The following is a 57,671-nucleotide window of genomic DNA, read 5'->3' on the forward strand; positions in this document are numbered from 1 at the left end:
GCGACGAATAGCGCCGCGGGCGCGGGCGCCGGGCCCTCGGGCCGGACCGCGGCTCGGCTCAAGCAGGTTCATCGACGTGCGCGCGCCTCAGCCGCCGTAATACGTCGAGGCGCCGGGCCCCAGCGGCAGGCCGAGCAGCATCCAGACGATCAGCAGCAGCGTCCAGAACAGCAGGAAGGCCAGCGAGAACGGCAGCATGATCGAGATCAGCGAGCCGATGCGCAGGTTCTTGTCGTACTGCTGGGCGTAGGCAATGATCAGCGCGAAATACGGCATCAGCGGCGTGATGATGTTGGTCGAGGAGTCCGCCACGCGGTAGGCCATCTGGGTCAGCTCGGGCGAGTAGCCGAGCTGCATCATGATCGGCACGAACACCGGCGCCAGGATCGCCCATTTGGCCGAGGCGCTGCCGATGAACAGGTTGATAAAGCCCACGATCACGACGAACAGGATCAGCAGCGGGACACCGCCCAGGCTGATGGCCTGCAGGAATTCGGCGCCGTAGACCGCCATGAAGATGCCGAGATTGGACTCGGCGAACCAGGCGACGAACTGGCCGGCGGTGAAGGCCAGCATGATGAACATGCCCATGCCGGCCATGGTGTCCGACAGCTTGTGGGCAACGTCGCTGTCGTTCCGCACGGCCCCGGTGACGATACCGTAGACCAGCCCGGGCACGAAGAAGATGATCAACAGCACGACCGCCAGCGACTCCATGAACGGCGATTGCACGATCGCCCCGCCCTCGCCGCGCAGCGGCGCACCCGGCGGCACGACCAGCAGCGCCATCAGCGCGACCGTGACGAGGAACGCCACGCCGGCCCATTTCATGCCGCGCCTGTCCTGCGCGGTGATGGTCGTGGCCTCCTCGTCGCGGGACTCGTCTTCGTAACCCCCCTGGTAACGGCCCAGGCGCGGCTCCACCACGAACTGGCTGACGAGCGTGCCGACGAGCGCCAAGAAGAAGGTCGAGGCGATGATGAAGAAATAGTTCATCGCCAGATTCATCGATTCGGCATAGGCCGGGTCGATGGTGGCGGCCGCCTCGATCGTGAGCTGGCCGAGGACCACGTCGACCGCCGAGAGCAGCAGATTGGCGCTATAGCCGGCCGACACCCCGGCGAAGGCCGCCGCCAGGCCGGCGATCGGGTGGCGTCCGAGGGCGGCGAAGATCATCGCGCCGAGCGGCGGCAGCACGACATAACCGGCGTCGGAGGCCAGGCTCGAGAGAATGCCGGCGAACACCAGACCGAAGGTGATCAGCGACTTGGGAATGGACAGGATGAAGCTGCGCAGCAGTACGCTGATCAGCCCGGTGCGCTCGGCCATGCCGATGCCGATCATCGTGGCCAGCACCACGCCCAGCGGCGCGAAGCCGATGAAGTTGTCGACCAGCGAGCCGAAGATATACCGGATGCCCTCGCCGGAGAGCAGGTTGTTGACCGTGACCGCTTCGCCCCCGCCGGGCGGCTCGACCGAGATCCCCGTGAACGACAGCAGCGCCGACACCACGGCCACCAGCCCCGCCAGCAGTGCGAAAAGCGTGACGGGATGGGGCAGACGATTGCCTGTCCGCTCGACCCCGTTGAGCATCCGCTGCAGCAGATTGTTCTGCATCCCCCGGTCGTTCATCGTCCTGTTCCCTTTGTTTGAAACCGCCGCGTGCGCGCCTGCCGATTCCCCATTCGGCACAGGCCATGCTGACCGGCCGTTCGGCTCTCGGCACGAGACGACGCATCGCCCCGGCACGTTGAGACGCGACCCAACCCGCTACATGATGGCGCAATCGTTCCCGAATCGTAACGTTCGCCATGACGTGCCCCTGCCAGTCCGGCCGCCCTTACGACCAATGCTGCGGGCCCTGCCACCGCGGCGAACCGGCGCCGACGCCCGAAGCGCTGATGCGTGCGCGCTACAGCGCGTATGCGCTGGGCGACGCGGCGTACGTGCAGTCGAGCTGGCACCCCGACACGCGACCGGCCACGCTCGATCTCCCGAGCGGCGACCACTGGCTGGGCCTCGCGGTGTTGGACAGCGGTGAAGACGGCGATACCGGCCGCGTGCATTTTCGCGCGACCTGCCGCGACGATGGCGGCTTTGCGGTCCTGGAGGAACGCTCACGCTTCGTGCGCGAACAGGGCCAGTGGTTCTATGTCGACGGCGACCACGCGGTCACGGCGCTCAAACCCGGGCGTAACGACCCCTGCCCCTGTGGCAGCGGGCGCAAGTTCAAGAAATGCTGCGCGGCCTAAGCGCCGGCCACCATCGCAACGGTGCAGGCGCCGTCGCAGCCGCCATTGCCCACGGCAGCCTGCAGCCAGATCAGGCGTTGTAGATGCTCGTCTAATACACCACGCGGTTGCGACCGCCGAACTTCGCCTCGTAGAGCTTTTTATCGGCGATGTGCAGCATGGGATCGAGCTGTTCGCCCGGCGTGGTGGTGCAGGCCACACCGATGCTGGCCGTGAGCGCGAGGACGGCGTCGTTGTGGTGACAGCGCAGGGCTTCGATCACGGCCCGCAGGCGCTCGGCGAGATGACGCGCCTGGCTGACATCGGTGCGGGGTAACAGCACGCAGAATTCCTCGCCGCCCAGGCGACAGGCGACGTCCTGCTGGCGGGTCTGCTCGCGCAGGGTCTCGGCGATCCGCCGCAGCACCGCGTCGCCGGTCGCGTGGCCGTGCGCGTCGTTGATGCGTTTGAAGTAGTCGAGATCGAGCATCAGCAGCGACAGCGGCAACGCGCCTTCGCCTGCCGCACGCTGGAAGGCCTGCTCGAGCTGGGCGCGGTTGGGCAGGCCGGTCAGGGGATCGGTGAGCGCCTGCTGCGAGAGCTCGCGTTCGGCGCTCTCGCGCCGGGCCTCGTAGAAGTGCGAGAACATATAGCCCCAGGCGGTCACGGCCAGCACGTTGGCGGTGGCACCCGGCGAGCTCACGACCAGAGCGGTGCCGAAACGCCAGAGAAACAGTCCGCCGGCCACCGCGAGATAGAACGCGGAGAACAGACCGCCCCACCGGCGACCGAGCAGGAGGTGGGCAGTGATCGGCATGACCATGACCCAGCTGAATACGGTGATCGAGGTCGTCGGCGAGGCCAGCGCATAGATCGTGGCCGCATAGAGCGATACGAGATAGAACAGACACCAGCGCCGAAGATGGTAGGTGCCCTGCACGATGGGCAGCATCAACAGCACCAGCAGAACCAACGCAGCCTCGATCGTCATCAGCCAGTAACGCTCGGCGAAGAAGTTGACGACGACGAAGATCGCGCCGAAGAAAGCCGTGAAGGCCAACAGCAGACGCAGAAGCTGGCGTCGATGCTGGTGCGACAGGGGCATGCCCTGGTCCGGTGAAGCGCGGTTCATTCATCCCCCTGTTCTCTGCCGAGGCCGCATGCCGGGCTGATACATTTGTATCGGCCGCGCCCGCCGGCCATGAATGAACGCAGCGCCGCCGGCCACTCGCGACAGGTCATGCGCGGCCGACAAGAGCGGTTTTGGGGCATCCGCGTTCGCGAACGTCTCGTCTATCCGGCGCTACGCGGCGGTCGGGCCAACCCGGGAAACGGGGCCGCGCCGGACACGGCTCTCCCGACAGCGGATGGCGCCCTTCCGGCCGCCCCTCATGCAGCCACTCGCGCTGTTTTCAGCGTGTCCCCGCGAACGTCTGCCACCCCGACCCGGATGCCGTCGGCCACGCCGCGGACCCAGCCGTCGGGCCGGAATGGAGGCCGCATTTGATGATCGACGTGAGGCGTATCAGCGCGCCGCCGGGCGGCTCGTCAATCGAGTGCGACGTCACGTGCATGCTGGCCTCGTCGATGCGATCAGTCGACCCGCGTGCCTCGGACGACGGCGCACCGCATCGCGGCGCTACCCGGGGCAGGCCGACATGTCGGAGCCGGGCGGCATGCGTCCGGCCAAATCCGGCGGCATCGCGCCGGCTCGATCCGGCGCCAAGCCATACCGGGCGCGGGATGACGACCCGACTTTTTATCGAACAGGCGGCGGCGGACAGAGGGGGCTCTAACTAGGCGTCGTTGGCCGTGCCGCCTATCGCTGCGCGCCACTATCGGCGAAATGGCGCCGCACCAGGGCTTTTGCGTGGCGCCACAAGGCGGGGGAGCCGCGCTCGATCGTCGGGCCGTAGCGTTCATGCACCTCCCGCTCGGTGACCCGATTTTCGGTCCATGTCCCGCCGTCCGTGAGCGTGTTGAGCAGCAGCGGCTGCAGACGGTCGAGCGTCTTCGCGAAACGGGCTTCCGGCGTTTCCGCCGCCTCGAATTCCCGCCACAGGCCGGCGAACGTCGCCGCCTGATCGTCGGGGAGCAGGCCGAACAATCGCTCTGCCGCGGCGTTTTCCCGCGCTTCGACCGCCTGACTGTCGTGGTTGCCGTGGATCGGGGCGTCGCCGGCGTCGATTTCGACGATGTCGTGCACCAGCAGGAGCTTGATGACGTGGGCGGTATCCACCGCTTCGTCGTCCGACAACACCAGCGCGAACATGGCCAGGTGCCAGGAGTGTTCGGCCGAGTTCTCGCGCCGGCTGCGGTCGGCGAGCGGGGACTGGCGCACGACGGATTTCAGTGCGTCGATTTCCGCAAGAAAACCGAGCTGTTCGGCGATACGGGCTTCCGACATGACGTGACCGGTTCTGGAGAACGAGCGGCGCAAGGTTAGCGCACAAGCCTCGCGACGGGGCCGCGCGACCCGCGTTTACACGCCCGGGCAACCGATGCGCCCGCCGGCCGCCGCTGCCGTCATGTCGACAGCCCGGCCGGCCGGTCGGGCCATCGAGCCGACGCCGCTACGACGCGCAGCCGATCACTCGACCGCGCCGACCGCCCGGCTGACGGCGGCCGGACCGCTGTATTCGTCGTCCGGCAACGCGTCGAGCACCGTACGCACGCCCAGCGGCGCACCCTGCCGTTCGGCGTGGTCCGCCAGCTGTTGCTTCGAGGCGGGATAGTCGATCCCGGTGAGATAGGTCTGGATCTCCGATGCGCTCGCGTGGTCGGGACGGGCCATGAAATGCTCCGGTTGAACAAAACGCCACCGTGCCAGCCGACCGCTCGATCGGACATCCGGTAAATCCCCGGTTTACCGGCGGCCATGAACGTCTGTTGTTGCCGTTGGGCCAAGCCTTCAAATCGCCAACGCCGGGCCCGACGGGAGCCGGTCGGCGGCGCGAGGCCACGACCGGCGGTCGCGGGCCCTCCCTCGGCCTTGACGATCCGCCAGCTCGCGCGCCCGTCGAGCCGGACCGAACGGCCGAACCGCGCAACGTCTCGCCGCCGCGGTGGCCGCGTGGCACAGTGATCGCCGTCCCCGCATTCGACGCATTCGATGAACCGGTTCTCCGACACGGCATCGGCCTCGCCGCTGACCAATCCGCTGCTGCTCGTGATGGTGCTGGCCGCCTTCACGAGCGTGTTGAACAACAGCATGGTCAACGTGGCGATCCCGACCATCAGCCGCCATCTCGAGGTTTCGCCCAGCCTGGCCGGCTGGGTGATCACGGCGTTCTCGATCGTGTTCGCGACGGGCGTGGCACTGTATGGGCGGGTGTCGGACAGCTACAGTTTTCGCGGCACCTTTCTCGCCGCCCTCGTGATCTTCGGCGCCGGCTCGCTGACCTGCGCACTGGCGCCGACGTTCAGCTATCTCGTGGCCGGGCGTGCGATCCAGGCGGCCGGCGCCGCCGCCATTCCGTCGCTGGCGTTCGGCTCTGTCGCGCGGCTGTTCCCGCCCGGTCGCCGCGGCGTGGTGTTCGGCACGCTGTCTTCGGCCGTCGGGCTCGGTGCAGCGGCCGGACCGCTGGTCGGCGGCCTGGGCGTGAGCGCGTTCGGCTGGCGCGTGCTGTTCTACGGCACGCTGGCAGTGATCGGCATTCTGTTCATCGCGGCCTGGCGTTTCCTGCCGGACTTGAACGCGCAGCGCGAACCTCAACCGCATCGCTTCGTGCGGCTGGATCTGCCGGGCGGGCTGATGCTCGCGCTGGGCGCGGCCGCCCTGCTCTACGGCGTGACCGCGGCGAACCACGTCGGGCTGGCCGCGCCGCGCGCCTGGGGCACATTGATCCTTGCGGCGGCGATGCTGGCCGGGTTCGCCCTGCGCATCCGCACCGCGGCGTATCCGTTCGTGCCGCCGGCGCTGTTCGCCAATCGCCAGTTTCTCTCGGCCTCGGGCATCGCGCTGTTGTCGCAGGGGGCGTTCATCGGCGGCGGGCTGTTCCTGACGCCGCTGCTGCTGATCAACGAGCTGGGGCTGTCGGCGTTCCAGACCGGCCTGGTGATCGCGCCCGGCGCCTTCGCCGTGGCCCTGCTCGCACCGACGATCGGGCGGCTGTCGGACAAGTTCGGGCCGCGGGCGGTACTCGGCATCAGCCTGTCGTGTCTGCTGACCGGACTGCTGTTCATGTCGTCGTTCGCGGTCGGTGCGGCGCCCTGGCTGGTGGCGGTGGCGCTGGTGATCGCCAGCACCGGCTACGCGGGCGTGACGTCGCCCGCGGCCAATGCGGCGTCGAAGGCCCTGTCGGCCGAGATCGCAGGTGTGGGCTTCGGCATCTATCAGCTGTTCTTCTTCATGGGCGCGGGCACGGGCGCTGCCGTGTTCGGCACGGTGCTCTCGGCGCGCCAGCGCCTCGGCGATGCGGCGTTCAACCCGCTGTATGCCGGAGGCAAGGCCACGGCCGCGTTTTCGGACGCGTATCTGGTGGCCTGCGTGGCGGTGCTTCTGGCGCTCGTGCTGCTGGCCGGTCTCGGCCGTGCCGACTCGGTGTCGAGTGACGCGGCCCGGGGCAGGGAATAACCCGGCCCGCGTTTGCCGCCGATCCACGCGCGTACCGTCGCTCGTGGGCCTGCTTGTCCCGTAGGATCGCAGATGGCGCGGTGCCCCTGCGTCGGCCTGCAGGATCGTTCAAGACGCCCCCCGAATGGATCAACGCACGATATGCCGCCAGGGCCCTATCGCACGGCCGTCCATTGGAGATCGCCATCTATGCTTTCTCTGTCCTGTATTCGCCGGGCCCGGTGAATCTGCTGGCGCTGAAGGCGGGTCTGCACGGCCCAGATTGGCGTGTCGCCGAGTACTGCCTTGGCGTCGGGCTGGCGATGTTCACGGGTTTCGCACTGCGAAGGCTGGCCGGCAGTTTCTTCGTGCACGACCGGCTGATGCCGTGGCTGGCGGGCGTCGGTGCAGCCTATATCGCCTGGCGCCTGTTCCAGGCCGATCCACGGCTGGAGACCGAGGCCGGTGGCGGCCGGATCTTCACCTGGATCGCGGTTATCTGCTGCAGCTCTTGAACCCGAAAGGGCTGATGGTGATTCTGCCGGTCGTCACCGTCATGTGCCCGGCGGCTGAGGGCTGGGAGATTGCCGCCATCGCCGCACTGATATCGCTGGGTGCGATCGGTGCGCCGTCGGCTGGCCGCGCCCAAGTTCCTCGCGTTGTTCAACCAGACGACGGTGTACGGGATAAAAGCTGCTGCCGGTCGCAGTATTCATCGTTCGCGGGGATCGGATGGCCTGCCGGCGACCTGCGGCTACGACACGGGGCTGTGGCTGCGTTGGTCGGCGTGTCGGTTCCGGCGCGCTGCGCCACTCGATACACGATCGGGATGCTGTTCATAGCCCGGATTTCATTCGCCATCATGAACAGGGGTGCGGCTCGGCCGCCGACGCCCGCTCGGGCGGCCGCAGGGCTCGCGTCAGCCGCCAGCTCAGCACTACACCGATCAATATGAAGACCGCACTCAGGCCGAAGGTGGTCCGAAAACCGCCGGTCCAGCCGATCAGCCAGCCGGCGGCTGCCGGTCCCAGCAGCTGGCCGGCCGCGAAGAACACGGTCACGTAGCTGACGGCCAGCGGCGCTTCGTGCGGCGACACGCGCTCCGTCGACGCCGCGAGGGCGGAAGTGAACATACCGGTGACACAGACGCCGAGAATCACGTAGTGGGCGCTGAAACCCGCCAGGGTCGGCGACAGCACGGGAATGGCCGTGCTCACGAACGCCAGACCCATGGCCAGCACGAGGCTCCGACCGCGGCCGAGCCGGTCTGACACAGTGCCCCAGACCGGACCGCATACGATGCCCAGAAACCCCATGAGGGAGGCGATCCTGCCGGCCGTCGTCGCGTCCACTCCGGCATCGAGTGCAAAGCTGAACATGAATATGGCCTGCACGATATAGGTCATGCCGACGATGCCGTAGACGAGCGCCACGGTCACCACGTAGGGATTGCGGAACACGGCCCGGCGCCGCGCCCGGCGATCCGCGGCCGTGGGGCTGCGGGCGGTGTCTGTGCCTTCCGGTCGCGGCGGATCGTGCAGAAACAGCGCGGCGCCGACGAACGCGAGCACACCCACCGCGGCGAACAGGGCCCAGACCCATCGCCAGCCCTCGTCGCCGTACGCCTGGCTGAGATACGGCACCAGCCAACCCGCACTCATCATGCCCGTGCCCACGCCGCTGTTGAGCAGGCCGATGGCCAGCCCGCGCCGCTGCGGGAACCAGGTGGCGATGAGCGAGATCAGCGGTGTATAGGCGAACGCGGTCCCGATGCCCAGCAATGCCATCAGTGCGACCAGCGGGCCGTAGGCGCTGGCCTGGCTCAAACCGGTGAAGCCCGCGATCACGCACGCCAGCCCGAGCAGCACGGAGACCCGGCCACCATGCCGGGAGGCCAGTGCGCCCGCGACCATCACCAGCGACAGATAGCCTAGTGCGGTGGCCGTGCCGAGATTGCCCGCCTGCTCGTAACTCAGGCCCAGCGACTCGCGCATCGGCGGCAGGATCAGCCCGAACGACAGGCGCGCGAGCGCGACGGTCACGAGCGTCACCAGCATCCCGCTGGCGATCATCAGTACCGACGACGGTCGCGGCGATGGCATCAATTCGGCCGACCGGAAAGCGGCGCGCCCGCGACCGTGACTGCAGCAGACATTGTTGTTCCTGTTAGCCGCGCAGCGGCAGTATTGGCACACCAATCACGGTGCGCAAGACAATGGCCCGGACCGGCCCGTACGCCGAACCAGGATACGCGCTCGACGCCCCCCGGCTCAGCTTTCGTGCACGCCCCTGCAATTGAGCGTTGCTCGAGCCACGCGCTACCGCACACCAACTCAACGCAGCGGTTAAACTATGCAGTTCAGCGCCGCCTTGGCGCGGCTGTTCCCGGCGCGACACGGCGCCCGATTCCACAGGCATTGAATGTCCTCCCCGAATACCCCCGAAAACGACCGGACGCCGTTCGCGGCGATGGGTCTGTCCGACGCCGTCATGACGGCGTTGACCGACGTCGGTTATGAAACCCCCTCGCCGATTCAGGAAGCCACGATCGGCCCGCTGCTGGCCGGGCGCGACGTGCTCGGCCAGGCCCAGACCGGCACGGGCAAGACGGCCGCGTTCGCGCTGCCGATCCTGTCGACCATGCGCTTCGGCAAGGATGCCGGCAAGGAGCCCCGCGCGCTGGTGCTGGCGCCCACGCGCGAGCTGGCCATCCAGGTGGCCGAGGCCTTCCAGCGCTATGCCTCGCACATGCCGGGCTTCCACGTGCTGCCGATCTACGGCGGACAGGGCTACGGGCCGCAGCTGGCCGCGCTCAAGCGCGGTGTGGATGTGGTGGTGGGCACGCCGGGCCGGGTGATCGATCACCTCAAGCGCGGCACGCTCAAGCTGGACAGCCTCGAGTGGCTGGTGCTGGACGAAGCCGACGAAATGCTGCGCATGGGCTTCATCGACGACGTCGAGTGGGTGTTCGAGAACACGCCGCCCGAACGGCAGGTCGCCTTGTTCTCGGCGACGATGCCGGGCGCCATCCGCCGGATCGCCAAGACCCACCTGCGGGATCCGCAGGAAGTCACCATCGAGACCCGCACGACCACGGCCGACAACATCCGCCAGCGCTACTGGATCGTGGGCGGTGGCATCAGCAAGCTCGAGGCGTTGACCCGCTTGCTCGAGGCCGAGCCCTTCGACGCGATGCTGGTCTTCGCCCGCACCAAGAAGGCCACCGACGAGCTGGCCGAGAAGATCTCGGCGCGCGGCTATGCCTGCGCCTCGTTGAACGGCGATATCGTCCAGGCCCAGCGCGAGCGCACGATCGCCCAGCTCAAGAACGGCCAGCTCGACATCATCGTGGCCACCGACGTCGCTGCCCGGGGGCTGGACGTGGAGCGCATCAGCCACGTGATCAATTTCGATATCCCGCACGATACCGAGTCCTACGTGCATCGCATCGGCCGGACCGGGCGCGCCGGCCGCCAGGGCGACGCGATCCTGTTCGTGACCATGCGCGAGAAGCGCCTGTTCAAGAACATCGAGCGCGCCACGCGCCAGGCGATCGAACCGATGGACGTGCCGAGCATGGCCGACGTGAACGCGCAGCGCGTTGAACGCTTCAAGCAGCGCATTACCGACACCCTGGAAGCCGGCGGTCTCGAGCAGTTCACGGATCTGGTGGAGACGTATCGCGCCGAACACAACGTCGAGCCGACCCTGCTGGCCGCTGCCCTGGCCCGCCTCGCCCAGGGCGGTGAACCGATCACGCTGGACGCCGCGCCGGTCGACAAGTCTGCCGGGCAGGCATTCCACGAAACGGCCGACGGCGACGACAAGCCGGACCGCAAGAAGAAATCGGCGACCGGCGCGATGAGCATGGAGACTTACCGCATCGAGGTCGGCCGGCAGCACGGGGTGGAGCCGCGCAACATCGTGGGTGCGCTCGCCAACGAGGCCGGCATGGACAGCAAGGACATCGGCCGGATCGCGATCAACGACGATTTCAGCCTGGTCGATCTGCCCAAGGGCATGCCGGAGGAGATCTTCGCCCATCTGAAGACGGTCTGGGTGGCCAACCGCCAGCTCGCGATCAGCCGCGTCAAGAACAGCTTCGGTGCGCCGGCGCCCGGCCCGCGTGGCAAGCCGGCTGCGGCCAAGGACAAGCCGCGGCACAAGAAATCGGCCAAGAAAAAGAAGGCTCAGACAAAGAGCAAAGGCAAGCCGAAACGAAACGCGCCATGAACGGCCGCGCGGGTGCGGCGCACCCGGCCGGGCGCCGGTAGGCCGCGATCCGGTCGCGCACCGCCCGCGTGAAAGCTTCGCGCAGCTCGCCGCGGCATCGTGCGCCCTCATCGCCACGCGCCGCTGCGAGGGCGCGACTTAACCCGCCCCTGCCCCGGCTTGGGACAGCGCGCATCGCCGTCGCGATCGCCTTGTGAGACCGGTTTCGACGCAGGTGAAAGCGCTGATTGCGGATATGCCGCTGGTAGGCGCGACCAGCCATCCGCGACGCGGATTCCAATGATCGCCACGGCTGCCGGGCGCCTAGTACTCGTCGGGCGAAATCCGTAGCAGCCCTGGGTCTGCTCCGACGCCATCGTTCGGCGTTGGTCTCGTACCGCAAGGCGCCGGGTCCTCGGTGCGCGCCCTGCGTACGATACCGGCCGGAATCAGCCGTTTTTCGAGCCGCCCTCGTCCCGTTCGAACTCGTGCACGGCGCTCATGAGGTCGTCGAACGCGTCGTCGCGCTCGGCGGCGGCGTCGGCCATGGCGTCGAGATCGTCGCTGGGGGCTTCCTCGGTGCGCGGCGGCGCGGAATCGGGCGCGCTCGCCGCCGTTGACGGGCCCGTCGATGGGCCGGAGGCTGGGGCACTGCTGCTGCCCGCCGCCGAACCGGTCGATGACGACTGCGCCTTGCCCGGCTTGCCGGCGTTCTCGCTCTCGGTTTCGCAGAGCCAGACCTGATCGCCCGTCCACACGATCTGTGTGATCCGGGCGCGCCACTGCTTGTTCGCACGCGTGACGATGCGCACCGTGTCGCCGATCTCGACGGGATCGGTGGTCCGGCAGCCCCAGTTGCCGTTACGGAGTTTGCAGGGGCTGGCTTCGATCAGGTCGTCTTCGCTCATGGGTCTCGGGGCCGTGCGGTGAGGCGATGCATGGAATGACACGCACGCTAGGGGTAATGGGCGCAGATTTCCAGCAGCCCGCGCCGTTCGTGCAGGGTGATCGCGGCCTCGGCGTGCCCGGCGACGACGCACGACTGGGGTTCGGCCGACACGAAGACGGCGCGCCTGTAGCCAAGGAAACGAAGCGGGCGGCCCCGCCGGCACGCTCTGCCCGCGATCGCCGCCGCCACACGGCGCAAGGGATGCCGCCGGGTGGGCCCGCCGAATCTCACCGCAGGATCTCGGCGACCGCATCGGAGCGATAGAAGTCCTCGAGCTGGCGACGAATGGCCGGCGCCAGCATGCCCCGTTCGCGGAGTGCATCGACGACCTGCGGCAGGAACCGCATGCCGTCGCGCACCATCATGTCGCGGGTGACGCCGATATCGTCGAGCAGCTCGGTGAGGGTCGCGTCCCTGTAGGTCTCGAAGAAGACCTCGACACCGCTTTCGATCAGCCGGCGGTAGATCGGTGTGCGGCGCAGGCGCTGCCAGTATTCATAGCCGATGACGAACAGCTCCTGGACATCCAGCTGACCGGCGAGATCGCGCACGGAGGCGACGGAGCGGTGCTTGTGATCGTCCCAGAAATCGAGCACGGCCCGGCGCAGTTCGTCCGACTCGAAGGCGTCGTGCAGCCAGGCTTCACTGGCGCGCATCCCGGCTTCGGTATTGCGCTCGACGTAGCGCCGGATGCCGCGCTCGAGCGCCTCGCCGATCCGCGGCGGGGCGCGATCGGCGACGGCGCGGCCGATCCTCATCGCCGTGCGGGCGCCGGGCACCCGTGCGGCACGCAGCTTGCTCTCGGCCACGTAACCACGGAGGCCGGAATACAACAGCTGGGCGACCAGATCCGAGAAGACCGGATTGGACACGGACTGGTGGATGACCTCGTCGCGCAGTCGCTGCATCTCCAGCAGCTTGTCGAGCAGTTCCTCGAACTCGCGGTCGGGCAGCAGCTCCACCAGCGTGGTCTGTTCGTGCACGGGGTGTTCGTGGATCGCCACCGCGATATCGCCCACGAGCGCCGGGATCGCCCCGCCCACCTTCATGTCGGCGGCGTAGTCGACGGCGGTACGCTGGACCGACTCGACGCTGATGACCTCGCCCAACCGCAGCCGGGCGACGTCCGCCAGCAGCCAGTCGAGACGGCGCTCGAGCTCGGCCTGCAGCGCATCGCCCTGCAGACGAGCGATCACCCAGGCGACATGAGCGTCCAGCAACGCCTCGGCTTTCGAGCCTGCGAAATGGTCGGTGTCCGTCATGGCTCGGCTGCTCCGATCGATGAGCCTGCGATATTATCAGCCCACGATGACAAACCCCGGCGACGCGCACCATCGGCTCGAACTCGCGCGGTTCGCCACGGGCCGAGCGCGGTCAACTTTCCGCGCCGATGGGGCCGTTCGACGCCCGACTTTGCAAACCCGACCGACGCCCGGCGCGAAAGCGCCGTCACATCGCCAGCCTCGACCCGGCCGGACCGCGCCGCCCATTGCATCGGTCGGGACATCGACGGTCGGATCGCAACTCACGATTGAGCACGTCCCGGATCACGAGAACCGAGGGCGTAACCGGCTTGGCGCGCAACGACCGATAACCCTCGCCACCCGTGTCCGAAACGACCCGCCGATGCCAGAGAGCGTCGGACTTCCAGCCCGAGATTCCGCGACAGCGCCGCGTTGCCGTGGTGTCGCTGTGCCTTACACAACGCGCTAGAGAGCGCGCCCAAGGATCATAACCTTTTGTTTTAAAAACGAATGATTCGCAGGCACGTTTCTTGGTTGCGATGTGACCACGGCCACAACCGCCCAGGCAGAACGATGCACTGTACAAATCGAATCATCGCCGGTGCCCTGGTCTGTCTGGCGGCCTCCGCCAACGCCCACGCCACGGTAGTCTATAACTGGCACAACACGACTTCGGGGACGCGTGTCTCGGCCGTAGCCGGGACTTTACGGGTGGACGATGCCCACTACCGGGCGGGCGCTGTCGATTTCGACACCCGCGCCGTATCGGGCAACCCCGACGGCAGCCTGGACAGCCCGCTGTCGGAATCGGGACTGATTCTGAACTACAACTACACCCTGCCGAACGACGAGACGGCGACCAGCGGCCCGATTCCCGTTTTCGTCGACCCGACGCGGCCGGGTTTCGACGACAGCAACTTCGGGAACGCGCTGGTCGCGGCGCTGATATTCAACGACGACGGGACGTTGAGCGGTCGTTTCGACGTTGCCACGCCGGGCGATCGCTTCAGCTCGCATGGGGCCGGACGGTCGTGGACGGTCACCGACGTCGCCAGCGATTTTTTCGAGGACGGCTGCAACATCGATCCCGCGTGTACCGGCGGGACGGGATTCTGGCTACTGGATGAGTCGACTCGGCCGGAGACGGTCACCGTTCCCACCGCGGGTATCTGGAGCCTGTACGCCCTGGCCGTCTCCGCCATGTTCGGCGCATTCCGATTCGGGGCTCGCGGGCCCAGACCAGCGCGGACGTGATGCATCGACATGCACTGGCGTCATCCATTTCGTGAATGAGCGCTCGCGCCACGGTCGATCGGCCGCGAGCGACGCAGCCGGGAATCCGCAGCACCGGCAGCGCCCGCCCGATCCGCATTTCCGGACCCGCTGTGACCGCGAGCGAAGGCAGGCGCCTTCGCCTCGTTCGGTCGTGTTTTCGGCGCGGATCGCACGGACGTGCCCGACATTGGGAAACCCTGGTCGTCCATCACGATTTTCGAACGCGCACCGCCTCGGCGGGCACCAGTCCGCACCGGACGACTGCGGCGCCTCGCGCGCAATGGCGGTAAGCTCTACGCGCGCCATGCGCACCGGGGGCTGCAGCGTTCATGATTTCATTAGGAATTAGTGGCATGGAAAACATCCTCATCTCGGTCGTCATACCCACCTACAACCGGGCCGATCTGCTGCGCAGCGCGCTGCAGAGCGTAGCCGCATCCCGGGATATCGAAGCCGACCGGGTCGAAGTGCTGGTGATCGACAACAACAGCGTCGACGACACTCGGGCCGTGGTCGACGAGATTCGAGCCGCGCCCTATCCGTTTCCACTGCGCTACGTCCTGGAGACGCGTCAGGGGCTGTCCCATGCACGTAACCGAGGCGCGGCAGAAGCCGCCGGCTTCTATCTCGTGTTCATGGATGACGATCAAATGATCCACGAGCGCTATCTCGCCCATATCGAACCGGCGTTCACGGCAACCGGCGCCGGCTGCATCGGCGGGCCCCTGCGCTACTACAACGCGACCGGGCTGCCCGAATGGCTGCCGCCGCTTCTCGAACACGTCGGCCAGTTCGACCTGGGCGGGGAGACGCGGGCGCTGAGCGAACACGATGACGTGCTGCGAGGCGGGAACATGGTCATCCCGAAGGCCCTGCTAGCCTCGCTGGGCGGATTCGACGTCCGCCTCGGGCGTGTCGGCACCACCCTGCTGTCGGATGAGGAGACCGAACTCCAGGCCCGCATGCGCAGAGGCGGTCACCGCATCGTCTACGTGCCGGCGCTCGTCCAGCATCACTACCTGGATCCCGACCGGCTTTCCCGGCACCACTGGCGGCGGCATCGCTTCGACTACGGTCGGACGAGCTTCCGACGCCGCCTGGCCGACGGCGATTTCACGGCCGGCCGCACGTTTCTCGGGGTCCCGCGCTGGCTCTGGCTGCAGATGCTGACCCGGGAACTCCGGCTCTACGGCACCGCCTGTCTGTTGCGGCGCGAGGACCGCTTCGACCGCCAGCTCCGGCTCTGCGAATGCCTGGGCCAGATGTACCAGGCCCGCGAGAACATCAGGACGCTGGAACGGACCACCGCCCGAGCGGAATGACGTCGGGCGTTGCGCCCCGACCAACGCAGCGTTCGCAACCGATCGGCCCGTGACACCATGAACCAGGAGTGCTAGCCGTCACACCGGGGTTAGGACGCCGGTGCCGGCCGGTCGACGCTCGCTCAACGTGCGGCCAGCTGGTCCGCCAGATTCGCGTTATCGAAATCGTAGCCGAGCAGCGCGATATCCTCGGCGTAGACCATCGCGACGATCTCGCGGGTCTCGTCGGAATAGTAGTCCCGGTAGTCGCGATGACGGCTCGGATTGGTGCTGCGCAGGGTCGCGGGCACGCCCACGCGGCGGGCGATATAGGCGAAATCCTCGGCGAGGTTCTCGAACAGGCCGATGAAGTCGAGATCGATCTTTCGCCGCTTGTCCCGCATGAAGTGGTGCTGCGGCTTGAAGTGGTGCCACTTCCAGATGTTGGCCGGGCTCAGCCACCGTTTCACGAAGTCGTCGAAGTCGGCATAGCCGCGCAGCTCGCGGTCGAACCACTGCGCGTCCCGATCCCCGAAGCCGCCCGCCTGCAGAAAGAAATAAGCCGAAACCAGGCGATCCCATGGATTGCGCACGATCGTGAACTTGAAGTATCGCTCGATCAGCCGCGGCTCGAAGGCTTCGAGGTACTGGTCGAGAGTCGTGTGCCCGCCCGCCAGATTGCCGTACAGTGCCCGGCAGACCGACACGCCGGCGCATTTCGGTATATGGATGAATAATGATCGCGTGTCGTCGAACGGCTTGTATGAATAGTCGGCATCCGTGACCCGAGCGCGCCGCGCCTGCATGGTGCGATAACTTCGGCGGTTCCGTATGCGGTAATCCCACCATTTGAGCTCCATGTACGCTCTTGGAGGGATCATCTCCAACATCTTTTCTTTCATTTTCGAAGTACTCACGCCGGAACGGGATGAGCGGCAGCTCGCCATCCGGCGACTCGCCGCGGCGTGACGGCCGCTGGTGGGCTGGCACATCATCGGCCCTGCCGGCGTACCGGGATCGGGGCCAGGCGAATGCTAGCGCATTCCCGCCGCGCGGGCGCGAAAGCCACCCAATCGGAACCCATTAAGGTCACAGCGCTCCCCAATGCTCGAAAGGCGTCGTGACCGGCGCCGACGCACGACGCGCTCCCCGAGCCGGCTGCGTTGCCGCGACGTATCGGCACACGTCGATCTAAAAGCCCGCGCTCGTGGCGATTCCAGCTCTGGCTCTCGCGCCGAAGGCAGCACGCGGAGCGATCGAGCGCTGACCCCAACCCTCGTGCTGGCGCCGATCCGATGATGAGCCGTTCAACCACGACCCACGAAATCGGCGCATACTCATGTTCCGATTATCCGTTGGAGGGGTCGTTCATGCGTGTTCTCACCGCTCTTGTCGCGCTCGTGGTCGTGGCCGCGAGCGGTCTCGGGTTGCAGGGTTGTGTGCTCGCCGCCGCCGGCGCGGGTGCAGCGGGCGGTTACGCCGCCCACGAGGAAGGCTATCGCGTCCAGTCACCGGTCAAGAAGGACGAAGCTGGAGGTTACAAGGGCCAATCGCCCGTCACGCACGACGAGGCCAAGGACGAGACGCCGGAAGCCGGCGACAACCCGTAGAGCACGCGGTCGACGCGTCTGTCCGCAGCCGGCCGGTTTCGCGTCGGCGCCCGATCGCGCGCCATCGGCATCCGGCCGTCCGGACCGCCGGCCGCAAGCGCGGCTATTTGCGGCGCGCCTGCGCGGATACTGGCAGAACGCGCGGCACGAATTGCACCGAACGAGCCCCGTTCCGGCCTCCATCTCCACCAGAGACTGAGACCTTCAGAGCGCGGCCGGGCGATCGCCCGAGCGGGCCATAGCGGCGGCGGCCCATCGGCTCGAGCACGGCCCGGCGACCGGCCGATCCCCAATGCCCTTCCCGCGACGGGACCGCAATTGAGGTCGGGCCAGCAAGTCGCTGCCCCACCCTGCCGCCCGCGCGAACAGCACGCCGGAGACCGTATTCCTGCGGCCCGTCGCGTGATGAACCGGTGCGGGTGCACCTGCCCTCGGATGAAGAAGCGGGCGCGCGATCGTCCCCACGGGGATTCGGACCTGCCGGTTCCTCTCATCGCCGCACTCGGGCAAAGCCAATGCGCTGTCGGCGTTCGACCGCCGTTTTCCCTGATCGCCGACGAGCCTGGCACGAAATCCGCTTGTTACAGATCACGAGGCCGACGCCGGTCGGCATCGGGCCATGAGGCGCGCTGCGCCCGGCACGAGCGCCTTTACGCGCTTGCTCGGCCCGGCGTATGTTGAATTACCGCCACAAGGGAGAACAAGAATGCATACACTCGCGCGGAAGCTGGGGCTGAAGACCGATCCGACGATCTTCTTCGCCTCCGCCGGCATCATGGTGGTATTTCTTGCTGCCCTGCTCGTGGCCCCCGGGCCCATCGGCGACGCCTTCGGCGCCGGCCGGACCTGGATCGTCACCAATCTCGGCTGGTTCTTCATCCTGGGCGTGACCAGCTGGGTCGCCTTCCTGCTCTGGGTCGCACTGAGCCGCTACGGCGCGATCCGGCTCGGCGGCAACGACGCCAGGCCGGACTACGGCAACATCTCCTGGTTCACCATGCTGTTCGCCGGCGGCATCGGCACGGTACTGATGTTCTGGGGCGTGGCCGAACCGATGTCGCACTTCGCGACCCCGCCACGACCGGACGTCGAGCCGTTCTCGGTGCAGGCCGCGGACGATGCGATGGGTTTCGCGATCTACCATCTGGGTCTGCACACCTGGGCGATCTTCACCCTGCCCGGCCTGGCCTTCGCGTACTTCATCTACCGCTACAAGCTGCCGATGCGTTTCAGCTCGGTCTTCTACTCGCTGATCGGTGATCGCATCTACGGCCCGATCGGCAAGACGCTGGATATCTTTGCCGTGCTTGGCACCCTGTTCGGTGTCGCCGTGTCGATCGGTCTGGGCACCCAGCAGATCAACGCCGGCCTGACCGAACTGATGGGCGTGCCCGACAGCGTGACCACTAAGGTGCTGATCATCGCGGCCCTCACCGCAGTGGCGACCTGCTCGATCGTCGCGGGGCTGGATTCCGGCGTGAAGCTGCTGTCGAACATCAACATCGGCATGGCGGTCGGCCTGATGATCTTTGTGCTGGTGACAGGCTCGACCGTGTTCCTGCTGCGCGCCATCGTCGAGACCTTCGGGATCTACATCACCAACATCCTGCCGATGGCGTTCTGGAACGACGCGCTGGCGGAATACACGCACGAGGAAGGCGGCTGGGGCTGGCAGGGCGGCTGGACCGTCTTCTACTGGGCCTGGACGGTGACCTGGTCGCCGTTCATCGGCATCTTCGTGGCGCGGATCTCGCGCGGCCGCACGATCCGCGAGTTCGTGCTGGGCGTGCTGTTCGCGCCGTCCGTCTTCACGCTGGTGTGGTTCGCCATCTTCGGTTGGTCGGCGATGGAGATCGACGGCATCGGCGCGGACGCCCGCGCCGCCCTTGGCGACGAGGCGGGCCAGATATCGGACGCGGTGGCCAACAGCATCCCGCTGGCGATGTTCGCCTTCTTCGAGAATTTCCCGTTCACGACGCTGATCCAGGGCCTCGCGGTGGTGATCGTGGCGATATTCTTCGCCACCTCCTCGGACTCGGCCTCGCTTGTGGTCGACATGCTCTGCACGGGCGAGCCCGACGCGGGCCCCGTGCACCAGCGCATGTTCTGGGGCATCTCCGAAGGCGTGCTCGCCGCGATGCTGATCGTGCTCGCCGGCGAGGCCGGACTGACCGCGCTGCAGCAGGTGATCACCGTCATCGGGCTGCCGATCTTCATTCTGGTCTTCGGCATGATGTTCGCGCTCATGCGCGGGCTCTCGCAGGAAGATCTCAGCGAGATCACCGTCGGCAAGCCGCCGAGCGTCGAGCAGCTCTAGGCCGGTCGCAGCGGGCGGCGGGCCGTGACGATCGCCCGCCGCCCGCCTGGCGATGGCTTTCACGGCCAGCCACCCCGGAACCCACGGCCCCGGCGTTCTCCCGCACGTCAGACCGGGGTACGCCACGCAAGGCATGCGGCCCCGCACCACACGCAAGGCGTAAAAGGCGCAACCGGCCCCTATGCGCCGCCTGAGCGCGGTCGCGCCGGAACTCGAACCGCGTCGTCATGGCCCGTCGCGCCAAATTTATTTTCATCGACGTGGTCTTGCCGCCGTGAATCGGAATAGACTCGATTAAAACCACAGGAGGTGGTCATGGCCCGGGTGAATTACACGTTCGAGAAGCAGCAGCGGGCGGCCAACAAGAGCCGTCAGCAGGAAGAAAAGCGCAACAAGCGGCACGAGCGCCGGCAGAATGCGCGGCACGCGTCCGCCCAGACGGAGGATCTGTCATGAGCAAAGGCATGGACCGCAGGAAGAACGAGAAAAAGAAGCCGACGCGCACGCTCAAGGAAAAGCGCGCTGCCAAGGCCGCTCGCGACAAGGGGCCGAAGGGGCTGCTCGACTGACCGGGCCGCGCTGACCGCGCCGGGGCCGGAACCGCGTCCCGGCGCCACTGACTGAGCCCTGCGGTCTTCGGGAGCCGGCCCGCGCCTTTCAACTCAACGCGACCGGCTCACTGGAACGGACCCAGTCATGAAGCGCCTCGGCGGTCAACGGCCGGGCGAACAGATAGCCCTGGGCCTGTTCGCAACCCCAGTCGACGAGCAGCCTCAGGGTCGCTTCGTTCTCGACGCCCTCCGCGACGATGCGGTAATCCAGATCGTGCGCGAGGCGCACGATCGCCCGCGTGAGCACCTGCCCGCGTTCGTCGCTGTCGAGCGTCTGTACGAAGCGGCGGTCGATCTTGATCTTGCCGGCATTGAGTTTCTGCAGATAGGCCAGGTTGCAGTAGCCGGTACCGAAGTCGTCGATCGCGGTCGTCACGCCGATCGCATGCAGTTGCTCGAGCTTGGGCACGGCGGCGTCGAGATCGTCGATGAGCGTGCTCTCGGTGAACTCGACCTCGAGACTGTCACCCGGCAGCGCATGCCTGCGCAGATGCGCGTCAACGCGTTCGACGATCGCCTCGTCGGCGATGTCGTGGGCGGAGAGATTGACCGCGACCGGCAGCGTGAGCCCGCGCCGGCGCCACGTGGCACTCTGCGCCAGCGCGGTATCGAGCACCCAGTCGGTGAGCGGCCGCATCAGCGCCGTGCGTTCGGCGGCATCGATGAGCTCCGCCGGGGAGACGAAGCCGAGCGCCGGATGCTGCCAACGCAGCAGCGCCTCGACGCCGACGCAGTCGCCACTGGCGACGTCGATCTTGGGCTGATATTCCAGATACAGCTCGTCGCCCGCCTCCAGCGCACCCCGCAGATCGGTCAGCAGTCGAACCCGGCGCTGGCGCCGGGCCTCGCCCGCCGGCTCGTAGTAGCACCAGCAGCAATCACTTTCCCAGGCGTCGTCCGCCGCCGCCGACGCCCGGCGCAGAATCTCGCTGGCATCGATGTCCGTGTCGTAGCCCGCATCGATTCGGGCGACGCCCATGACCGTATCGGGAGCGAGAAGGATGCCGATCTCCGAGTCGAAGGGCTGGCGCAGCGTCTTCATCAACCGATACAGATAGTCGCGAGTACGTTCGTCGGGCTGCTCGCGCAGCAGCACACCGAAGCGGAACAGACCAATGCGATAGATCGGGTGCTCGTGGCCGAGCGCATAGGCCAGCCGCTCGATGCATTCCGCGATGAAACGCTCCGTATGCTGGTAACCCAGCACCTGGATCAGGCCGTGCATCTGCCGCGGCATCGCGACATCGACCACGCCCAGCAGCGACGCGTGGGAGTCGCCCGCTGTGGGAGACCGCCGCAACGCGGTGCCGAGCGTCTCCAGCAGCCGCTGGCGCGTGAAGATCCCGGTCGCGGCATCCAGATAACCCGCCGATTCGCGCATGCGCACCCAGCCGCTCACGAGCGCGGCCAGATCCACGAGTGTCTGCGTCTGCTCGGCGCCGAAGTCGGGTTGCGGCTCCCGGCTCATCACGCACAGCGTGCCCAGGCTGTAACCGTCGATCGTGCGAATGGGCGCCCCCGCATAGAAACGGACATGCGGCGGCTGCGCCACGAAGGGATTGTCCGCGAACCGATCGTCGGCAACGAGGTCGGGGACGACCATGACCTCATCGGCCTCGATCGCGTGGGCGCAGAAGGAATGGGCACGCGGCGTGCCAAGCAGCTCGACGCCCACACCCGCCTTGAACCACTGCCGGCTCGCATCGACCAGGGTGACCAGGCTGACGGGCATATCCAGCAGGCGCGCGGCCAGGCCGGTGGCGCGATCCAGTACCGGATCGCGCGGCGCGTGAATCAGATCGAGGCGGTGAAGCGCGTTCAACCGCTCCGCTTCGCGCGTGGAAGCGTGTGACGTACTCATGATCGGACCGGTTCGGGGATAGGGTGCCTCGGTAGAATTACGGACGCCGCGTTTCTTTCATATTCGGGGGCGGCCTTTCAACCCTGGTGCTAAACGATGTATCGGCGATTCGGCCGCCGACATGACCGGTCCGCAGTATTCGGCATGCCTCGATATGTCATGTGACGAATCGGATATGCCGCGTATGGGCCCGTACATGAACGAGATGTCGCGCCCGTCCCGCCGCCGGATCACGAGCCGAACACCGTGTCCGAGGCTCTGCGCTGAACGGGCAGGCGAAGTTCTCACTGTTTCGCGGGCGGCGATCGGACGCCCCGTCTCCGGCCAGGTCGCGCGCCCGGTACCCAGGCAGGCCGGCGCGTGCTCGCCAGCGACACGACAGGCCGGACTGCGGGCGCCTTGCCCGCCTGTTGCAAAGGCGGACGCGCATTCGACGTGTGCCCGCGGTATGCTCTGGCAGGGGTATGGGCCGCGATCGCCCGCCAGGGAGGCGCAGCGTCGGCATGAACACGGCGCCGCGGCCCTGACGGCGCGTGGCGGGTACGCCAGGGATTCAACGGCCCGGCCGCGCACCGACGAGGCGCGAAGAGCGGGCGCCGACGTGGCGGGATGGACGACTATCGCGATGAAGACATTCGCCGACCGAGTCGGCCATTGGTCTCGCTTCATGCTCGTGGGGCACGCCGAGACCCCGGCCCACCGCATGCATCTGGTGTTTCTGTTCGCGGTGGCGATCGGCTGCTTCGCCGGCGCGGCCCTCAACTACTTCGGCGCCATCACCCATCTGCTCTACGTCGCCATACTGACAATCTTCGGCCTGGTGGTGCTGGCGATGTGGTGGCATGCGCGTCGCTACGAACCGGCCCAGCGCATCGCCGTGATTTTCTGCGCGGGCGCGGTGTTCGCGATCCTGCCGTTGAACTGGATCTTCAACCAGGGCCTGGACGGACCGAGCCTGATGATACTGGTCGTGGTGGCCGGCTATGCCTTCGGTGCCCTGGTGATCCGTCCCTGGCAGCGCGTCCTGCTCATGGCGTGCTTCGTGATCGTGCCGAGCGCTCTGATCGGCGCCGATTATCTCTGGCCAGACTGGACGCCGGCCTACGCGTCGCGCGAACTCCAGGCGATCGACGCCGCGGTGACCTACTACATCTGCGTCGCGCTGCAGTTCGCGTTGATCAGCGGCTTCTTTCGACGCTTTCGCAGCGAACAGCGCCTGATTCAGGAGTACGCCGAGCAGCTGCGCGAGAGTTCGCGGCTGGACAGCCTCACCGGGCTGCTCAACCACGGCGCCTTCTATTCGGCGCTGGACGCGGCGATCTCGGGCGAGCAGCAGCCGAGACACCACTGCGCCCTGGTCTTGTACGATCTCGATCACTTCAAGCGGATCAACGACAGCCGCGGCCATCTCTATGGCGACGAGACGCTGCGCCGGTTCGCGCGTCTTCTGGAGGATACCGCCCGGACGTTCGGCGCCACCGCCGGACGCTGTGGCGGCGAGGAGTTCGCGGTGCTGCTTCGCCCGGCCTCCTCGTCCACGGTCCAGGCCATGGACGACGCGCTCCGCGCCCGCTGCGCGGCCCAGCCGCTGGCGCACGGCGTGATCCGCGTCAGCGGCGGCGTGGCCTTTTCCTCCGCGGACACGACGATCCGCTGGATGGAGCGGGCCGACGAGGCGCTCTATACCGCCAAGACCCGCGGACGGGATCGAACGCTGTTCGACCCCGTCGCTGCCGCCGATCCGGGCGCCATCGCCGAACCGATGCACGAGCTGCAGCGTCGCGTCGCCGCCGGCTCCTGAGCCGGGGCGCGGGCCGGTCGCGGGCCGGCGCTTGTCGACGCACAAGGTCTTGGCGCAGCTCGGCGCTCGGCGGAGCAGACCGCCCAATCGAGACCGGCCATACCTCTATCGGCGGCGATAGGATGGCTTACGCACGAGCGCTCGCGGCCGACGTCGACGACCACCGGCTACGCCGCTATGGTCGGCGGCGGCCTGGCGCGCATTGAACGCCGGCACGACAATGCTTCAGTGAGGCGCCCTTCACTGCCCCGTCCGGCCGACTGCAAACGTAATCCGCGAGCCCAACGCGCCGCCGCCCTCGGGCCACATGCCCGCAACCAGCGCGGAACGACCCACTCGTCTTCCGCGCGGCGCCATCCCAAGCGCGGTATGGTAACCCTACGAACGGGTCGGGGGCCCCGAGGGATGCCGAGAGCCAGCCGCAAGGCCCACGAAGGCTTTGAAGCACATCATCGCCGCGCGGTGCTGCAGGTGCTGCTCGTGCTCACCGCCGTCTGCGGTGCCGCGTACGTGGTGATCAACCTGCGCGCGGAACAGTATGTGCTGATGGTCATCGAACTGTTGATGACGGTGTTCGCCTGCACGCTTTTATTCGTCATCCGCGGCACCCGCCATCTCAAGGCCTGGACGATCGTCTTCATCATCCCCTTCTATTCGGTGATGATGTACGGGTTCTATAGTCCGGAGACCGAAATCACGGTCTTTGGCTGGGTTCTGGTGATACCGCTGCTCGCGCATCTGCTGCTGGGGCGTCGTCTCGGCGCGGCGGTGTCGGTGTTCTTCGTCGGGGTGGCCGGCGTGCTTTTCCTGTATCGCTTCGGCGGCGACGCGATCGTGCAGGCACCCGGCTCTATCGCCAACATCGCCATGGCCACCGCGACCGTGTTCGCGCTCTCGCATTTCTACGAGGCCAGCCGCGAGCAGGCCGAACGCCGGCTGTCGGAGATGGCGATGACGGATTCGCTGACCGGCCTGCCCAATCGCGCGTATCTGGAGCAGCTGTTCGAAGACGAAAAGCAGTGGCATATGACCGCGGGGACGCCCTTGTCGCTGCTCATGGTCGATCTCGATTTCTTCAAGCAGGTCAACGATCGTCACGGCCACGACGCCGGCGATGCCGCCCTGCGCGCTATCGCGGGCGTCATGCGCGACAACCTTCGCGAGCACGACACCGTCGGCCGGCTCGGCGGCGAGGAGTTCGCCATTCTTCTGTCCGACACCGATGTCCATCAGGGGCTGATGGTCGCGGAGGGATTGCGCCGCGCAATCGCATCACACGGCTGCCACCACCAGGCGCATATGCTCCGCCTCACGGCCAGCCTCGGCGTGGCGACGCTGTCCCTGCCGGACGAGACGTTCGCCGACCTGCTGTGCCGCGCCGACCGCTGCCTCTATCGCGCCAAACACGCCGGCCGCAATCGCGTGGTCGCCGACACCACGACGGCCGCCCCGAGCGAAACGACGCCGTCGATTCGCCCCAGCAGCGGCGCGACCTCGCCAAAGTGACCATCGCGCCGTGCCCCGCAGCGAAACCGTGGCGACCGTCATTGGCCGCAGGCCATGCGGGCGCGATCAAGCCCGCGACCCGTTGAACGGCGACGGCCGCCCCCGAACCAGAACCATCACGCCGACATATCGTCGTCTCTTCGATGCAAGACGGCCGCCGTATCCTGCCGGCGCGCTGGAAAACCGACACGGGCCGGCCGGAGCATCCACCCGGCCTCCAGTCGACAAGCTCGTGGGCGACTGATGACGGACGGTAGACCGCCGACGCATCGTGCGTAGGTCGAACAACGGCCCACGGCATTACCATCTCTCCTCGCGCCACGCGTCGATGACCGCATGCCCAGCGCACGCGCCGCCGCGGATCGACCGAATCACCGATGTTGTTATAGCCGATGACCGGCCGCATGGCCGCGCCGATCTGCGGCCGGTGCCCTTGCAATGCACTCGCTGCCATTGACCCCGCCCGGCGCCACGCGGCCATCAGCTTTTCTTGAACGTCATCTTCTGGTTCGCCAGCCGCTCCGGCGCCCCGCTCCACGCATAGGCGAGCAGCACCGGCTCGTGGTCGCCGGTGGTGAGGCGATGCCGATGATTCGGCGGGTTATACAAAAGCGACCCGGGGGCATAAACGCCGACATCGTTCTCCGAGAGCGTGCCGCTGAGGCAGATATAGGACTCGGTGATGTCGTCGTGGGCGTGCGAGGGATAGGTACAACCGGGCGCGAGCAGCACCAGACCGAGAATCAGACGTTCGCTGACCACCGGGCCTTTCGGCCCCATCAGCTCCGCGAAGGCATACTTGCCCTGCAGGCTGCGCGGCACCCGGTCGTAGCCATAGCGCCAGGCGAGCTGATGCTGCACCCGATCGATGGTGTCCACCAGGGACGCCGTCGGCGTCTGGCGCCCCCGATCGAGCGCGCGCCCGAGCCAGTCGACGACCGGCAGCCGAGCGGGCTCGGGCAGCGACACCGCCGGGTCAAGCGCCATCTCCGCGTTCAACTGGTTGCGAACCGCCTTGAGGTGGCTGCGAATCGGCTTGCTGCCCCCGGCCGAGCCGAACCGATACACCTGGCGGAACTCGTACATCAGGTAGTGCCAGTCGACATGGGCGTGCAACGTGCCTGCCATGGGCGATTCACTCCGGCGTGAACGGCGGTCGATCCAGGGCCGATGATTGTTGCACGGGCATCCGGAGCGCCGGTATCCGTCAACGTACGAAGGCCGAGCGTTCAATCGGCGCGACGCACCGCGCCGCGCGTGCCCGCACCGGATCACGCCATCGAGCGCGGCCTCCGGCTCGTCTCGAGCGCGAGGCCGGCCCGTTTTCACCGGCCGGAGCCGCAGGCCCGAGACGGCGGAATCCCCAGGGCCGGCCATGATCGCGCTTGCCGCCGGGGGCGGCGATCAGTAGCCGAACAGGCGCGGCAACCCGGTCGTCAGAATCGGCACATAGGTGATCAGCGCGAGCACGACGAGCTGCATGAGGATGAAGGGCGTGATCTCGCGAATGAGCTCCTCGATCTTCACGCGCCCGATGGCTGCACCGATGAACAGGCCCGAGCCCACTGGCGGCGTGTTCATGCCCACGATCAAATTCACGCAGAACACGACGCCGAAGTGGATCGGGTCGATGCCGTAGCTGTGGGCGATGGGGGCGAAGATCGGCCCGAAGATGAGAATCGCCGGGTACAGGTCGATGACCAGCCCGATCGCGAGCAGCGTGATGTTCAGGATGAGCAGGAACACCAGCGGATTGTCAGTGAGCCCCTGGAACGCCGCCGCGATATCGGCGGGCACGCCCTGGGTCGACAGCACGTAGGAGAACAGGCTGCTGGTGGCCAGCAGCAGGAACATGATCGAGCTGGTCTTGGAGGCATTGAAGAACAGCCTTGGCAGCACGCGCAGCTTCAGCGTGCGCATGCCCAGGCCGATCAACAGCGCATAGGCGGCCGCCACCGCCGCGGCCTCGGTCGCCGTATAGACGCCGGTGACGACGCCGAAGGCGATCAGCGCCGGCATCACCAGCACGATCAAGCTCTTGCGCGTGATCGTGAACGCCTGACGCGCGCTGTAGGAAAATTCGCGCTTGGGATAGTTGCGGCGCGTGCTGATGACGTGATTCATGACCATCAGCGCGGCCGCGGTCAGCAGCCCCGGCACCAGCCCGGCGATGAACAGCCCGCCGATGGAGATGTTGCCCACCGCCAGCGCGTAGATCACGAAGGTCAGGCTGGGCGGGATGATGGGGCCGATCGCCGACGAGGCCACGGTGACGGCGGTCGAATAGGCCCGCCCGTAGCCGTTCTCGGACATGGCCGGGATCATCACCGAACCGATCGCCGTGGTGTCCGCGGTCGCCGAGCCGGTGATGCCGGAAAAGAAGATGCTGCCGCCGATATTGGTATGGCCGAGGCCGCCGCGCATGCGGCCGACGAACAGATCGGCGAAGTTCGTCAGCGACTTGGTCATGCCCGAATGCAGCATGAGATCGCCGGCCAGAACGAACATCGGAATGGCGACCAGCAGATAGGAGTTCACGCCCGCGAACATGTAGTGCGAAGCGACCACCACCGACTCCCCGGAAAGGAGAATGGCGAGCATCGACGCCACGCCGATGGCGAACGCCACCGGCATGCCGAGCACCAGCAGTAGGGCGAACGCCCCGAGCAGCGCGGCTACGATCATGCCGCACGCTCCCGCGCAAAGCAGCGCACCACGAGCACGAGCGAAAACAGCGCATACAGCAGTGCGCTGATCGGAATCGCACCGTAGGGGATGGCCTTCGAAATACCGAGCGCGCCGGTATCGAAACGTGCCAGCAACGACATCTCCTGCCAGCCGCCGTATACCAGACAGCCCAGAAAGCCGAGGATGAGCAACTGGATGAACAGTGTGTTCGCCTGCGCCCAGCGCCCGGAAAACCGGTCCGACAGGATCTGAATACCGGTGTGTTCGTTGTTGCGAAAAGCGAACGCGCCGCCGATCATCAGGCCCCAGATCATTAGAAAGCGCGCGGCTTCCTCCGGCCACGGCAGCGCGTTGTCGAGCACGAAGCGAAACCACACCTGCACGCAGATCACGATCAGGATCGCGAGCATGCTCAGCGCCACCAGTGCCTTGATCGCACGGTCGAGCCCTCTAAGGATACGCGCAGCCACGGCTACCCCCTTGAAACGTACGGTTGAACCATGCCGCTCCGCCCGGCCGGGCGGGATCGAGCACGGCACTCGCGCAACGCCGAGCCGACGCCGCGCGTGTTGCTGGCGAGCCGCCACGCCGCTGGCGCCCGATGCCCGGCATCGAAGGCCAGCGGCCCGGTCAGCTCCGTTCGGTCAGTCCGATTCGATGCGCTCGACCGCGTTGAACACCGCCTCGACGTTGTCCTCGCCGGAGGTCTCCTTGAGCCAGGGCGTGACCTGCTCCTGCGCCTTGGCCTTGAACTTCGCGCGTTCCTCGGCCGGCAGCGGGTAGATCTCGACGCCTTCTTCGCGCAGCGTGTCGAGCGCCTGCACCCGGTTCCGATAGCTGGCTATCCCGAACTCCACGTTCGCCGCCAGCTCCGCGCCCTGCTTGACCACCTGCTGCAGGTCGTCCGGCAGCGACTGGTAGAAGTCCTCGTTGACGAGATACATGTTGGCCACGCCCATGCTCTGGTCGAGCGTGACGTGCTTGGCGACCTCGTAGTACTTCTGATCGACCATGATGCTGGGCGTATGGCCCAGGCCGTCGATCACGCCGGTGCGGATCGAGGTATAGATCTCCGCCCAGGACACTGGCGTGGCCGAGGCGCCGAGCGCGTCCCAGGTCTTGATCGTGATCTGGCTGTTGGGCAGCGTGCGCAGCTTCAAGCCCTGCATGTCGTCAACGGTCTTGATCGCACGCTTCTTGTTGATGAAGTCGTAGAAACCATAGGGTGCAACAGCCAGCGCACGCACGCCCATGTCCTCGGCCATGGCATCGTTGAGATCGGCGAAGGTATCGCTTTCGAAGAACGCCTTCATCGACAGTTCGTCGCGAAACAGATACGGGCTGAACCAGGCCATCATCGGCTTGTAGGCGCTGGTGATCGTCTCGTCGCCCTGCGCCATCTTGTGGATACCCAACTGCAGCCCCTCGAGCAGCTTCTGGGTGTCGCCCAGCTGACCGGACGACAGAATGTCGATGGCGATACGCCCGTCGCTGTTGCTCTCGACGTACTGCTCGAACGTCTTCCAGCCGCGGGTGTTGGAGCCGGACGGCGACTCGATCGTGCCGATCTTGAGATTGTAGTCCGCCGCGCTCGCCACCCCCGGCAGCGCCAGCGTCACGGCGACGCCGCACAGCGCGGCCGCGAGCCGCTGCCGCGTACTGCGGCCCTGATTTCCCCATGTCTGATGCTTCATCTTCTTGCCCTCTTTGGTGATTGCTCTGGCAACGCGGTCCGGCTTGCGGCGCCGAGCGTCAGGTCTTCGGAATATCGCCCGTCAGGATGCGGTCGTGATCGTCGGGATACAGGCGCAGCGCGGCGGCGCGCGCATGGCCTTCCATGCCCTCGGCCTGGCTCTGGCGCACCGCGCGCGGCGCGACTTCGGCTACGCCCGCGGGCTCCATCCACTGATGCGTACAGACCTTGACGTAGGTACCAACCCACAGACCGCCGGTATAGCGCGCCGCGGCCATTGTCGGCAGCGTGTGGTTGGTGCCACAGCACTTGTCGGAATAGACCACGCTCGCGGCCTCGCCGATGAACAGCGACCCGTAGTTGCGGATCTCGCCCGCCAGCTCGTGGGCGTCGGCGGCATGGATCTGCAGATGCTCTGTAGCCATGTGGTCGGCGTAATCGATGAGCGCGCGCCGGTCCTCGCAGACCACGATCTCGCCCTGGCGCGCCCAGGCCTGGCCGGCCGTGTCGCGGGTGGACAGGCTCTCCAGCTGCGCCTCGATCGCGGCCAGTGTCTGTTCGGCGATCTCGGTCGAAGTCGTGGCCAGGCCCACGCGGGTATGCACGTCGTGCTCCGCCTGGGCGAGCAGGTCGGCGGCGATCACGCGCGGATCGGCCGTGTCGTCGGCGATGGTGAATATCTCGCTCGGCCCGGCGAGCTGGTCGATGCCGACACTGCCGAACACCTGACGCTTGGCCTCGTTCACGAAAGCGTTGCCGGGGCCCACGATCTTGTCGACCCGGGGCACGCTCTCGGTACCGTGGGCCATGGCGGCAATCGCCTGGGCGCCACCGATCTTGAAGATGCGGTGCGCGCCGGCGAGTCGGCACAGGGCGAACATGGTTTCATGCGTGTTCGGCGGCAGGCAGGCCACGATCTCGTCGCAGCCGGCTACCACCGCCGGCACGATCGACATGATCGGCGCCGAGTACAGCGGGTAGCGCCCACCCGGCACGTAGCAGCCGACGGTCCGGATCGGCAGGATGCGATGCCCCAGATGCACGCCCGGCAGGGTTTCGATCTCGAGCGGCTTCATGGTCGCAAGCTGCTGCTCGGCGAAGTTCGTGACCTGCTCGATCGCGAAGCGGCTGTCGGCCAGCGACTGCGGATCGAACTGGGCGAAGGCCTGCTCGATCTCCTGCTCGGTGACCTCGGTGGTCTCCAGGTCGGCCTTGTCGAACTGCAGGCCAAAACGGCGCACGGCCGCGTCGCCCTCGGTGGCGACAGCCTCGATGATCGTCGCTACGCTGTCGCTGATGCTGCTCTGCTCGCTCGTGTCCGCTGCCTGCGGGGCCTTTACATAGCGAATGCCGTCGGGCCGGGAGAAACCGCTCGTCTGCGTCATTGACCTGGTACACCTGTTGCTTGTGATAACCGGGCAGCCCGGTTGGAATATATATTTACCATCACACTGCCCGATCGTCTCGACGCGTGCAAGCCGGCTGAAATCACGGACGCACGACACGCCCGGCGGCCGGTGCCGGATGCGCCCCATGGCCAACGCGTGATCGGCCCCACGCACAGGCGAGCGCTCCTCGGCGCCGAAACGGCAGCACGGCAGGCATCGCCGACCGACAGCTCGCATGGCGATCCCGCTCGGACCGACCGTCGTCGCCCGGGCGGAGACCCCGACACGCGGGACCACCACCGCGACTTGCCGGCCGCCGGTGGATCATCGCTGGTGCATCGGCTTGCCGCGGCCTATCCGGGATGGGCCGACACCCCGGCCCGCGTATAATCTTTCGGGTTCGATATGACCCGGAAGGACATCTCTTGGCCACACCTTCAGCCTCTGCCGACAAAGCCGATCATCAGGGCGAGCGCATCAAGGCCCTGCGTCTGCAGAAAGGCCTCTCGATCCGCGGCCTGGCCAAGCAGAGCGGGCTCACGCACCCCTTCATCGCGATGGTCGAACGCAACGAGACCAGTCCCTCGGTCAGTTCACTGAAAAAGATCCTGTCGGTGCTCGACGTCACCCTGAGCGACTTCTTCTCCGACCGGGATTCGCTCGACCGCGTCGCTTTCTACAAGTCCGACGACCTGGTCGAACTGGCCGACGGCGATCAGGTGTCCTATCGCCAGGTCGGCGCGAACCTGCGCAACGCCCAGATGATGCTGCTGCACGAGCGCTACGCCCCCGGCGCGAGCACCGGCGACGACGGCTACAGTCATCAGGCCGAGGAAGGCGGCGTGGTCATTCAGGGCCGCCTCGAGATCACCGTCGGCGACGTCACCGAAATCCTCGGCCCCGGCGACGCCTACTACTTCGACAGCACCTTGCCGCACCGCATGGAAAACGTCTCCGACGACGAATGCGTCGTCGTGAGTGCGGTGACGCCGCGCACCTTCTAGCGCGCCTGCCGGTCCGCGGAGGCACCGGGGCGTACGCAGCACGACGAAGACCCCTGCAGCGCGAGCGATCGAGTTCTCGACCGGCACCGGCCCGGCGTCCCCAGCCGCCTTCGACGGTCTCGCAGGCGCATCGGCGATGCCCGCAGCGCGCTAAGTGCGATCCGCAGATCGGGTGCCACGCGCCACATCATGCGATTGGCGGGTTCGCGCCCAGCCGCCGCGCGAAATGCAGTCGCCCGCAGAGCCCGAACAGGCCGGCAGGACGTGGCCCGGCATCGCTTGCCCGCTCGTGGCGAACAGGCACTCGCGGGCACTCCGTACCGATGCCGGCGGCGCTCGGCCGTCGGGCACGCCAAACCGGCGTGCTGCGACCCTCCGAGACGAGATTTCCGCCAGCGCCAACCGCGTCCGAGCCCGCCGCGCGACACCGCCTGCCGTGTGGCCCGGCACCGCCATGGTCGTCGCCCGTGCCCGACCGGCCTATCGGCTTCGCGGCGGCGAGTCGACGCCGGCGCCGCAGGCATGCGCGTGGCCCTTCCCGCCTACCTGCAACCCGATCCCGCCTCGCCCTGGCGCGCCGCGCGATGATCGAAGCAAAGCAACCTGCGGATGAGCTGTAACACCCGCCGCGCGTGGCCGGCGTTTGGCCAGGGCGCGCCTGCACCCGCGCAAGCGACAGCGCCCCGCCGCGTGGCGAACGATCGACGCGAACGCATACGGCCCGCCCCACGCCGTGCGATCATTGCCCATGGCTGCATTCTCCACCTTGAACCTCGCGCCCGCCCTGCTCGAGAGCGTCGCCGCGCAAGGCTTCGATACGATGACGCCGGTACAGGCCCAAAGCCTGCCGCCGATCCTGGCCGGCCGCGACGTGATCGCCCAGGCGGCCACCGGCAGCGGCAAGACCGCGGCGTTCGGCCTCGGCGTGCTGCAGGCGCTCGAGATCGAGACCGCGGCGGTGCAGACGCTCGTGCTCTGCCCCACCCGCGAGCTGGCCGATCAGGTCGGCCAGGCGATCCGCATGCTGGCGACGCACGTGCCCAACATCAAGCTGCTGACCCTGTGTGGCGGCGTGCCCATGCGCCCGCAGCTGGCCTCGCTCGCGCATGCGCCGCATATCGTCGTCGGCACGCCCGGGCGCGTGCTCGCGCATCTCAAACGCGCGAGCCTCGACTGCGGCCGGCTGCGCAGGCTCGTGCTCGACGAGGCCGATCGCATGCTCGACATGGGCTTTGGCGAGGATATCGACGCCATCGTCGGGCGTCTGCCCAGCGAACGCCAGACCCTGCTGTTCTCCGCCACCTGGCCGGACGCAATCCGCGAGGTTTCGCGCCGGCTCCAGCGCGAGCCGGTCGAGGTGACGGTCGCCGCAGCGCAGGACCGGCCGGCGATCGCGCAATCGTTCTACAAGGTCGGCGCAAACGACAAGTCGGAAGTCCTGTGCGCGCTGCTCTCGCAAGGCGCGACCGCGCCTGACGACCACCCCCGCGCGCTGGTGTTCTGCAACACCCGCGCCGAGGTCGCCCGCGTGGCGCAATTGCTGAGCGCCCGCGGCTTCGACGCGCTCGCGCTGCACGGCGAGCGCGACCAGCGCGATCGCGACGAGGTGCTGCTGCGCTTCATCAACCACAGCTGCGCGGTGCTGGTGGCCACCGACGTGGCCGCCCGCGGCCTGGACATCGCGGAGTTGCCGCAGGTCATCAGCTACGACATCGCTCGCGACGTCGATACCCATGTCCACCGTATCGGCCGCACTGGCCGAGCGGGGGCGTCGGGCACGGCTGCAACGCTGTGCACGCCGGGCGAGGCCTATCGCGCGGAGCGGCTGGCCGAAGAACTGAAAACAGCTCTGAGCTGGCAGTCACCGCCGAAGCTCGAGCCCGTCACGCCGCTCACCGCGCCCAACCGCACGCTCGTCATCGGCGGCGGACGCAAGGACAAACTGCGTCCCGGCGACATTCTGGGTGCGCTGACCGGCGAGGCCGGCCTCGATGCCGACGTCATCGGTCAGATCAGTATCCAGCCGACCCGCAGCTATGTCGCCATCGCCCGTGGCCAGGCGCCCAGCGCGCTGGCACGGCTTCGCGACGGACGTATCAAGGGCCGACGCTTTCGCGCGCACGAACTGCGCGGTGATTGACGGGCGAACCGCCGACCGGCTTGGCCGTCGATATCTGGCGCCTGCGATATCCGCACGGACACCAGCGACCGATCGACGCTGAACTGTCCGCACTTCGAGCTCTTGGCCCAGCGCCCACCCACGACTCTCGTTCAATCGGAAAAAACGGGGCGTGGACGATTGATTCGAATCACTCGGTTGCCGGGATGCACTTCCGACGGGCGTTGCCCCATTGAAGCGCACGCCACGGGCCGGAAGACGCTGCGTCGCTCCCTAGCCTGTCGAATTCACGACGCCGCCGAAACCATAGCAGGCCCAACGGGTTAAGTTCGCCTACGGCCGCTGAATCGACCGTTTCGCGACCGCATCGACCCGCCGCGGCGCCGATCTTGCGCGTCCTGCCATCCGTCAACGACCCGCGTTCACCCGGCAACCGCCGCTCAGGCCGCTCGACCACGATGCAGCCGGCTGCCTTCGATTGCTGCGACGACGGCAGTCGTTGCCGTATCTCCGCGCTTTCCCGGATTTACCCGGCGCATCGCTCTGCTACCTTCAGGCGCTCATTTTTTCAGACCGGAGCCGACGATGCTTCGCATTGCCCCGTTCAAATCCGACGCCGAGCACGTGATCCCGATGGAACTCGAGGGCGAGGTCACCTCGCAGGATTTCGCCAACGTGCTGTCGGTCGTCGAGCAGCGTCTCGAAGACCACGACACGCTGCGGCTCTACATCGAGATCCACTCGCTGGGCGGCATGTCGGCCTCCGCGCTGTTCAATGAGTTGAAAGACGCGATCAAGCGCTGGGACCGTTTCGACAAGCTCGCCGTGGTCACCGACGTGGAAGGCGTCCGCACCGCGACCACGGTGATGGACAAACTCGCGCCGCGCATGGAATGCGAGACCTTTCGCTTCACCGCGCGCGAAGAGGCGCGCCAGTGGGTGATCTGACCGGGCCCGATGGCCGGACGGCCGTCGCGGCCTGACGAATCCGCGCGGCCGGCCGGCTGCGACCGACGACCGCCGAAGATGCGCAGGCCTGCCGGCCGGCAGGCGACAGCTCGCTACGCTCGACGGCCTGGACGGGCGCAATCCGTGGCGTCGGCCCGGGCGGATGCCGTCTTTCGTTCTGCCGAGCGCGGCGGCGCGTCACGCACGGCACCGGCCGGCACCGCATCCGCGGAGCGGCCGCCGCGCTAGCAGTTCTCCCGAGGCACGAACGGTGTTGCCGGGCCCACGCTCGTCACCGTCAGCCGGTGCATCGCACGCGTGCAGGCGACATAGAGCAGCTTCCGGTCCATGGCGGTGTGATAAGTACGTTCGTCGGCGCCGGGGACGATGACCTCGTCGAACTCCAGTCCCTTGGCCATGTGCGCGGTGCAGATCACGATGCCGAGGCCGAAGGACTGGGTCTCTTCGGTGAGCAGCTGGGCGGTGATCTCCGCAGCCGCCAGCGTATCGAACACGCGGCGCGCCTGCTTCTGCGTCTTGCACACGATACCCAGGGTGTTGCGGGCCGAGGCCTTGAACGCGCGTGCCATGGCCACCAGCCCGGCACGCTCGTCGGCCGCTCGTCGATGCTCGATCACGCGCGGCGCTTCGCCGTGGCGCTCGATCGCTTCGAGATCGGGATTCGGCGAAATCGCCTGGGCGAATCGGGTGATCTCGTAGCTGGAGCGATAGCTCTTGTTGAGCGTCACGACGACCGCCTGCCTGAACGCCTGCTTGATCTCGTCGGCCTTCGATGCGCTGTAGGGGTTGATCGACTGACTGACATCGCCGAGCACGGTCTTCTTGCAGTTGAACAGTTTCTCCAGAACGGCGTACTGCACCGGCGTGTAATCCTGCATCTCGTCGACCAGCAGGTGCTTGACACGCCGGTACGGCGAACGCACCGACTCCAGCTTGAGCTTGAGATAGATCAGCGGGAAGACGTCGGCGTACTCGAGCCGGCCGCGGCTGGCCGTGCGGAACAGCTCCGGCTCGCCCAGCCAGTCGTAGAACTGGCGGTACGTCTTGCGCAGGCTGGTCTCGTTGAGCATGCCCTTGACCGCGGTGCGCAGCGCGCGCCGGTCCTCCACGGTGAGATCGTAGTTGTACTGGATGCCGATCTTCTGCTCGGCCTCGCGCACCACCTGTCGGATGCGCTCGCGGCTGCCCATCGCCCGATGCTTGTGGAAGATCTCGTCCAGCAGCCAGGCCGGCACCAGCCGCCGCGCGATCCATACATCCTCGGCGACGAAACGGTTGCGCTCGACGTGGGCGGCATAGCGATCCAGCTGCTTGAGGAACGCCGGGGACGCCTTGCGCTCGATGCGCTCGCGCATGGCGTCGTCGTTGCGCTCCAGCAGCGCGCCCGTCTGCTCGAAGAACGACTGGAAGCGATACGCGCCTTCCAGCAATGCCTCGGCCAGATCCTCCATGCGGATCTCGTTGACCGATTCCTCGCCGAGTTCGGGCAGCACGTTGGCGATGTAGTCCGCGAACACCCGGTTGGGCGAGATGATCAGAATGTCCTCGGAGGACAGCGTGTCCTTGAAGCGATACAGCAGGAAGGCGATGCGGTGCAGCGCGATCGACGTCTTGCCGGACCCGGCCACGCCCTGAATGATCAGTACCGGCGCCTGCTCGTCGCGGATGATGGCGTTCTGGTCGCGCTGAATGGTCGCGACGATGTTCTTCATGCCCTCGTCGGACGTCCGCCCCAGCTCGTCCTGCAGGACCTCGTCGACCACGTTCACGGCGCTGTCGATCATCAGTTCGATGCGCCCCTGCTTGATGCGGAACTGGCGCTTGAGCCGTATATCGCCCGCGATCGTGCCCTGCGGCGCCTCGTAGCGGGCCGGACCCGTTTCATAGTCGTAGAACAGCGTCGCGATCGGCGCCCGCCAGTCATAGACGCGCGTGCGCCGCGTGTGCTCGTCGTGGAAATGATGGATGCCGACGTACACCGGCTCGGCCGTCTCGGACCCGTTCACCGCGAAGTCGAAGCGTCCGAAATACGGCGAACGACGCAGCTTTTCCAGGCGCTTTTGATGCTCCAGCAGCTTGTCCGCCGTCATCACGGCCTGGTCGATGGACTCGCGCGAATTGACCTTCTCCACGTGATCCATTTCGGCGCGGTTCTGCCACAGATACGTCTTCTGCTCCTGAACGTCGCGGGCATAACGCTGGAGGCGGTCCTCGGCGTTGCGCAGCGCGCGCTGCAGGCAGGATTCGATATCGGCGAGGTGCGCCTCTTCTTCGGCGCGCGGGTCGTCGTCGCGGGTGTTGCGGGCGGTCATCGAAGGCATGTCAAACGGATATGGATCGTGCGCGCACGCGGCGCGCGGCGTCGATGCGCCAGGCCGTGGCCGGCGTGCATCGCCTGCGAAGACAGACGACGCCGGCGTGGACACGAAGCCGTGCGGCATCGTGCGGCCGTCGATTCGCCCCGGCACGCACGCGGCAAGCACGGTCGCCGCCCGGCGACCGCTGCAATTCGGCAGGAGCGCGACAGTCTGCCGCGCGGATCCGCCCGGGCGCAAACCGCATCGCCACCCGCCGCTGCGGCCGACCGCCCTTTGAAACACGTCCAGGGCGTTGTCATCGTCGTCGACAGATCACAATGCACGAGTTTTCGTATGACCCAGCAGACCCTCAACGGCGTCGTCGTCGAATGCATCACCGGGGACATCGCCCGCCAGGCGGACATGCAGTGCGTGGTCAACGCCGCCAACGCCGAACTGCGCATCGGCGGCGGCGTGGCCGGCGCCCTGCATCGCGCCGCCGGGCCGGGCCTGGAGGCCGAATGCGAGCCGTTGGCGCCGATCGCGCCGGGCGAGGCCGTGATCACCGGCGCACACGCGCTGCCCAACGACCATGTGATCCATTGCCTCGGGCCGGTCTACGGCATCGACGAGCCATCCGACGCCCTGCTGGCTGCCTGTCACCGGCGCGCGCTGGAACTCGCCGAGCAGCACCGCATCGCCCGCATCGCCCTGCCCGCCATCTCAACCGGCGCGTTCGGCTATCCGCTCGAGGCGGCCGCGGACGAGGCGCTGCGCACGACCGCCGAATCCACCCGCGCCCTCGATGCGGTCGAACACATCCGTTTCGTGCTCTTCGGCGCGCGGGAACAGGCGGTCTACGCGCGAAGCCTGGCCCGTTACGCGGCCTGACCGGCATCGCTGCCGCAGGGCCGCCGTGCGGACTACCGTCCCGGCTTGACCGAACGGCTATCCTGTAGCGTACGAACAGCCGGCGGGCCCCTCGTGGTGGCGGTCCGCGCCCCTCGGCTACCGTCTCAATCCGATGCCCCGCGCCCCGCGTTCAGCCGTGCGACGGATGGATCGCCGGGCCACAGCGAACACGCCATGGACGATGCACCTCACCCGACGGCCCTAGCGTCCATGCGCCGTGTGATCGTCTTCGGCTTTCTCGCCACCTTCGTGTCGAGTTTCGGCCAGACCTTCTTCCTCGGCCTGTTCAGCCCGCAGTTCCAGGCGGCCGCCGGCATCGGCAGCACCCGCGTCAGCCTGCTCTACGGGGTCGCCACGCTGGCCAGCGGCAGCCTGCTGTTCTGGCTCGGCGGCGCCATGGACCGGCTGCCGCTGCGCCGGGCGATCGTCATCACGCTGCTCCTGTTCGTCACCGGCAGTCTCCTCGCGGCCGGCGTGCAGGGCAGCCTCGTTCTGCTGGCCGCATTCTTTCTGCTGCGGATCGGTGGCCAAGGCCTGCTCACCCAGCTCGCCGTGGTCTCGGCCGCCCGCAACGGCGGGCGCCGACGCGGTGCCGTGATCGCCTGGGCGTCCATGGGGGTCATCCTCGGCGAGGCGATCCTGCCCGCCGGCGTGATCGCGGCCCTGGATAGCATCGACTGGCGGGCGCTCTGGCTGGGTATCGCGACCGTGCTGGTCGTCCTGGTCGGGCCCGCGCTCTGGTGGCTGCAGCACGGCATCCACTGGCAGGAGCGGGCGCCGACCGCCGACCCGTCGTCGGCGCCGGCCCTACGACGTCGTACACTACTGCGAACGCCGGCATTCTGGGCCGGCGCGGCGATCCTGCTCCTGCCGCCCTTCATGGCCACGGGCTTTCTGTTCGAACAGAGCAGCATCGCCGCGCTCAAGGACTGGCCGGCCGGAGCCATCGGCGCCGCGTTCACGGTCTTCGCCGTCCTGCGTGCGCTGGGCACCTGGATCTACGGCCGAGCGACCGACCGATTCGGCGCCGCCCGCATGGCCCGTCTGCACCTGATCCCCATGGCGCTCTCGTTCGCGTCACTCGCGCTGCCGCTCGGCCCCGGTTCGATCTGGATCGCCTTCGCCGGCATCGGCTTCACCAACGGCGCCAATTCGGTGCTCGGCGGCGCGCTCTGGGCGGACCTGTTCGGCACCGCGGCCGTCGGCACCGTACGCGGGGTCTTCACCGCGGCGATGGTGATCGCGAGCGCGCTCGCACCGATCACCGTCGCCGGCGTGCTCTCGCTCGGGCTGGGCGCGGGCGGCCTCGGCCTGCTGTTCGCCGCCTGCGCGCTGGCGGTCCCCCTGCTGGCCGCCCCCTGGCTGGACCCGCGCAAAGACCCTGCGACGCGATAGCCGGCCGTCGCTCGCCGGGCATACCGGCCATGCCGGACTCGCCCGGCCGCGACGGTCACCCCGCCAGGCCGGCATGGCCTGCCGACGCCGGGCCCCGCCGACACCGCTACGGGGACGCCGCCAACGTCCGAATCACGCCCGGCGATACTCCTCCGCCAGAGCGTCGTCGACGGGCGACGTGAACCGACTCACGAGCACGAACACCGCGATGTTGCAAAGCAGGCCGATGAAGCCGGCGTTCATGTCCCAGGGCGTGGCGTCGGCCACGATCTGGTAGTAGTAGTTCACGCCGATGCCCACGACCAGCCCGCTGATCGCGCCGGCGGCCGTGCCGCGCTTCCAGATCAGCGCGCCGTAGACCGCGGGCACGAACTGGGCGATCGAGCCGTAGGCGCCAACCAGCAGCGCGATGATCCCGGCGGCGCCGAAGATGGACAGCCAGTAGGCCGCCGCGCCGATGCCCACCACCGCCAGACGCATGATCCAGATCTGGGCGCGCTCGGACAGCCCGGGCATCAGCGCCCCGCAGATATCGCGGCCGAACGAGACCGAGCCGCCGTGGGTTATTGCATCGGAGGAAGACATTGCGGCTGCCAACGAGCCGGCGCCGATCAGGCCGTAGAGCCAACCGCTCGCGCCGAGCTCGTTGGTGATCAGATAGGGCAGCAGCTCGTCCGAACTGCCGAGCGCGTCCGGCGCGACCACGCCGATGCCGGCGAAACCGACGAACAGCACGGGCACCAGAAAGATACCGAACAGCGGAAACGCGAGCGTGGTCAGCTTGATGCGTTTCTCCGTCGTGGTATACGACTTGGTGAACAGATGCGGCCACATGAGAAAACCGAGCGCCGAGACCGCGATGACGGTGAAGAACGCCATCGACGACATCGGCGAACCGTCGCGGCCGATGGTCAGGAAATCGGGCCGCTCGCTCGCGATCGCGCTGAACATGTCCGAGGGTCCGCCGTGCAGCGTGTACACGAGATAGAAACCGACCGCCCACGCCACGATCAGCATCAGCGCGCCCTGCAGCACGTCGCTCCAGGCCGCGCCGCGCACGCCCGAACTGGCGACGTAGACGACCACGATGCCGTAGGCCAGCAGCGCGCCGAACCAGTACGGGATCGCGCCTTCGGTGAGGATGCTGAAGATGAAGGCCATGCCCTTGATCTGGAGCGTGAGGTACTGGATGAAGGCGAGCACCGAGATCACGCCGATCAGTACCGTGAGCGCCCGCGAACGATAGCGATCGCCCACGAACTCGCCGAGGGTGACGAAGTTCTTGCGCGCACCGATACGCCCGACCTTGGGCCCCAGCACGTACCAGGGCAGGATGCCGAGCGCGAGATAGGCCGGCACGAAATAGGCCGCCGCGCCCTCGGAGAACGCCATGCCGGGCCCGCCGAGAAAGGCGAAGGCGCTGAACACCGTGCCGCCCATCATGAACCAGACCACGATGAAGCCCAGACCGCGATCGGCGACCGCGTACTCCGATACCGACCAGAACGACCGTTTGCGACCGGCGAGCAGCCCCAGCGCGAAGGCCAGCGCCAGATAGACCAGCATCGCGCCGAGCGCGAACATCCAGTTGCTCATGAATCACCCCCGCGCCCGTGTTCGAACAGATAGAAGCCCAGCACGGCGAGAAAGGCGCCCGCCTCGACCAGCACGATCCAGAACAGGTTGAACGGCAGGCCGAGCACCAGCGGCTCGACCCGGTCGGCGAAGGTGAACACCGGCACCGTCATCAGCGTCAGCGCCGCGATCAGGAAAACGATATAGGCGCGGGTGGCGTTCCGGCGCCCGTGGGATGGTTTCATCTCGACCCCCGGTGGTGGCTGGATGCGTTCAGGCGGACTCGGCCAGCGCCCGGCGCGCCAGCTGCACGAACAGCGTGATACCCGGCGCCATGATCCGGTCGTTGAAGTCGTAGGCCGGATGGTGCAGTCCGTGGGTGTGCTCGGCGTCGCCCGAGCCCACGTGGATATAGGCGCCCGGGCAGACGTCCAGCATGTAGGAGAAATCCTCACCGCCCATGCACGGCGGATAATCCGGTGCCAGCGCGGCCTCGCCGAAACCGGATTCGATCACGGCGCGGGCGGTCGCGGTCGGGCCCGGGTGGTTGTAGGTGATGCTGAACTTGTCCTCGATCGACAGATCGATGCGGGCGCCGTGGATGGTTTCGAGACCGTGGCACAGGGCGCGCAGGCGCTCGCGCAGCGTATTGCGGGTGGTCTCGTCGAGCGCCCGCAGCGTACCGGAGAGCCGCGCGGTGTCCGGGATCACGGCGAAACCGGCGAGGTCTCCGGCCTGGACCGAGCACAGGCTCAGCACCGCGGGCGCCAGCGGGTCGATATCGCGGCCCACGATCGCGTGTGCCTGGGTGATCAGCTCGCCGGCGATGCGTACCGGATCGATACAGCCGTGCGGATTCAGCCCACCGTGGCCGCCCCGGCCGTGGATGGCGATATCCACGCGGTCGCCCCCGGCCATGATCGGGCCTTCGATGAGACCGAACTGCCCGACGGGCAACGCCGGCCAGTTGTGCAGCGCATACACCGCATCCATCGGGAAACGCTCGAACAGCCCGTCCGCGATCATCGCGCGCGCACCGCCCACGCCCTCCTCCGCCGGCTGGAAGATGAAGTACACGGTCCCGGCGAAATCGCGGTTCGCCGCGAAGTGCTCGACCGCGCCGAGGAGCATGCTCGTGTGGCCGTCGTGCCCGCAGGCGTGCATGCGACCGGCCACCTCGGAAGCGTGGGCGACGCCGCTGGTCTCATGGATGGGCAGCGCATCCATGTCGGCGCGCAGGCCGATCCGGCGGCCCTCGCCCCGATCGCCGCATATCCAGGCGACGATGCCGGTGACCCCGATGCCGCACTCGCACGCCACGCCCAGCTGCTGCAGATGACGAAACACCCGATCGGCGGTCGCCCGCTCCTCGAACCCGAGTTCGGGGTTCCGGTGCAGCGCATGGCGCAGATCCACAAGGTGTGTCGGCGCCTCATCGAGCATAACGATCCCGTTCGTGCCGTCGTTCATACAAGCCTTGTCTATCGGCAAGTTAGCAAAGACCGGACGCCGATTCAGCAGCGGTGCCGCCCCGACATCGCGAGCCGGACGTCAGCGGACGAACTTGTCCGCCTCGGCCGGATCCATGCCCAGGCGTTCGTAATGGGCGCGCACGTTCGCCAGCTTGGTGAAGACGTCCTCGTAGCCCAGCGCCTTGCCGTAGGGGTCGACGTAGGTATAGCCACCGGTCACGTGGAAGAGCGTCACCATCTCCGCGGCCTCCTCGGGCACCACCAGCGTGTGCGTCTCACCCGGCGGCTCGAAGGCGTAGTCGTTCGCCCGGGCGACCCAGTCATGCTCCAGATAATGCCAGGCACCGCGGAGGGTGAAGGCGTGGACCGGGCCGGTGTGGCGATGACGCGAGAGCACGCCCGCCTTGTGCACCCAGAGAATATTGACGTAGAAGCCCTGACTCACCGACAGGACGAGCGGCTTGAACCAGACGTTCTCGTCCTGGACGACCCAGTCCGGATCGTCCGTGCCGATGGACTCGGGCAGGTCGAGCGCCCCGCCCATATAGACGTCCGGCACCATGCCCGTGGGCTGCGGCAGCTGGTAGGCCACCGCGCTGCGATCGCGATCATCCGACATCGCTGTCTCCTATTGTGTTCTTGAACGAAGGGTTCGGTTTCAGGTCATGTACAGGCCGCCGGCCACGTCGATCGTCTGGCCGGTGACGAAACTCGCCTGTTCGGAGGTCAGATAGGCGGCGAGGTCCGCGACCTCCTCGGGCCGGCCGAGCCGCCCGAGCGGCGTCATTCCGATCTGTTCGTCGTTGATCGAGGCGTCCACGCCGAGCACCATCGGCGTTTCGATACGCCCCGGCGCCATGGCGTTCACCCGGATGTTGAACGGACCGAGTTCAGCCGCGACGTGACGGGTTAAACCGATGATGGCGGCCTTGGTGGCGGCGTAGTGGCAGCCGACGATGGGCGAATAGGCGCGTCCGGCCACCGACGACATGTTGACGATGCAGCCGAAGCCGCGTTCGCGCATGCCGGGGCTGAGCAGGCGCACCGTGTTGAACGTGCCCGTGAGGTTCACATCCAGCACCGCGCGCCACTCCTCGGGCGCCATCTCCCACGGCTTGTGTGCACGGCCGTCGTGTTTGGGCGAGATGCCCGCGTTGTTGACCACGCTGTCGAAGGCGCCGAGTATCGTTTCGGCCTCGGCCACGCGCGCGGCCAGCGCCTCGTAGTCGGATACATCGACGGCCAGCGCCGTGGCCGCGCCGCGGTCGCGTTCCTCGATCTCGGCGACGACCCGCCGCGCATTCTCGCCGGACCAGTCGGCCACGCCCACCCGCGCGCCGCGATCGGCCAGGCCGATGGCGATGGCGCGCCCGATCCCGGCACCGGCACCCGTCACGAGAATGGAACGCCCCGCGTGGCTGCGTTCCGGCATCTTCGTTGGATCCGTCTGTCGTGTCTCGGCCATGCTAGATCCCCAGATAGGCTCGGCGCACATGGTCGTTGCCGAGCAGTGCATCGGCCGTATCGGCCATGGTGACGCGGCCGTTTTCCAGCACGTAGCCGCGATCCGCCGCCTTGAGCGTCTGATAGACGTTCTGCTCGACGATCAGCACCGTGGTACCGGTACGCGCGATGCGCTCGATGACCTCGAACACCTGGGCGACGATGATCGGCGCCAGGCCGAGCGACGGTTCGTCGAACATGAGCAGGCGGGGCCGCGCCATCATGCCGCGGCCGATCGCCACCATCTGCTGCTCGCCACCCGACAGCGACTCGGCGCGCTGGTCGAGCCGTTCGCCGATCCGGGGGAACATGGCGACGACTTCCTCCAGACGCTGCTTCAGGCCCTCCTGGGCTCCGCGCCGGTACGCGCCCATCTGCAGGTTCTCGCGAACGGTCATGTCCGGAAACAGCTGCCGCGCCTCGGGGATCATGGTGATGCCGAGGTCCACGATGTCGTGCGACGCCATGCCGGCGATGTTCTGCCCCTCGAAGCGGATTTCGCCCCGGTTCGGGGTGACCAGTCCGGAGATCGTGCGCAGGGTCGTGGTCTTGCCGGCGCCGTTGCCGCCCACGATCGTGACGACCTCGCCCTCCTCGACCGAGAGATCGACGTCTTCGAGAACATTGATGGCGCCGTACCCGGCGCTCACGTTATTGAGCTGCAGCATCGACCGACTCCTTTCCGAGATAGGCTTCGATCACCGCCTCCTGGCGCACGACGTCCTCCGGCGCGCCCTCGGCAATGACTTCGCCGGAATTGATCACGATCACGCGGTCGGACAGCGACATGATCGCCTGCATGACGTGCTCGATCGCGATGATGCTCACGCCGCTGTCGCGAATCGCCCGGACGAGCTCGATCGCCTCCTGAAGATCGGCGCGGTTGATCCCGGCCATCACCTCGTCGAGCAGCAGCACGCGCGGCTCCATGGCCATCACGCGGGCGATCTCCAGCCGCTTCAGTCCCCCGATCGGCAGACCGCGCGCCTCGTCGTCGAGATAGCGCGCCAGGCCCATGCGGTGGGCGATCTCGCGCGCCGAGCGACGCGCATCCGCCACCGCGGGATGCCGATGGAAGGCACCGACCATGATGTTCTCCTCCACCGTCATCGCGGCAAAGGGCTGCACGATCTGGAAGGTCCGCCCGAGCTGAAGGCGAGCGAAATCCCCGGGGCTGGCCGGCGAATGGAAATGCCCGTCAGCGCCGCGGATCGACACCCGGCCGCTATCCGGCTTGAGAAAGCCCGACAGCATGTTGAACACCGTGGTCTTGCCGGCCCCGTTCGGACCGATCACGCCGAGCACCTCGCCTTTGCGGAGCGTCAGCGAGACGTCGTTGGTCACGTGCAGCCCGCCGAAGTGCTTGTCCAGATGTTCGGCCTGCAGCACGACATCGCCGATCGGCGCGCGCTGGGCCTGCGTGCGGCTCGGCGCCGATGTCGTTGCACCTGCGCCGTCATCGTCACGCGCGGCCGGCCCCGCCCCGAAGAAACGTGAGAGCACGCTCATCAGCCCGTCGGGCATGAACAGCACGGCGATCACGAGCACGCTGCCGTAGACGAAGCCGTGGAGTCCCACCGCTTCCGCACCGAGCCAGCCGCGGGCCAGTTCGGTGACCGGAACCAGCAGGATCGTGCCGACCAACGGCCCGAAGACCGTGCCGATGCCGCCGATCAGCGCGAACATCGCGATCTGGATCGAGAACGTCAGCGAGAACACCGAACCCGGTTCGATGAAGGTCAGATACATCGCGTGGAACGTGCCGAGCATCGCGGTCAGCGCCGCCGATATGGCCACCGCGAGCAGCCGCATCTTGACGGTGCCGATGCCGGCGCTGCGGGCAGCCGACTCGCGCTCGCGCGTGGCCACGAGATAGAAACCCCAGCGGTGCTGGCGCAGGCCCCAGGCCACGAGCAGCGTGAGCAGCATCAGCCCGAAGGCGATGATCAGCGACGGCAGGCGATCCTGGAAGATCATCCACATCCAGCCGGTTTCCAGCGGCACCATCATGCCGGTGGCGCCGCCGGTCACGCCGCTGAAATGGAGCGCGAGCACGCGAAACACCTCGAGAAAGGCGATCGAGGCCAGCGCGAAGAACGGGCCGTGCAGCCGGAAACAGGGATAGCTTATGGCCACGGCGACCACCGCTGCCACGCCGCCCCCGGCGAACATGCCGAGCCACGGCGTCACGCCGGCGTTCACCAGCATCATGCCGACGTAGGCGCCGATGCCGTAGAAGGCCGCGTGGCCCAGCGACAGCTGGCCGGCGTAACCGCCGACGATGTTCCAGGCCGTGGACAGGCCCGCGAAAATGCAGATCGTGATGAAGATGTGATAGACGAATGCGTCGTCGATGACGACCGGCAGCACGAACAGCGCGGCGAGCACGCCGGCGAGCGCGACCGGCGCACGCCATCCGTCACGGTTACGAGGCAGAGACAACGTAGAAGTACTCATGATCGGCCACTCACGGGGAGACGTGGGAAAGATTGCGCCGGGCGCCGAACAGGCCGGACGGCCGGAAGATCAGCACCAGCAGGAAGATGCCGAAGACCGCGACTTCCTTGAGGTCCGAGCCGAGGTAGTAGCCGGCGAACGCGTCCACCAGCCCGATCACCAGCGCCGCGATGAATGCGCCGGTGATGCTGCCGAGACCGCCCATGACGACCACCACGAAGGCGATCAGCACGAAGTAGGTCCCGATGGTCGGCGACGCCGGATACAGGGGCGCCACCAGCGTCGCCGCCACGCCCACGCAGGCCGCGCCGAGACCGAACGTCAGCACATAGACCCGCGAGACGTTGATGCCCATGAGCCGGGCCGCGGCACGGTTCTGGGCGGTCGCACGAATCGCCCGCCCCGGACGGGTGCGCGTCAGCAGCAGATGCAGCACGACCACGAGCACGATGGAGCTGAAGAAGATCACCAGCTGCCCGGTGAGCACGCCGACCGTGCCGACCCCGACGCTGTGGCGCAGCCCAGACGACGGCGTGTTGGCGATATCCGCCCCGAAGATCAGCAGCGCCAGATTGATGAGCGCGATCGACAGACCGACGGTCGCGAAGATCTGGACGTGTTCGTCCGAATTGCGCAGCCGCTCGATCACGAGCTTCTGTGTGAGCGCGCCCATCACGAACAGCGCCGGTACCGCCAGCAGCACGCTGGCATACGGATGCACGCCGAGCTGCGTCGTAACGAGATAGACGATATACATCCCCACCATCAGGAACTCGCCGTGCGCGAAGTTGATGACGCGAGTGATGCCGAATATCAGCGTGAGCCCCACGCTGATCATGGCGTACAGCCCCCCGAGCATCAGCCCGTTGGCCGTTATCTGCAGAACGATTTCCATGATCGACCCCGAAAAGGAGCCGGAGCCTGCGCACAGGCTCCGGCGAATGACGCTAGTCTTGGAGTTTCAGCTCGGAGACTGCGGCCTCTTCCGGGAACACGGTCACCAGTTCACCGTCCTGCCACTGCATGCCCATCATCTTGGCGCGGGTGTTCTGGTTGTTCTCGCCGAACTTCACCCCGTAACCGGCAGCGGTCTCGCCCATGGGGATATCGATGGCATCCACCGCCTCGCGGATTTCGTCCGGTCCGAATCCGTCGGCGTCGTCGATGGCGTGCAGCAGAGCCATCGCGCCGGCGTAGTTGTTCAGCGAATGACCCGACCGCGGGGCGCTGTCGTACTTCGCCTTGTAGTCCTCGACGAACTCCTTCACGCCCGGAGCGAACTCGGGATTGACGTTGTACTGCGTGAAGTCGGCATCGAGAACGCCGTCGATGACGTCCTCACCGACCGCCTCGGCCGTGGGCTCCATGGAGTAGCCACCCCCGCCGCCGATGATCGCCTTCGGATCGTAGTTCTCCTCGTCGGCCTGACGCAGGAACAGCACCGAGTCGTTCTGATAGGAGGTCTGCAGAACGACATCCACGTTTTCTTCCTTCAGCAGGAGCACGATCGACGACATGTCGACGGTCGAGGCCGGGTAGGCCTGTTCGGCGACGACGTTGAGGCCGGCTTCTTCGGCGTACTTGTTCTCGAACTCGGCGACGGAGCTGCCGTAACTCGAATCCTCGTGAATGATCCCGATGCGCAGCTCGCTCGGATCCATGCCGAGCTCAGGCGCGACCGACTCCACGATCATGTCGACGATGGTTCGCGCCATGTCCTTGGCGGTCGGATTCGTGCGGTACAGATAGCCCAGATCGCGGCTGGTCACCTTCTCCGCGACCGCGCCCAGCTCGAAATAGGGAATCCGGCTGAGCTCGGCGACCTGGCTGGCCGCGATCGAGCGCGAGGAGGAGTAGGTTCCGAAGATCGCCTTGACGCCCTCGCGCGCGATCAGCCGGCGTGCTTCACCGATCGCCTGATTGTTATCGACGGCATCACCCTGGACGAGTTTCACCTGCTCGCCCTGCACGCCGCCTTCGCTGTTGATCTGTTCGACGGCGAGTTCGAGCCCGCGCGCGCTCTCCTCGCCGAGCAGCGCCAGCTGGCCGCTGAACGGGTACAGCGCGCCGAACTTCACCTCGGCGTGGGCTGCACCCGCCCCGGCGCCCAGGGCGAGCGCGCTGGTCAGGCCGATCGCGGCGTATCGGAACATGGATCGTGATTTCGACATGGTCATCTCCTCATTTTCTCGGGAACGTGCCGCCTTCAGGCGGGCGGCTACAGCGGTTGATCAGATCGGCAGATCGAGGTTCGGGCTGTCCTTGAAGCTGGTGATCGGCGGATAGGCGCGCTCGTCGGTCACGACGTCGATGACCGTCACGGCCGTCGACGCCAGCCCCTGCTCGAGCGCAGCGCGATAGTCGGCCGGGTCCTCCACGCGTATGCCTTCACAGCCGCAGGCCCGCGCGATCGCGGCATGGTCGACCGCCGTGAACTCGCAGACATCGGTGTAATCGCCGTGCAGCACCTGCTCGGAGTGCTTCTGATAGCCCAGGATCTGGTTGTTCAGCACCGTGATCGTGATCGGCAGCCCCATGCGCCGTGCGGTTTCGAGCTCCGCCCAGACGTGGGCGAAGCCGCCGTCACCGGTCAGACAGAACACGGGCGCCTCCGGCCGGGCCGCCTTGGCGCCGAGCGCGAACGGAACGCCCCAGCCCAGACCGGCGAGCCCACGCGGCGTGACGAAGCGGCTGCCCGCCCTGCGGGAGGTCAGGAAGTTGGCGACCCAGATCGAGGCATAGCTGGCATCCGCGACGACCAGCGTCTCGGGCGTCAGCACGGCGTCGAGATCCCGCATGAGGCGCTCGGGCCGGATCGGCCGGGCCTCCATGTCCACCAGCGATGCCAGATCGCTGCTCCACGCCGCCCGGGCCTCGCCGATGCGGGTCTCCAGCTGTTCGCGGGCCTGCTCGCGGACGGACAGATCGGCCGCGGCGAGCCCGCGGTTCAGCGCCTGCAGGGTCAGGCGGGCGTCGCCGACCAGGCGCAGGGCTTCGTAGTTGCGCCCGACTTCCTGCGCGTCGATATCCAGATGAATATAACGGGCATTGTCCGGATACAGCGACCAGCTGTCGGTCCCGTTCTGGTTCGTGCGATTGCCGATCAGCAGAATGACGTCGGCTTCCGTCACCAGCGAACGCAGCGGCGCGGTGCGGCCGCGCTTGCCCATGAAATAGCCGACCACGCCGACCGACAACGGGTGCTGTTCATCGACCGCGCCCTTGCCCATGGCTGTCGTGGCGACGGGGAAGCCGAGCGCCTGCAGCTCGGCCAGCGCGTCACAGGCCTTCGAGCCGTGCACGCCGCCGCCGGCGATGATCAGCGGGCGTTGCGCGCCGGCGAGCAGGTCGACGGCTTCGCTGACGCGATCCGGATCGGCCACGCTCCGATCCAGCGGATAGGTGCCGAGATCGGCCTGCCGCGCCCTGGCGGGCCCGGGGAGTTCGTCGTCGAGTACGTCCACGGGTACCAGCAGCACGGCCGGGCCGCCGCGCCCGGAGGCGGCCGCGGTGAACGCCATGTCGACATAGTCGTCGATGCGCTCGGCCTGATTGACACGCCGCACCCACTTGCTGACGCCCTTGAACAGCTCGAGGTGGTCCAGTTCCTGGAATGCGTTGCGGTCGGTGTTGGACCGCGCGACGTCCTGGACGATGGCCACCATCGGCGTCGATGCGGTCAACGCCTCGCCCAGGCCGGCCACCAGCAGCGTGGCCGCCGGCCCGTTCTGCGCGGAGACCACCGACACGCGCCCGGACACCCGGGCATAGGCGTCCGCCATCGCCGCTCCGGCGTTCTCAGTGCGATACCCGATCTGGCGGATGCCGTAGTCGGGCCCGGCGAGAAAGAGCTTCGACGGAATGCTCTGACCGAATATCTCCGTGACGCCGTGGCGTGCCAATGCCGCCGCCAGGCGCTGGGCCCCCGTTTTCGTGTTCGACTCGTTCCGGCTCGACGCACCTGTATCCATTCTCGATCTCCTCTTTTTTCGATCTTCGCTGTGGCAGAACGCGCGTCGTCAGCCGGCCGCCGGCGTCTCGAGCACGACCTTGCCGATATGGGGGGCGTCCATGCGCTCGTGCGCGGCCACGACATCGGCCAGCGCGTAGGTCGAATCGATGACCGGACGGCAGCGGCCCTCGGCCCAGAGGGGCGTCGCGAAGTCCGCGAGTGCCGCGGCGATTTCCGCCTTGGCCTCGACGCTGCGCGCCCGCAGCGTCGAGCCCGTGAACGTGACCCGCTTGGGCATGAGATGCCGCAGATCGATGGTGGCTTGCGGGCCCTGCATCAGCGCGATCTGAACGACGCGCCCGTCCACGGCCGCGACCTGCAGATTGCGATCGACATAGTCTCCGGCGACCATGTCCAGCACGACGTCCACACCGCGGCCGTTGGTGCGGTCGTGGATCTCGGAGACGAAATCGACCGCTCGGTAATTCAGCGCCACCTCTGCACCCAGCGCCCGGCAGCGCTCGCACTTGTCCTCACTGCCGGCGGTGACGTAGACCGTGGCCCCGCGCGCCACGGCGAGCTGGATCGCGGTCGTGCCGATGCCGGAACTGCCGCCGTGGACCAGCAGCGTCTCGCCGGCCTTCAACCCGCCGCGCTCGAACACGTTCGTCCAGACCGTGAAGAAGGTCTCCGGAACCGCGGCCGCCTCCACCATCGAAAAGCCGTCGGGCACCGACAGCGCGTTGCGGTCGTCGACCACCGCGTATTCGCTGTAGCCGCCGCTGGCGACCAGCGCCATGACCCGGTCGCCGACGGCGAAGCGCTCGACGCCGTCGGCCACGGCCACCACCTCGCCGGCGATCTCCAGCCCGAGCACGTCGTTGGCGCCCGGCGGCGGCGGATAGTTGCCCATGCGCTGCATCACGTCGGGCCGATTCACGCCGGCCGCCGCCACCCGTACGAGCAGTTCGCGCCCGGCCGGCCCCGGCACCGGCCGGGATTCGGTTCGCAGCGCCGCCGGCCCGCCCGGCTCCGGGGCGGTGACGACGGTCATGGTCTCGGGCAAGGCTGCAGCGTTCATGTGGTCTCCGGCTTGAGCAGAATCTTCATCGCGTCGCGGTTTCGGGCCCGCTCGAACCCGTCGATCGCATCCGCCAGCGGGAGGCGATCGGTGATCATTTCGGACAGGCGTTCTCCGTGCTCGGCGAGTACCGCGAGCACACGCGGCCATGCCGCGGCCTTGGTGTCGTGTGCCGCCCGCAGCTGTTTCTTGTCGCGCACGAGTTGCGTGAGCGGAATCTCGATCGGCTGGCTGTGGATACCGGCGACGACCAGGATGCCGCTCGATCTCAGCACGGCGAGGCCCTGATGAACGGAGTCCACGACCCCGGTCGCCTCGATGACGCGATCGACCGGCCGGCTGAAGACGCGCTGCACGGCGTCGGCCAACGGCTCGTCGGCCAGGTCGACGCAATGTTCGACGCCCATCCGGCGGGCCAGCGCGAGCCGACCGCTGTCGTGCAGCCCGGCCAGGAGCACCGGCGCGCAGCCGCGGTGCTGGGCCAGCCAGGCCAGCGCCACACCGATGGGCCCCGGGCCCAGAACCACCACCGCGTCGCCGGCCGCGCATTCGCCCACGTCCAGCGCGTTCTCGGCGATCGACAGCGGCTCGCTGAGGGCGGCCAGATCGAGATCCAGGCCCTCGGGCAGCCGATAGCAGTTGCCGGCGGGCACGTTGACGCGGGCGGCGAAGCCGCCGTCGATGTGCAGGCCGATGACTTCGCGCGCCTGACAATCCTGGGGACGTTCGGCGCGACAGTGGAAGCAGTCGCCGCAGGCCGTCGTGGGCCATGCGGTCACGCGATCGCCGACGCGAAACGACGTCGTGGCGCTGCCCGCAGCGGCGACGGTGCCGGCGAATTCGTGGCCCAGCGTGACCGGCAGCCGGTCGTGCATGAACTCGTAGCCGGGCGTCGACTCGTAGACGTGCAGATCGCTGCCGCAGATGCCCGTGGCAGCGATCTCGATCTGCACCTCGTGGGCCGCCGGCGGGCCCGGCTCGTCCACCTCGACGACGTCCAGCCCGAACGCGGTGCTCGTCTTGCGCAACGCCAGCATCACTTCTCCTCTGTCCTCGCTTTACCGACGGCCGCTTGTATCGGTTTCTGTCTTCGCAGCCGGCCGTCGCATAATCGGATTGAGCACAACCCGATGCTCGTTACATGTAATTTGTTATAACGAATACTGGATAACAACTTCTCACTCTGTCAACCCACGCCCTCGCTTATGGAAACCGACACCACCGGAAAGCTCTCTCAGGTCACGAAGAACAACCTCAGCGATCTGGCCTATCAGCAACTGCGACGCGCGCTCATGCGCAGCGAGCTGCCGCCCGGCGAGCGCCTGCGTCTGAGGCCGCTGTCCAAACATCTCGGGATCAGCGCGACACCGATCCGCGAAGCCCTGATCCGGCTGGTCTCGGAGAACGCGCTGAAACTCGACGCGCGGGGCACCGCGGTCGTGCCGTTGCTCAAGCTGGCCGAGCTTCGCGAGATTCAGTCACTGCGGATCATGCTCGAGGGCGAGGCCGGCACGCAGGCCGCCCAGCGCATCACCTCGGCCGAACTGGAGGCACTGCGGGCGATTCAGCACGAGATCGCCGACTGCCATGCGACGGAGGATTTCGACCGCGCATTGCTGCTCAACGAAAAGTTTCACTTCGGGGTGATCACGGCGAGCGGCATGCCGATCAACTATCAGATCCTCGAGACGCTCTGGATGCGCTGCGGGCCGATACTCAGCCATCTCTACGACACCGGAAACTTCAGCTGGGCGGTGCATCCGCACGATGTCGTGCTGGAAGGGCTGGAAACACAGGACGGCGCCATGGTGCGCGAGGCGATCCGACGCGACATCATCGAGGGCGGCCAGAGCCTGATCGATTATCTCTCCGCCCAGGAGAATCCCCCGATGGCGCGTCGGGCCAGTCGCTGAAGCACGGCGATCGACCGCAGCGGCCCGTGAGGACGCGACGTCGCGGATCGTTGCCGCACGCGGCCTCGCCCCGCCCTGTCTCGCAAGAATTCAAATAAGTCCGGCCGGCTCGACGCGGCGCAGCCGGCCGCCTCCAAGCGGACCGAGCTGGCCCATGCCATCGCAGCCCGGCCGCCACGCGACGATTGCCTTGTCGAGCGCGCAGAGCGTGACGGCCGATCCGCGGCGTCAGCGCAGAATCAGGAGCGGAATGGTCGCGTGGCGGATCATTTCGGTCGTGGTGCTGCCGATCAAAAGATGACGGATGCGGGAATGACCGTAGGCGCCCATCACCAGCAGGTCGATGGCGTGGCGCTGCTGGTAGTCGCGCAGACTGGTCTCGATCTCGCCGGTCAGCGTCTGCGTGTGCACACCGGCACAGGCGTCGTCGAGATGACGGCCGGCGGTGACCAGCTGTTCGGCGAGCGCCTCGCTGTCCTGGCCGACGAAGACGATGTGGCACTCGGCCTCGCGCAGCAGCGGGCTGGTGGCGATGCGCTCGATCATCCGCAGTGCGGTGCGGCTGCCGTCGAAGGCGATCAGCACACGCTTCGGTGCACCGAACCCGGGCGGCGTGATGAGGATCGGACAGTGCAGTGACCGGATCGCCCGCTCCAGATTGGAGCCCAGATGCTCGCGCGCGGCGTCGGCGTTGGTGCCGCGCTTGCCGAGCACGAGCAGACGGATCGAATCCTCGATCTCGACCAGGGCCTCGACCAGCGCGCCGTTGCGCAGCCGGGTCGTGGCGTCCGCGACCCCGGCCTCACGGGCGCGCTCCTGGGCGGCGCGCAGCATCAGGCGCCCCTGCTCCTGGGCAAGCTTGGCGCGTTTTTCGTCGAGCGAGGCCAGCTCCTCCAGCAGATGCTCGCGGGTGCCGAGCCCGATCTGTCCGCTGGCGTCGGACACGCCCGGCTCGGCGTGGTTGTCGATGACGTGCAGGATCGACATCGGTGCCGTCAGACGCCGGCTGGCCCAGGCCGCGGCGTCGCAGACCGCCGAGGCGTACTCGGAGTCGTCGATGCAGGCCGTTATCGTTTTATCCATTGTGTTGTCTCCTCAGTGGCCGCCCATGAGATCTTCCACCGCACCGGGCTTGTCGTGGACGGCGAATCGGTCGACCAGCGTGGCGCTGGCCTCGTCGAGCCCGACGACCTCGACGTCGGTGCCCTCGCGGCGGAACTTGATGACCACCCGGTCGAGCGCGCCGACCGCGGTGATGTCCCAGAAATGCGCCCGTCGCACGTCGATCCGGACGTGTTCGAGCGTCTCCTTGAAGTCGAAGGCCTCGCTGAAGCGATCCGCCGAGGCGAAAAACACCTGCCCGACCACCTCGTAGGCCCGCCCCGTGCCGTCCTCGGTGGGTGCGCTGTCCACGCGCAGCACGCGCCCGACCTTGTTGGCGAAGAACAGCGCGGCCAGCAGGACGCCGACGAACACGCCGATCGCCAGATTATGCGTCACCACGACCACCACCACGGTCGTGACCATCACGATGTTGGTGCTCATCGGATGCTTGCGCAGATCCCGCAGCGATTCCCAGCTGAACGTGCCGATCGCCACCATGATCATCACCGCGACCAGCGCCGCCATGGGGATGAGCGAGACCAGCGGCGACAGAAACACCACCATGATCAACAGGAACACGCCGGCCGCGAGCGTGGACAGCCGCGTACGGCCGCCCGATTTGATGTTGATCACCGACTGCCCGATCATCGCGCAGCCCGCCATGCCGCCCAGCAGGCCGGAGCCGATGTTGGCGATGCCCTGGCCGCGGCATTCGCGGTTCTTGTCGCTCGGCGTGTCGGTGAGGTCGTCCACGATCGTGGCGGTCATCATCGACTCCATCAGGCCCACGACCGCCATCATCGCGGCATAAGGGAAGATGATGCGCAGGGTCTCCAGACTCAGGGGCACCTCCGGCCACAGGAACACCGGCAGCGTGTCGGGCAGCTGGCCCATGTCGCCGACCGTGCGCACATCGATGCCGCTGAGGACGTAGACGCTGGTCAGCACCACGATGCAGATCAGCGGCGACGGCAGGATGCGCCCGACCCGCGGCAGATAGGGGAACAGATAGATGATCGCCAGCCCGGTCGCGGTCATCGCATACACGTGCCAGGTGACGCCGGTGAGCTCGGGCAGCTGGGCCATGAAGATGAGGATCGCCAGCGCGTTGACGAAGCCGGTGACCACCGAGCGCGACACGAAGCGCATGAGCGCGCCGAGTCGTAGCCACCCCGCCGCTATCTGCAGCACGCCGGTCAGCAGCGTCGCTGCGAGCAGGTACTGCAGCCCGTGATCCTTGACCAGCGTGATCATCAGCAGCGCCATCGCGCCGGTCGCGGCCGAGATCATGCCCGGGCGCCCCCCGGCGAAGGCGCTGATCACACAGATCGAGAACGAGGCATAGAGGCCGACCTTCGGGTCGACACCGGCGATGATCGAGAAGGCGATCGCCTCCGGGATCAGAGCCAGCGCGACAACCAAGCCGGCCAGCAGATCGGGACGCACGTTGGACAGCCAGCGGTGAGCTATGGTCTGGAGCATTCGATATCTTTCCGTCACGAATTGACGTGGCCGAAAACAGGGCCACGAGAAGGAGCACGCCCGATTCAGTCGCCGGCTACCGGCGACCGGAGGACATCGGGATCGACACCGAGCGATCGGATCGATGGGCGCGGGGGCCCTGCTGCGGACAGCGCGGGCCGAGTTCAGGATGCGGCCGGATCGACGCGCGAGCGCGCATCGACCGAAGCCGACCCGGGGCTAGGGCGGACTGCACCGGTGGCGTGAGTCACGGCCCTGCGGGCGGCTTTCGAGTCGCGTGGTCAAATCCGGATCCTGTGGTCAGTGTCCGCGGGGAAGACCTGGCGCGCGAACAGGGGCGCGGAGGATAGCACAGCGCTCGCCGGCATTTGCAGCGCGCCGTCCGCGCCGGACACCCCGGCCGGCGCCGGCGCGCCTCGAACCGACGCTGTTCACAGCCGCTGCAAAGGCGGATACTCGACGGCGCGACGGGCCACTGTCGCCGCGGGCGCCGCAGTGCGACGCCCCGCCCACCCCTCATCCGTAGGCCAAACCCATGTGGTTGCACACCCGCTGCGATCTGACGTTCGACTTCGCCGTGCCGACGCCGCTGATTCTGATGCTCCGCCCACGCAGTGAAGCGCACCAGTGGGTCGCGCGCGAGACCTACGAACTGTCTCCCGGCGTACACGCCTTCGAGTTCACCGACACCTACGGCAATCGCTGCCAGCGCCTGACCGCACCGCCCGGCGCGTTCGCGATCGCCACGACCGCGGATGTCCGCGTCGCCGACACCGCCGGCACCGCGCCGGGGTCGCCGTTCGTGGATATCGAGGCACTGCCCGACGACGTGCTGATCCACCTGCTGCCGAGCCGCTTCTGCGAATCCGATCGCTTCGGCCGGATGGCCGCGGAGATCGCGGCCGGCTGCGCGCTGGGCTACGATCAGGTCGCCGCGATCACGGCCTGGATCCGGGCCGGGGTGCGCTACGAGCCGGGCACCAGCGACGTGCCGATCACCGCCATCGACGTGAACCAGCGTCGGGCCGGCGTCTGCCGTGACCTGTCACACCTGGGCATTGCGCTCTGCCGCGGCCTGAGCATTCCCGCGCGACTGGGGGTGGGCTATCTACACGGCCTCGTGCCGATGGACATGCACGCCTGGTTCGAGGCCTATGTCGGCGGCCGCTGGCACGTCTTCGACGCCACCCAGGC

General features: G+C 67.4%; 48 protein-coding genes (2 of these 48 running past the window's edge). 19 read left to right on the plus strand and 29 right to left on the minus strand.

The genetic code is table 11. The features are described from left to right. A protein-coding gene (locus SAOR_RS01390) for a lipocalin family protein (RefSeq protein WP_123629873.1) crosses the window boundary here: on the plus strand, positions 1 to 11 show its end. 547 nt of this gene lie to the left of the window's left edge; 11 of the gene's 558 nt are visible here — the last part of the coding sequence; the start codon falls outside the window, past its left edge; it ends in the stop codon at positions 9 to 11. Between the two features lie 76 nt (positions 12 to 87). On the opposite strand, the gene SAOR_RS01395 is transcribed toward SAOR_RS01390, so the two are convergent. Then, positions 88 to 1,632 (minus strand): AbgT family transporter, encoded by a 1,545-nt coding sequence (locus tag SAOR_RS01395; protein ID WP_123629874.1) that lies wholly within the window; start codon positions 1,630 to 1,632, stop codon positions 88 to 90. A gap of 179 nt (positions 1,633 to 1,811) precedes the next feature. Between SAOR_RS01395 and SAOR_RS01400 the strand changes: the two genes are divergently transcribed. After that, entirely contained in the window at positions 1,812 to 2,252 is a 441-nt protein-coding gene (locus SAOR_RS01400; RefSeq protein WP_123629875.1) for a YchJ family protein, read from the plus strand. A gap of 91 nt (positions 2,253 to 2,343) precedes the next feature. Here the strand turns inward: SAOR_RS01400 and SAOR_RS01405 are convergent, their stop codons facing one another. From SAOR_RS01405 to SAOR_RS01415, 3 genes are all read right to left on the minus strand, one after another. Next, on the minus strand, positions 2,344 to 3,363 hold the full coding sequence (locus SAOR_RS01405; protein WP_123629876.1) for a GGDEF domain-containing protein: 1,020 nt from the start codon (positions 3,361 to 3,363) through the stop codon (positions 2,344 to 2,346). Between the two features lie 687 nt (positions 3,364 to 4,050). Continuing rightward, the gene (locus SAOR_RS01410; protein ID WP_123629974.1) at positions 4,051 to 4,638 is read right to left on the minus strand and encodes an HD domain-containing protein; all 588 of its coding nucleotides are present in this window, start codon (positions 4,636 to 4,638) and stop codon (positions 4,051 to 4,053) included. Between the two features lie 183 nt (positions 4,639 to 4,821). After that, a complete protein-coding gene (locus tag SAOR_RS01415; protein ID WP_123592559.1) occupies positions 4,822 to 5,025 on the minus strand; it encodes a DUF2795 domain-containing protein in 204 nt (67 codons plus the stop codon). Positions 5,026 to 5,343: 318 nt separating this feature from the next. Here SAOR_RS01415 and SAOR_RS01420 point away from each other — a divergent pair, with 318 nt between their 5' ends. After that, on the plus strand, positions 5,344 to 6,807 hold the full coding sequence (locus SAOR_RS01420; protein ID WP_123629877.1) for an MFS transporter: 1,464 nt from the start codon (positions 5,344 to 5,346) through the stop codon (positions 6,805 to 6,807). A gap of 173 nt (positions 6,808 to 6,980) precedes the next feature. Then, positions 6,981 to 7,301 (plus strand): hypothetical protein, encoded by a 321-nt coding sequence (locus tag SAOR_RS01425; protein ID WP_123629878.1) that lies wholly within the window; start codon positions 6,981 to 6,983, stop codon positions 7,299 to 7,301. A 345-nt stretch (positions 7,302 to 7,646) separates the two neighbouring features. Here SAOR_RS01425 and SAOR_RS01430 read toward each other — a convergent pair whose 3' ends face one another. Then, complete coding sequence (locus SAOR_RS01430; RefSeq protein WP_123629879.1) at positions 7,647 to 8,888, minus strand: MFS transporter; 1,242 nt, start codon at positions 8,886 to 8,888, stop codon at positions 7,647 to 7,649. Between the two features lie 319 nt (positions 8,889 to 9,207). On the opposite strand from SAOR_RS01430, the gene SAOR_RS01435 reads away from it, so the two are divergent. Next, positions 9,208 to 11,019 (plus strand): DEAD/DEAH box helicase, encoded by a 1,812-nt coding sequence (locus SAOR_RS01435; protein ID WP_123629880.1) that lies wholly within the window; start codon positions 9,208 to 9,210, stop codon positions 11,017 to 11,019. A 428-nt stretch (positions 11,020 to 11,447) separates the two neighbouring features. Here SAOR_RS01435 and SAOR_RS01440 read toward each other — a convergent pair whose 3' ends face one another. Both SAOR_RS01440 and SAOR_RS01445 read right to left on the minus strand, forming a co-directional pair. Further along, positions 11,448 to 11,906: a hypothetical protein gene (locus tag SAOR_RS01440; RefSeq protein WP_123629881.1), complete on the minus strand. Its 459-nt coding sequence runs from the start codon at positions 11,904 to 11,906 to the stop codon at positions 11,448 to 11,450. 268 nt (positions 11,907 to 12,174) lie between these two features. Continuing rightward, a complete protein-coding gene (locus SAOR_RS01445) occupies positions 12,175 to 13,209 on the minus strand; it encodes a hypothetical protein (RefSeq protein ID WP_123629882.1) in 1,035 nt (344 codons plus the stop codon). A 555-nt stretch (positions 13,210 to 13,764) separates the two neighbouring features. Between SAOR_RS01445 and SAOR_RS01450 the strand changes: the two genes are divergently transcribed. Then, positions 13,765 to 14,445: a hypothetical protein gene (locus SAOR_RS01450; protein WP_123629883.1), complete on the plus strand. Its 681-nt coding sequence runs from the start codon at positions 13,765 to 13,767 to the stop codon at positions 14,443 to 14,445. A gap of 374 nt (positions 14,446 to 14,819) precedes the next feature. Beyond that, complete coding sequence (locus SAOR_RS01455) at positions 14,820 to 15,788, plus strand: glycosyltransferase family 2 protein (RefSeq protein ID WP_185015504.1); 969 nt, start codon at positions 14,820 to 14,822, stop codon at positions 15,786 to 15,788. Between the two features lie 122 nt (positions 15,789 to 15,910). Here SAOR_RS01455 and SAOR_RS01460 read toward each other — a convergent pair whose 3' ends face one another. Continuing rightward, on the minus strand, positions 15,911 to 16,627 hold the full coding sequence (locus SAOR_RS01460; protein ID WP_221179832.1) for a sulfotransferase family 2 domain-containing protein: 717 nt from the start codon (positions 16,625 to 16,627) through the stop codon (positions 15,911 to 15,913). Between the two features lie 510 nt (positions 16,628 to 17,137). On the opposite strand from SAOR_RS01460, the gene SAOR_RS01465 reads away from it, so the two are divergent. The 3 genes from SAOR_RS01465 (at position 17,138) to SAOR_RS16750 (ending at position 20,150) form a co-directional block, all read left to right on the plus strand. Further along, a complete protein-coding gene (locus SAOR_RS01465; protein WP_123629886.1) occupies positions 17,138 to 17,377 on the plus strand; it encodes a hypothetical protein in 240 nt (79 codons plus the stop codon). A gap of 706 nt (positions 17,378 to 18,083) precedes the next feature. Then, positions 18,084 to 19,694, plus strand: a complete 1,611-nt coding sequence (locus SAOR_RS01470) for a BCCT family transporter (protein ID WP_123629887.1) — start codon at positions 18,084 to 18,086, stop codon at positions 19,692 to 19,694. 315 nt (positions 19,695 to 20,009) lie between these two features. Further along, entirely contained in the window at positions 20,010 to 20,150 is a 141-nt protein-coding gene (locus tag SAOR_RS16750) for a hypothetical protein (RefSeq protein ID WP_185015505.1), read from the plus strand. A gap of 201 nt (positions 20,151 to 20,351) precedes the next feature. On the opposite strand, the gene SAOR_RS01475 is transcribed toward SAOR_RS16750, so the two are convergent. Next, complete coding sequence (locus SAOR_RS01475; RefSeq protein ID WP_123629888.1) at positions 20,352 to 22,166, minus strand: putative bifunctional diguanylate cyclase/phosphodiesterase; 1,815 nt, start codon at positions 22,164 to 22,166, stop codon at positions 20,352 to 20,354. Between the two features lie 625 nt (positions 22,167 to 22,791). Here SAOR_RS01475 and SAOR_RS01480 point away from each other — a divergent pair. Next, positions 22,792 to 23,967 carry a GGDEF domain-containing protein gene (locus SAOR_RS01480; protein ID WP_185015506.1) on the plus strand — a complete coding sequence of 392 codons (1,176 nt, stop codon included), beginning with the start codon at positions 22,792 to 22,794 and terminating at the stop codon, positions 23,965 to 23,967. A 177-nt stretch (positions 23,968 to 24,144) separates the two neighbouring features. Beyond that, positions 24,145 to 25,473, plus strand: a complete 1,329-nt coding sequence (locus tag SAOR_RS01485; protein WP_123629890.1) for a GGDEF domain-containing protein — start codon at positions 24,145 to 24,147, stop codon at positions 25,471 to 25,473. Between the two features lie 480 nt (positions 25,474 to 25,953). Here the strand turns inward: SAOR_RS01485 and SAOR_RS01490 are convergent, their stop codons facing one another. From SAOR_RS01490 to hisD, 5 genes are all read right to left on the minus strand, one after another. Next, the gene (locus SAOR_RS01490) at positions 25,954 to 26,601 is read right to left on the minus strand and encodes a dimethylsulfonioproprionate lyase family protein (protein ID WP_123629891.1); all 648 of its coding nucleotides are present in this window, start codon (positions 26,599 to 26,601) and stop codon (positions 25,954 to 25,956) included. Between the two features lie 276 nt (positions 26,602 to 26,877). Next, positions 26,878 to 28,158 (minus strand): TRAP transporter large permease, encoded by a 1,281-nt coding sequence (locus SAOR_RS01495; RefSeq protein ID WP_123629892.1) that lies wholly within the window; start codon positions 28,156 to 28,158, stop codon positions 26,878 to 26,880. Then, positions 28,155 to 28,631, minus strand: coding sequence for a TRAP transporter small permease (locus SAOR_RS01500; RefSeq protein WP_123629893.1), 477 nt, complete (start codon positions 28,629 to 28,631; stop codon positions 28,155 to 28,157). The genes SAOR_RS01495 and SAOR_RS01500 overlap by 4 nt, the downstream gene beginning before the upstream one ends. A gap of 174 nt (positions 28,632 to 28,805) precedes the next feature. Further along, positions 28,806 to 29,855, minus strand: a complete 1,050-nt coding sequence (locus tag SAOR_RS01505; RefSeq protein ID WP_123629894.1) for a TRAP transporter substrate-binding protein — start codon at positions 29,853 to 29,855, stop codon at positions 28,806 to 28,808. 58 nt (positions 29,856 to 29,913) lie between these two features. Continuing rightward, a complete protein-coding gene (gene hisD / locus SAOR_RS01510) occupies positions 29,914 to 31,239 on the minus strand; it encodes a histidinol dehydrogenase (protein WP_123629895.1) in 1,326 nt (441 codons plus the stop codon). A 428-nt stretch (positions 31,240 to 31,667) separates the two neighbouring features. Between hisD and SAOR_RS01515 the strand changes: the two genes are divergently transcribed. The 3 genes from SAOR_RS01515 (at position 31,668) to SAOR_RS01525 (ending at position 35,313) form a co-directional block, all read left to right on the plus strand. Then, complete coding sequence (locus tag SAOR_RS01515) at positions 31,668 to 32,246, plus strand: cupin domain-containing protein (RefSeq protein ID WP_221179833.1); 579 nt, start codon at positions 31,668 to 31,670, stop codon at positions 32,244 to 32,246. A gap of 748 nt (positions 32,247 to 32,994) precedes the next feature. Further along, entirely contained in the window at positions 32,995 to 34,386 is a 1,392-nt protein-coding gene (dbpA, locus tag SAOR_RS01520) for an ATP-dependent RNA helicase DbpA (RefSeq protein WP_123629897.1), read from the plus strand. 564 nt (positions 34,387 to 34,950) lie between these two features. Next, complete coding sequence (locus SAOR_RS01525; protein WP_123629898.1) at positions 34,951 to 35,313, plus strand: SpoIIAA family protein; 363 nt, start codon at positions 34,951 to 34,953, stop codon at positions 35,311 to 35,313. A 245-nt stretch (positions 35,314 to 35,558) separates the two neighbouring features. On the opposite strand, the gene SAOR_RS01530 is transcribed toward SAOR_RS01525, so the two are convergent. Further along, positions 35,559 to 37,646, minus strand: coding sequence for a HelD family protein (locus tag SAOR_RS01530; protein ID WP_123629899.1), 2,088 nt, complete (start codon positions 37,644 to 37,646; stop codon positions 35,559 to 35,561). 339 nt (positions 37,647 to 37,985) lie between these two features. On the opposite strand from SAOR_RS01530, the gene SAOR_RS01535 reads away from it, so the two are divergent. After that, a complete protein-coding gene (locus SAOR_RS01535; RefSeq protein WP_123629900.1) occupies positions 37,986 to 38,522 on the plus strand; it encodes a macro domain-containing protein in 537 nt (178 codons plus the stop codon). Between the two features lie 231 nt (positions 38,523 to 38,753). Next, positions 38,754 to 39,938, plus strand: coding sequence for an MFS transporter (locus SAOR_RS01540; RefSeq protein WP_185015507.1), 1,185 nt, complete (start codon positions 38,754 to 38,756; stop codon positions 39,936 to 39,938). A gap of 132 nt (positions 39,939 to 40,070) precedes the next feature. Here SAOR_RS01540 and SAOR_RS01545 read toward each other — a convergent pair whose 3' ends face one another. From SAOR_RS01545 to SAOR_RS01600, 12 genes are all read right to left on the minus strand, one after another. Further along, entirely contained in the window at positions 40,071 to 41,534 is a 1,464-nt protein-coding gene (locus SAOR_RS01545; RefSeq protein ID WP_123629902.1) for a sodium:solute symporter family protein, read from the minus strand. Further along, positions 41,531 to 41,758, minus strand: coding sequence for a hypothetical protein (locus SAOR_RS01550; RefSeq protein WP_123629903.1), 228 nt, complete (start codon positions 41,756 to 41,758; stop codon positions 41,531 to 41,533). The genes SAOR_RS01545 and SAOR_RS01550 overlap by 4 nt, the downstream gene beginning before the upstream one ends. 28 nt (positions 41,759 to 41,786) lie before the next feature. Beyond that, positions 41,787 to 42,929, minus strand: coding sequence for an amidohydrolase (locus SAOR_RS01555; RefSeq protein WP_245965365.1), 1,143 nt, complete (start codon positions 42,927 to 42,929; stop codon positions 41,787 to 41,789). A 135-nt stretch (positions 42,930 to 43,064) separates the two neighbouring features. Then, complete coding sequence (locus SAOR_RS01560) at positions 43,065 to 43,604, minus strand: 2,4'-dihydroxyacetophenone dioxygenase family protein (RefSeq protein ID WP_221179834.1); 540 nt, start codon at positions 43,602 to 43,604, stop codon at positions 43,065 to 43,067. A gap of 39 nt (positions 43,605 to 43,643) precedes the next feature. After that, a complete protein-coding gene (gene fabG / locus SAOR_RS01565; protein WP_123629904.1) occupies positions 43,644 to 44,450 on the minus strand; it encodes a 3-oxoacyl-ACP reductase FabG in 807 nt (268 codons plus the stop codon). A 1-nt stretch (position 44,451) separates the two neighbouring features. After that, complete coding sequence (locus SAOR_RS01570; protein ID WP_123629905.1) at positions 44,452 to 45,156, minus strand: ABC transporter ATP-binding protein; 705 nt, start codon at positions 45,154 to 45,156, stop codon at positions 44,452 to 44,454. Beyond that, positions 45,140 to 46,945: a branched-chain amino acid ABC transporter ATP-binding protein/permease gene (locus SAOR_RS01575; RefSeq protein ID WP_123629906.1), complete on the minus strand. Its 1,806-nt coding sequence runs from the start codon at positions 46,943 to 46,945 to the stop codon at positions 45,140 to 45,142. The genes SAOR_RS01570 and SAOR_RS01575 overlap by 17 nt, the downstream gene beginning before the upstream one ends. Before the next feature lie 10 nt (positions 46,946 to 46,955). Beyond that, positions 46,956 to 47,840, minus strand: a complete 885-nt coding sequence (locus tag SAOR_RS01580; protein ID WP_123629907.1) for a branched-chain amino acid ABC transporter permease — start codon at positions 47,838 to 47,840, stop codon at positions 46,956 to 46,958. A gap of 52 nt (positions 47,841 to 47,892) precedes the next feature. Continuing rightward, positions 47,893 to 49,098: an ABC transporter substrate-binding protein gene (locus tag SAOR_RS01585; RefSeq protein ID WP_123629977.1), complete on the minus strand. Its 1,206-nt coding sequence runs from the start codon at positions 49,096 to 49,098 to the stop codon at positions 47,893 to 47,895. Positions 49,099 to 49,176: 78 nt separating this feature from the next. Next, positions 49,177 to 50,916 carry an acetolactate synthase catalytic subunit gene (locus SAOR_RS01590; RefSeq protein ID WP_123629908.1) on the minus strand — a complete coding sequence of 580 codons (1,740 nt, stop codon included), beginning with the start codon at positions 50,914 to 50,916 and terminating at the stop codon, positions 49,177 to 49,179. Positions 50,917 to 50,964: 48 nt separating this feature from the next. Continuing rightward, complete coding sequence (locus SAOR_RS01595; protein ID WP_221179837.1) at positions 50,965 to 51,978, minus strand: NAD(P)H-quinone oxidoreductase; 1,014 nt, start codon at positions 51,976 to 51,978, stop codon at positions 50,965 to 50,967. Continuing rightward, positions 51,975 to 53,015: a zinc-dependent alcohol dehydrogenase gene (locus tag SAOR_RS01600; protein WP_123629909.1), complete on the minus strand. Its 1,041-nt coding sequence runs from the start codon at positions 53,013 to 53,015 to the stop codon at positions 51,975 to 51,977. The genes SAOR_RS01595 and SAOR_RS01600 overlap by 4 nt, the downstream gene beginning before the upstream one ends. 168 nt (positions 53,016 to 53,183) lie before the next feature. On the opposite strand from SAOR_RS01600, the gene SAOR_RS01605 reads away from it, so the two are divergent. Beyond that, complete coding sequence (locus SAOR_RS01605; protein WP_123629910.1) at positions 53,184 to 53,891, plus strand: GntR family transcriptional regulator; 708 nt, start codon at positions 53,184 to 53,186, stop codon at positions 53,889 to 53,891. 228 nt (positions 53,892 to 54,119) lie between these two features. Here the strand turns inward: SAOR_RS01605 and SAOR_RS01610 are convergent, their stop codons facing one another. Then, on the minus strand, positions 54,120 to 54,974 hold the full coding sequence (locus tag SAOR_RS01610) for a universal stress protein (RefSeq protein WP_123629911.1): 855 nt from the start codon (positions 54,972 to 54,974) through the stop codon (positions 54,120 to 54,122). A gap of 12 nt (positions 54,975 to 54,986) precedes the next feature. Continuing rightward, complete coding sequence (locus tag SAOR_RS01615) at positions 54,987 to 56,477, minus strand: SulP family inorganic anion transporter (protein ID WP_123629912.1); 1,491 nt, start codon at positions 56,475 to 56,477, stop codon at positions 54,987 to 54,989. Between the two features lie 535 nt (positions 56,478 to 57,012). On the opposite strand from SAOR_RS01615, the gene SAOR_RS01620 reads away from it, so the two are divergent. After that, positions 57,013 to 57,671, plus strand: the 5' portion of a protein-coding gene (locus SAOR_RS01620) for a transglutaminase-like domain-containing protein (protein WP_123629913.1). Its footprint extends 127 nt past the window's final position; only the first 659 of its 786 coding nucleotides appear in the window; it begins with the start codon at positions 57,013 to 57,015; the stop codon falls past the right edge of the window.

Origin of the sequence: Salinisphaera orenii subsp. orenii MK-B5, assembly GCF_003788635.1 — a bacterium.
GTDB lineage: Bacteria > Pseudomonadota > Gammaproteobacteria > Nevskiales > Salinisphaeraceae > Salinisphaera > Salinisphaera orenii.

Coding starts and splice junctions, on each gene's coding strand:
- SAOR_RS01395 (WP_123629874.1), bottom strand. CDS start 1,632: ATGAACGACCGGGGGATGCAGAACAATCTGCTGCAGCGGATGCTCAAC.
- SAOR_RS01400 (WP_123629875.1), top strand. CDS start 1,812: ATGACGTGCCCCTGCCAGTCCGGCCGCCCTTACGACCAATGCTGCGGG.
- SAOR_RS01405 (WP_123629876.1), bottom strand. CDS start 3,363: ATGAACCGCGCTTCACCGGACCAGGGCATGCCCCTGTCGCACCAGCAT.
- SAOR_RS01410 (WP_123629974.1), bottom strand. CDS start 4,638: ATGTCGGAAGCCCGTATCGCCGAACAGCTCGGTTTTCTTGCGGAAATC.
- SAOR_RS01415 (WP_123592559.1), bottom strand. CDS start 5,025: ATGGCCCGTCCCGACCACGCGAGCGCATCGGAGATCCAGACCTATCTC.
- SAOR_RS01420 (WP_123629877.1), top strand. CDS start 5,344: ATGAACCGGTTCTCCGACACGGCATCGGCCTCGCCGCTGACCAATCCG.
- SAOR_RS01430 (WP_123629879.1), bottom strand. CDS start 8,888: ATGCCATCGCCGCGACCGTCGTCGGTACTGATGATCGCCAGCGGGATG.
- SAOR_RS01435 (WP_123629880.1), top strand. CDS start 9,208: ATGTCCTCCCCGAATACCCCCGAAAACGACCGGACGCCGTTCGCGGCG.
- SAOR_RS01440 (WP_123629881.1), bottom strand. CDS start 11,906: ATGAGCGAAGACGACCTGATCGAAGCCAGCCCCTGCAAACTCCGTAAC.
- SAOR_RS01445 (WP_123629882.1), bottom strand. CDS start 13,209: ATGACGGACACCGACCATTTCGCAGGCTCGAAAGCCGAGGCGTTGCTG.
- SAOR_RS01450 (WP_123629883.1), top strand. CDS start 13,765: ATGCACTGTACAAATCGAATCATCGCCGGTGCCCTGGTCTGTCTGGCG.
- SAOR_RS01455 (WP_185015504.1), top strand. CDS start 14,820: ATGGAAAACATCCTCATCTCGGTCGTCATACCCACCTACAACCGGGCC.
- SAOR_RS01460 (WP_221179832.1), bottom strand. CDS start 16,627: ATGGAGCTCAAATGGTGGGATTACCGCATACGGAACCGCCGAAGTTAT.
- SAOR_RS01465 (WP_123629886.1), top strand. CDS start 17,138: ATGCGTGTTCTCACCGCTCTTGTCGCGCTCGTGGTCGTGGCCGCGAGC.
- SAOR_RS01470 (WP_123629887.1), top strand. CDS start 18,084: ATGCATACACTCGCGCGGAAGCTGGGGCTGAAGACCGATCCGACGATC.
- SAOR_RS16750 (WP_185015505.1), top strand. CDS start 20,010: ATGGCCCGGGTGAATTACACGTTCGAGAAGCAGCAGCGGGCGGCCAAC.
- SAOR_RS01475 (WP_123629888.1), bottom strand. CDS start 22,166: ATGAGTACGTCACACGCTTCCACGCGCGAAGCGGAGCGGTTGAACGCG.
- SAOR_RS01480 (WP_185015506.1), top strand. CDS start 22,792: ATGAAGACATTCGCCGACCGAGTCGGCCATTGGTCTCGCTTCATGCTC.
- SAOR_RS01485 (WP_123629890.1), top strand. CDS start 24,145: ATGGTCGGCGGCGGCCTGGCGCGCATTGAACGCCGGCACGACAATGCT.
- SAOR_RS01490 (WP_123629891.1), bottom strand. CDS start 26,601: ATGGCAGGCACGTTGCACGCCCATGTCGACTGGCACTACCTGATGTAC.
- SAOR_RS01495 (WP_123629892.1), bottom strand. CDS start 28,158: ATGATCGTAGCCGCGCTGCTCGGGGCGTTCGCCCTACTGCTGGTGCTC.
- SAOR_RS01505 (WP_123629894.1), bottom strand. CDS start 29,855: ATGAAGCATCAGACATGGGGAAATCAGGGCCGCAGTACGCGGCAGCGG.
- hisD (WP_123629895.1), bottom strand. CDS start 31,239: ATGACGCAGACGAGCGGTTTCTCCCGGCCCGACGGCATTCGCTATGTA.
- dbpA (WP_123629897.1), top strand. CDS start 32,995: ATGGCTGCATTCTCCACCTTGAACCTCGCGCCCGCCCTGCTCGAGAGC.
- SAOR_RS01525 (WP_123629898.1), top strand. CDS start 34,951: ATGCTTCGCATTGCCCCGTTCAAATCCGACGCCGAGCACGTGATCCCG.
- SAOR_RS01530 (WP_123629899.1), bottom strand. CDS start 37,646: ATGACCGCCCGCAACACCCGCGACGACGACCCGCGCGCCGAAGAAGAG.
- SAOR_RS01535 (WP_123629900.1), top strand. CDS start 37,986: ATGACCCAGCAGACCCTCAACGGCGTCGTCGTCGAATGCATCACCGGG.
- SAOR_RS01540 (WP_185015507.1), top strand. CDS start 38,754: ATGCGCCGTGTGATCGTCTTCGGCTTTCTCGCCACCTTCGTGTCGAGT.
- SAOR_RS01545 (WP_123629902.1), bottom strand. CDS start 41,534: ATGAGCAACTGGATGTTCGCGCTCGGCGCGATGCTGGTCTATCTGGCG.
- SAOR_RS01550 (WP_123629903.1), bottom strand. CDS start 41,758: ATGAAACCATCCCACGGGCGCCGGAACGCCACCCGCGCCTATATCGTT.
- SAOR_RS01560 (WP_221179834.1), bottom strand. CDS start 43,604: ATGTCGGATGATCGCGATCGCAGCGCGGTGGCCTACCAGCTGCCGCAG.
- fabG (WP_123629904.1), bottom strand. CDS start 44,450: ATGGCCGAGACACGACAGACGGATCCAACGAAGATGCCGGAACGCAGC.
- SAOR_RS01570 (WP_123629905.1), bottom strand. CDS start 45,156: ATGCTGCAGCTCAATAACGTGAGCGCCGGGTACGGCGCCATCAATGTT.
- SAOR_RS01575 (WP_123629906.1), bottom strand. CDS start 46,945: ATGAGTACTTCTACGTTGTCTCTGCCTCGTAACCGTGACGGATGGCGT.
- SAOR_RS01580 (WP_123629907.1), bottom strand. CDS start 47,840: ATGGAAATCGTTCTGCAGATAACGGCCAACGGGCTGATGCTCGGGGGG.
- SAOR_RS01585 (WP_123629977.1), bottom strand. CDS start 49,098: ATGTTCCGATACGCCGCGATCGGCCTGACCAGCGCGCTCGCCCTGGGC.
- SAOR_RS01590 (WP_123629908.1), bottom strand. CDS start 50,916: ATGGATACAGGTGCGTCGAGCCGGAACGAGTCGAACACGAAAACGGGG.
- SAOR_RS01595 (WP_221179837.1), bottom strand. CDS start 51,978: ATGAACGCTGCAGCCTTGCCCGAGACCATGACCGTCGTCACCGCCCCG.
- SAOR_RS01600 (WP_123629909.1), bottom strand. CDS start 53,015: ATGCTGGCGTTGCGCAAGACGAGCACCGCGTTCGGGCTGGACGTCGTC.
- SAOR_RS01605 (WP_123629910.1), top strand. CDS start 53,184: ATGGAAACCGACACCACCGGAAAGCTCTCTCAGGTCACGAAGAACAAC.
- SAOR_RS01610 (WP_123629911.1), bottom strand. CDS start 54,974: ATGGATAAAACGATAACGGCCTGCATCGACGACTCCGAGTACGCCTCG.
- SAOR_RS01615 (WP_123629912.1), bottom strand. CDS start 56,477: ATGCTCCAGACCATAGCTCACCGCTGGCTGTCCAACGTGCGTCCCGAT.